We start from the raw sequence: 57,671 nt of genomic DNA on the forward strand, positions 1-57,671 counted from the left end.
TCTATGATTCCGAGTGGCATGGGTTGTCCACTGGTCGGTGGCGTGATTTTTCGATGGATCCGGGATATGTCCGGGCGGCCATCTGGATGGCGGCAACCCACGGTATGCGGGCCATGCAGGCGTGGTACTGGCCGAGGGATGATGACGGAAGCCTTAGAAAAGGTGACGCAAATGCCATGCTCGGCAGTATCGTTACGCTGCCGGCGGCTCTGGATGCCTATGGCCGAACCTTCAAGGAACTGAATGCCCATGCTGAGGCGGTGGTATCGCTGATTCCCGAAACACGCAACTACATGATCTATCATTGTGACGAAGCCGCTATTCAGGACGAAGATTATCTGCAGGAACTGGAATATGTTTACGAAGCACTTAAACTGCTCAATGTTCCGGTTGGCTTTGTGACGCCATCCACGTTCAGCAATGTAACTGCATCGACTCATACCATCATTATGCCGCCGGCACAATTTGTGGCGGATGACAGTTTGGCCCACCTGCAGGCTTTTGAAGCGGCTGGCGGCAACATTATTCAGGTCGACGGACCGTCGCCCAGCTTTGCCAAGGATGAGCACGGCAAGGCCCGAGGTTCATCCGGACTTTCACTCTATGCGAACGTGGCCTATTCATCCGATACCTACACCATGGCCGCAGCCCTGGAAGATGCTTTAAGTGACTTGAAACCGGAACTGCCGATCGATATTTCCGTTACTGACAGCGGGGGAGCAACTGCTTACGGGGTTCTGGCCATGCAATCTATGGATCCGGCGACCGGCAACTCAACCGTGACACTGATCAACCTCAGTAAAGAATCGAGAACGGTTACTCTGAGTTCGTTCGACTACATCAACCTGTTAACGGGGCAGTCAACTTCTCACGTGCATGTGCTGGATCCTTACGATGTGCTGTTGCTGAAGACCGATAAATCCGGCTGGCAGCAGTATATTTCCGACTATGAGCTCGAGGGCGATCCGGACGCAAACGCAGATCAGGATGCTTTGAGTGATTTCGGTGAGTATGTTTTCAACGGCAATCCGACCAACCGCGATGATATGGGGATCCGTCCTGTCTTTGATGCCTCTGCGGGGGGGCTTGTTTATACGCTCGTCGGGGACGATACGCTGACGGCCTACGTGCTCACCAACGGTAATCTGATCAGTGGAAGCTGGGGAACCAATACAATCGTTCCGGTGGATTCGAGCAGTAAAATTTACACAAACCCGGTTGAGACCGCAGCCAGCAATCTGTTTATCAAGCTGGAGGTAGTAGACTGATGGCGTTCGGGTCTGTTGTTGAGCGCTTCGGAGAAAACGGGATTTCTTTCGGCCGTCTCCATCCGATTAATGATCTCCGTCGGGTTCGAGGTTCTGCCGAAGAACATTCAAACCCCGGCCGATGCGTTTAGAAAGTGAATGCACACGAAGGAAATACATGATGAAAAAAACGCTGCACCTTTTTGGTCTGCTGGTCTTCGCCGGAAGCGCGATGGCCGTGCAGCAACCTAATGTACTGTTTATTGCGGTGGACGATCTTCGTCCGGAACTGGGATGCTACGGCTCCGACATTGCGATTTCACCAAATCTCGATGAACTGGCGGATGACGGCATGCTCTTTACACACGCTTACTGCCAACAGGCAATCTGCGGGCCTTCCCGCGCCAGTCTGATGACCGGCGCACGTCCGGATACGATTGGCGTTGTTGAGAACTATGCACATTACCGGGATAAAATTCCGGACATTATCACGCTGCCGCAGCAGTTTCTTCTGAACGGCTATGAAACTGCCTATTGCGGAAAGATTTTCCATGGTAAAGATACGGACGATGCCCATTCCTGGAGCCGCAAACCGGCAACGAAAAAAGTGAAGGTCAAAAAGCTGAAGGGCGGTTTTGCCTTGCAGAAAAATAAAGACCGCGCGACTGAAAACCGGGAGACGATGATTGCCCGATACGGCGAGGATGCGCGTAAAAACGGGCTCGGCCGCGGCCCGGCTTATGAATGTGCCGATGTGCCGGATTATGCCTATGAGGATGGTTGGAATACACTGGCGGCCATCGAAACCATGAAAGAAATGGTGCAAGGGGATAAACCGTTTTTTCTCGGTCTCGGTTTCAAACGGCCGCACCTCGACTGGGTCGCGCCCAAACGTTACTGGGATATGTATGACCGTGCGACTATTCCGCTGTCGTCCCAGCTGACGGCTCCTGAAAAAGGTGCGGCTATGGGGTTGCACGCCTCCTTTGAACTGCGGGTTCGTGACGGTATTCCAAAAGATGGAAAACCGTTTGATGAAGATCTGGAGCGCACCCTGAAACACGCCTATCTTGCTTGCGTCAGTTACGTTGATGCACAGATCGGGAAAATGCTCGCCGCGCTGGATGAGGCCGGTGTTCGTGACAATACCATCATCATAGTCTGGGGCGACCATGGGTGGCACCTTGGCGATATGGGGGTTTGGGGAAAAGCAACGAACTATGAAGTTGGAACCCGGGTTCCGCTGCTGATCTGGACGCCCGACATGCCGAAAGGCAGCCGCGGCAAAAAGTGCGATGGACTGGTTGAGCTGGTTGATATGTATCCGACGCTCTGCGATCTGGCGAATGTGCCGCTTCCGGCTCATTTGGAAGGCACCAGTTTCAAGCCGTTGCTCAGCAATCCTGAACGGTCATGGAAAACGGCCGCGTTCAGTCAGTTTCCAACTCCGGCGTTGCGCGAGTGGGCCGCAAATCCGCTCTCTCAAGGTCTGCGCGAAACGTTTTTCGGTCCGTTGATCAGCGAAGTTGAAGGACGTATCAAGGCCCAGCAGAAAGGCGAGTGGAACCGTGAATTGTTTGAAAAGCATTTGATGGGTTACGCGATGCGTACGGACCGGTATCGCCTGGTTCTTTGGAAGGATTACCGTCATCCGGAAAAAGATCCGATTTTTGTGGAGCTTTATGATCACGTTGCCGATCCGTTGGAAACCCGGAATATTGCTGACCGTTGCCCGGAAAAAGTGGCCGTGCTGATTGAACAGTTCAACAAAGGCTGGAACGGGAACCGTCCGGTGGTCAAGTAAATGCGGGAAGGATCGAGGAACGATGTATTGCTTACCCGGTTTGCATCCAGCCCGGCGCTGCAATTGAGTGAAAATGTCCGCAAAGGAATCCCGCTTTTCACCATGCGCTATCCGGGTGTCGGATTTGATCAGCAATACTGAGGTCATTGAACCGTCGCCGAAAAGTGAAAAGGAGTACCATTATGCTGAAGAATAGAATTAGCCGCTTTATACTGAGTATGTTCACGGTCTGTACCGCAATGGCGGGTGCGGCCGAAAAACCGAATATTCTGATTATTCTGGGGGACGATCTGGGGTATGCGGATGTCGGTTTCAACGGATCGGTTGACATTCCTACACCGAATCTGGATGCGCTGGCAAAAGAGGGACTGATCTGCACTTCAGCTTATTCGGCGCATCCGGTGTGCGGACCAAGCCGTGCGGCACTGCTGACCGGACGTTCGCCCTATACACTGGGTGGTCAGTTCAATATCCCATATTTCAACCATCAGTGGGGCGTTTCCACGAATGAAGTTTTTCTCTCCGATATTTTGCAGGACGCCGGCTATTTTACCGGGATTTTCGGAAAATGGCATCTGGGAGAAGGGCACGAATTTCAGCCGAATCAACGTGGGTTTGATGAGTTTTACGGGCATCTCGGAGGTGGACATAAATATTTCCCCGAAAAATACTGGAAGGAGTATGAACGTCGGTTGAAAGCGGGCGATACCAAAATTCCGCCGAATACCACTCCGCAGCTGCGCAATGGGAAGCCGGCCCATGAAACTGAATATCTGACCGATGCGTTTTCGCGGGAAGCGGTTGATTTTATTCACAAAGCCAAAGAGCGGGAACAGCCGTTTTTTCTGTATCTGGCCTATAATGCTCCCCATTCGCCACTGGAGGCCAAAGCGGAAGACCTCGAAAAAATGGCGCATATTCCTCAGAAACGCCGACGGATTTATGCCGCGATGGTTCATTGCCTGGACTACAACGTCAAACGGGTGATTACCGCACTGAAGGAAACCGGAGCCTACGACAATACGCTGATTATTTTTCTGAGCGATAATGGCGGTCTGACCGGTCACGCAAGCAATGCGCCGCTCAAGGGAGAAAAGCGTGATGTGAATGAGGGGGGATACCGTGTTCCGATGTTCTGGCACTGGCCCGGTGTTGTGCCGGCCGGCCGTACGTTTGAATATCCGGTGTTAACAATGGATTTCTATCCCACATTGGCTCGACTGGCGGGCGCGTCAATTCCTGCAGGAAAGACGCTGGACGGGAAAGATATCTGGAACGATCTGCTGAATGATCATAACCCGCATTCCGATGAGCTAATCGCGGTGATATCTCATCGTCCGGATTACACGGATATCGCAGGCCGGCGGAACGAATGGAAAGCGGTTCGTTCGGGGGAATCGTGGGCGCTCTACAATCTGGAACAGGATATCGGGGAGCAGCACGATTTGAGCAAGCAGTATCCGGAGCGCCTCAAGGATATGGTGAAATCGCTGAACCAATGGGCGGCTACGCATCAGATGCCGAAATGGATCTATTCCGATGAGGAACGCGAGCGCTGGAAAGAAAATACAACCCCATGGTTTGATGGCACATTCGACCTTTAATAAAGGTCTGAAACAGGAGCGTATACAGAATGGTTAAAGCAAAATTTATTATCACGGCAACAGTCTGCACCATGTTGTCGCCAGCAATGGCCCAATCGGTTGCCGATTTTTACACGGAGACCTGGGAAAACGGTGTGACCCGAAATGTGGTCGAAGATTATAACGCCGACGGGACTGATGCGCTCGATGACAGCGCTGCATTTCAGCGCGCCATTGATGAGCTGACTCAAAAGAAAAACGGTGGAAAACTGATGGTTCCGACGGGTACCTATTATCTGTATAAAGTCGCGCTGAAATCCAATGTTCACCTCGCCTTTGAGAAAGATGTGGTCTTGCGCCCGCTTCCGCGTGGAGGATTTCTGTTCACCGCAGGTATGGGAAATGACACCGTTGAAAATGTAAGTTTTCGGGGCATCGATGGGAAAGTAACCGCAGATTTCAGAGAGATGTCTCCCGATACGAAAGTTACGGTCATCAATCTGCAAAACGTCGATAACTTTCTGATCCGGAATATGCGCACGCTGGATAACTTTACCGTTCATTCATCGATTCGAATGAATGTGGCCGACACAGACCAGGGGGCGCGCTTTGCGCGTAACGGGTTTGTGTCGGATATTGATAATACCAACGCACACGTCGGTTATGGCACCATTCAAGTCAACGCCGGTAAAAATATCCTGTTCCAGAACATCAGCGGCAGTGGCGGTGTTCAGCTGCGGCTGGAATCCGGCGCAAACTTTAAGGGGGAAATTGAAGGATCCATCTTTGATATTGTCGGCCGTAATATCAGCGGTTCCAATGGAAATGCTGTGGTCATGATTTCGCCCCATTGCCGAAAAAATGGATTGGTTGATATTGATGGGGTCACTTCACACAGCAGTGTACACGCGGTGCGCGTGGATATCGGTGACACAAAAAACGGTCCGACGCCCGGCTATTTCGACAGCAACTCCCGTGTCAGTAATGTGAAAGCATTTTACGGCACCACCGCTCAGCTCAAACACGGCCACTTCCGCTGGATTCCACCAGAGCTGAAATCGCAGATTTCCCGCCAGAAAAATCCAGACGGTAGCAGCTATTCCGGGCCAGCTGCGGCGGCGATTAAATATACGTGCGGTGGCACCGGTCCCGGCACCTTCAAGGTGAAACTCGAAAACATTGAGCAGATCGGTTTCGAATATCAGCCCAAAAAGATTTTAACGCCGGCCGATGAATTCAGGAAAGGGCGTTGAGGGAAAAATGACAGTCCTGTTTGTTGTTTTGTCCCGGGAGCGATCACAAGACGCAGTGAGAATAGTGGAGGATTTATGATCAGGCAATGGATGATGTTGATGTGGTGTAGTGCATGTATACATGCACTCGGTGCGGATAAGCACAATGCAAACGTTTTTAGAGCCGACGAGCGGCCGAATATTCTGTTCTTTTTTACGGATGATCAGGCGTTTAATACGTTGGGGATCTACGGGAACGAACAGGTTAAAACGCCGAACCTGGATCGGCTCGGTGAACGCGGGGTGGTGTTCGACCGGCATTACAATACGACAGCGATCTGTATGGCGAGCCGTGCGTGCGTGATGAGCGGATTATATGAGTATAAAACAGGTTGTAATTTTACACATGGTCCAATGGGGCTGGAGCAGTGGGCCACCGCGTATCCCGTGTTGCTCAAGCAGGCCGGGTATAAGACGGGTTTTGCCGGTAAAATCGGATTTTCGGTTTCGGAACTCAAGAACGTTGACCTTCGCGGTGAAGACGGAGAAATCATCTGCGACAGTTTTGATTTCTATAAAGGGGGGAAAGTTCAAACCAGCTACTTTACTGCCCGGAATGCGCGGATGGTGGAGTATGCTGAAGCGTATCCGCACAGTTCCCGTTCCTATGGTGCGGCAACGATTGATTTCATGCGCGAATCGGTAAAGAGCGGGCAGCCGTTTTGTATGACGGTATTTTTCAAGGCTCCGCATATGCCGTTTATACCCGATCCTTTTTTTGATGATGTGTATAAAGATACCGTCTGGAAACGACCGGATAATTTCGGTCCTGAATATGGGGAACATCTTCCGGAACAGGCGCGTTCCGGTCGACAGGCGCGGTACTATGAAGGGTATTATAAAACCGATTCGATCTATCAGGATACCCAGCGTAAGTATCATCAGCTTATTCATGGCGTGGACTATTCTATCGGTATGATTTTACAGGAATTGGAAAAGCTGGGCATTGCGGACAATACGCTGATTATTTTCACGTCCGACAATGGGTACAGTCAGGGAGCCCGGGGATTTGGCGGAAAGGTGTTGCCGTATGAGGAGCCGTCGCGTGCACCGTTGATCATTTATGACCCGCGACTTCCAGGGACCGGAACTCCGCGCCGGACCGATGCTGTTACCGGCGGGATTGATGTCACGGCCACGATTCTTGATGCCGCCAGAGTTGAGATTCCCGCGGTCTATGACGGGAAAAGTCTGCTTCCTGTGGTACGCGATCAAACGGTTGAGGTTCGTGAATCACTGCCTTTGTTTCAGGTATGGGGAGCGGAATCCACACGGTGTCTTTCGGTGGTCACCAAGGAGTATAAATATATTCATTGGTATTATGCTGACAAGGGGATGACGCCGGGCGATGAGCTTTATCATATTGCAGGAGATCCAATGGAAATGACCAATCTTGCCGGAAATCCGGAATACGCTCCGGTACTGAAAAAAATGCAGAAGCTCTACGAAGAACAGGTTGAGCATTGGAAGGCCGAAAGTGTTGATTACAACGGCTATGGCGAATACGGCATCCTCTTCGATCAAAACATTCCATGGAAAACCAAAGCTGAACTGATCAAAGAAAAAGAAGCTAACGCCCCGATTAGAACCAATGTCGGTAAGAAGAAAAAGTCCTGAAACCGGGCACCGCGTTCTGGTGGAATAAAATCTTATAAATCAGAGTATATATTATGGTTAAAAATAGAACAGCAGCTGTCGCCTTAAGCTGCACCGTCCTCGCCTTTCTATTCAGCGGCCAGGCCTTTTCGGGTTCCCGGCCGAACGTGCTATTCATTGCGATTGACGATCTCAATGCCTGTCCGGACCGGATGGGCGGAGAAACGGTGGTGCAGACGCCGAATATCAATCGTCTGGCGGATCGGGGGGTCTTTTTTATGAATGCCCACTGCGCGGCTCCCTCCTGCGGGCCGTCGCGGGCTGCTGTGCTTTCGGGCATGGCTCCGGCCGCTACGGGGGTGTACAGCAATAATCAGGACTGGCGGAAAAATTCCGTGCTGAAAGACCGCCCGACGATTCCTCAGTACTTTAAGGACCAGGGCTATGAGGTGGTCGGCGGCGGAAAAATCTACCATGCTTCATCGTTCAGTGAGATCCAGCGGGCGGGGCTGTTTGATCCGAAACCGTGGGACGACTATTTTCCGTCCAGAAAGCAGCAGCTGCTGGAAGATGTTATTGAGGGGCACAGCGGCCGGTTCGACTGGGCGGCTACGGAGATGTCGCCTGAGGAAACAGGGGATGGAAAGGTGGTGGCCTGGGCATCGGAAATGCTCGCCCGGGAGTATGACCGTCCGCTCTTTCTGGCGGTCGGGATTTATCATCCGCACTATCCCTGGTATACGCCCCGAAAATATTATGATCGGCATCCGATGGATCAGCTCTCTCTTCCGGAGATTCCAGCGGATGATATGGATGATCTTCCGCCCGCCGGACAGAAAATGGGGAATGACCACTATCATAAAAAAATGGTGGAGGACGGGGAATGGGAGGAATACGTTCGCGGTTACAACGCTGCGGTAAGTTTTGCCGATGATATGGTTGGACGTTTGTTGACCGCGCTTGAAAAAAGTCCGCATGCAGAAAATACGGTGGTCGTTCTCTGGTCGGACCACGGGTACCATAACGGGCAGAAGCAGCGGTGGGAAAAATATGCACTTTGGGAGCAGACGACCCGGGTGCCGCTCATTTTTTCCGCTCCTGGATTTAAGGGCGGGCTGGAATGTGCTGAACCGGTCAGTCTGCTGGATATTTTTCCAACCCTGAACGATATCTGTGGTTTTCCGGCTGTGGAGCGGCTGGATGGAGAGAGTCTGGTTCCGCTGATGCAGAATCCCGGAAAGAAGACCGGGCGTGCGGTGGTCATCACCACCAAGTATAAGACGCATGCGGTTCGCACTGACCGGTGGCGCTATATTCGCTATGCGAACGGAGACGAGGAACTTTACGACCAGAAGAAAGATCCGAAGAATTTTACGAACCTGGCCGAAAACCCGGAATATGCCGGGGTTAAGGCCGAGTTAAGCCGGCTTCTTCCGGCGTATAACGCCCCAATCAATCCTACGGGCAACTGGAAGAAAAAAAGCCCGGAACTCCAAGCTGATCATAAATGAAGCAGGTCCGGCCCGCTCCGCCGTTTGGTGGGTGGACGGCAAGGGAAGTTGATCAATAAATAAAAGGGAAAAATAATGAAAAGAAAGTGGATTATTCTCGGTGCAGCAGGTGTCTTGTTTGCGGCGGCAACAGCAACCGCCGGGACGGCAAAACATGCTGCACGAGTCATGGTTAAAGGGGAGCTGGAGAAGGAACGTGAATCATCCAAGGATGAACGGGAGAACAGCAGCACCCGGATTAAGTCGGAAAGTCAGCATTATGAACTGCAGGTGACGGTTTCAAATGTCATCAAAAAGGACGGTACATTTGATTTGGAGTGGTATTTCTTTAAGCGGAATCTGGATTCAGAAGGCGAAAAGAGTGAGCCGGTTTTGTGTGAAAAAGACAAGGTGACACTCTCTATTGCCGGAATGAAGCGGGTTCAGCATTCCGTACATTCCGCTGAACTGATCTGGAAAGAAACAAAAACAAGTAAATCGAGCAGCAATAATAACAGCTCGGGTTCTTCCGGCGGCAAAACCTTCAGCGGATCCATGTATGACGGTTATGTGATTCTGGTCAGAAATGAAGGGCAGATTGTTGCGAAATATTCAGATGAACGAAAGTATCTGACTCCAACCTGGATGGGTCGTTTGGATATGCCGGTTGAAGCGGGAAGTGCACGGTCTTCTGCTCCGAAAAAGAAGAAAAAGAAGAAATAGAACGCCGGTTCCGGCATCGGGTTTTCTACGATGCTGTATACAAAGGACCATGTTTGTTTCATGATATTCAGGGATCATACGTCGGGGAACGTATTTTCCCTGAAAATCTGAGGCGGAAAAACGAATAGAAAATATGGGCACTCCGTCGATTCAGCCATAAAACGTCTTTACCTGACGATGCCGAACAAAGAGATGAACGATATCGCCAGAGCTTTTAATGTTGAACAGGAATAAATGATGAAAATAAACCGACCAATCTTTTCCTTATCGCGCAGCATCTTGCTGGGCTGCTTGATAAGTTCCACCGCCTGGACGGAAAAAATAAATTTTAATGCCGACTGGCGGTTTCTCCGACAGGACGTTTCCGGAGCGGATTCCGTGGAATTCGATGATCGCGGATGGACGCAGGTTTCGGCTCCGCATACGTATAATGACACCGATACGTTCGATGATTTTTCTCCGTCCGGACACCGCGGTGAAATGAATCAGTGGGGTGGAAAAACCTGGTACAGGAAAACGTTCACGGTTCCCGCAGACTGGAACCGAAAAACGGTGATTATCGAATTTGAAGCGGTTCGGCAACTGGCGGATATTTATTGCAATGGTGTGAAAGTCGGACATTGTGAAAACGGATTCGTTCCGTTTGGGGCAGACCTCAGTGCTCATCTGAAGCCGGGGCAGGAAAACGTCATTGCTGTGGCCTGTGACAACAGTTTTGTGAAAGACACCGATTTCGGTGGGGACCGAAAACAGGTTTGGCATCATTTTGCAGGCGGTGCAAAGCTGCCCTGGAATAATCCGCATTGGCACCCGGCGCACGGCGGAATTTATCGCAATGTATTTCTGCATGTCAGTGAACCGCTTCACCTGACCCAGCCGCTTTACAACAACATGGAAACGGTCGGTACGTATGTATATGCACTCAATCCGTCGCGGGAATCCGCGGAAATCGGTGTTGAGGCGGAAGTTAAAAATGATACCGGTTCGCGGCAGAACTTTACGGTTCGTAGCCGCGTGGTCGATCGTGATGGCCAGACCGTACTGACAATGGAGTCCGAAACCGCTCTTCCGGCCGGCGATAAGACGGTGGTGAAAAACCGCGGTGTGTTGAGGAACCCCGAACTTTGGGAACCGAAATATCCCTATCTGTATACAGTTGAAACGGAAATTGTTCAGCATGGCAGTGTGGTCGATTCCAACTGTGTTCCGTTTGGCGTGCGCTGGATTGAAATGTCCACGGACTGGGGGTTCAGTATTAACGGCCGGCATTTAAAACTGCAGGGGTGGGGAATGAAATCGGTTGATGGCTGGCCGGGGCTCGGTGCGGCTAATCCAGACTGGATGCATTACTATACGTTAGAGAAGATTACAGAAGCCGGGGGCAATTTTCTGCGCTGGGGCCATACCTGCGGCGGGCCGGTTCACCTGAAAGCGGCCGACCGTCTCGGTATTGTTACGATGCAGCCGGGAGTTGACGGAGAAGGGGATTGCGAGGGCCATGCCTGGGACATCCGTCTGAATGCATGGCGCGATGTGGTGATTTATTTCCGCAACCATCCGGCACTGCTTTTCTGGGAAGGCGGAAACCAGAGTACCTCCCGGAAACATGCGGCTGCACTGCGGAAGGTGGTGGATAAATATGATCCGTATGGCGGACGGGCCTATGGACACCGTCGTGCAAATAATGTGGTCATGCCGTTCAGTTCGATGTCGATCAGTACCGAAGGTTCCGGCTACATCAAATCGCTTCCGACGGTTGAGGGGGAATATAATCGCGAAGAATCTCCGCGCCGGGTCTGGGATCGTAAAACGCCGCCATATGAAAACTGGCATGCCATTGGCAGCTATGATCTGACGGCCGAACAGTATGCGCTCAATCAGCTTTATCACTATGAGAAAATATCCCGCCTTTCACACGGCGGCGGGGCAAACTGGATCTTTGCCGATTCAACCAGTGGAGGACGTGTTGAGACCGAAGTGACGCGGGCCAGCGGCGAACTCGATGCCATGCGTCTTCCGAAAGAGGCCTATCATGTCTGCCGGGTCATATTTACTGATGAACCCGACCTCCATCTGATCGGCCATTGGAACTATCCGGAAGGAACGGTTAAGGATATCCACGTTGTTGCCGACTGCGATGAGATCAGCCTGCAGTTGAACGGGAAAGAAATCGGTAGAAAACAGGCCGTAACCGCATTCTGGAAACCGAAAAAGACTAAGAAGGCAAAAGGTTCTGCTAATGTTGCACCCACAACATGGAAGCATCCCATGCTTTTCACTTTTCCGGGCGTGACCTGGGAAGCGGGCCGGCTGATTGCAGTCGGTTTCAAAGACGGTCAGGAAATCGGGCGTCATGTGCTGACGACGGCCGGTCCTGCGGTTGCATTACGCCTTACCCCGCTCACCGGCCCGGCCGGTCTGCTGGCTGATGGCAGTGATGTGGCGGTGTTCGATGTGGAAGCGGTAGATCAAAACGGGAACCGTTGTCCGACCTTTATCGGTCGCTGCGATTTTAAGATGACGGGGCCCGGCATCTGGCGCGGTGGGTATAACAGTGGAAAAGAAAAATCGACCAATCATACCTTCCTCGATCTGGAAGCAGGGATTAACCGCGTGATCATTCGGTCCACCCGTGAGCCGGGGACGATAAAGCTTACGGCAGCGTCTGAGGGGCTGCAGTCTGCAACTGCGACCGTGGAAGCCCGGTTTTTCGACGGCACAGGAGGGATGAGTCAGGTCATGCCGCCGATTCCAGAGCAGGGGATGCTGACGTCGCTTCCATTACCGGGTCCGCTTCCGAAAGCCGTAAAGCCGGCGGCTGAAAATGCGAAGAAAAAATACCGTTCCGTGTTGATTGATGATCTTTCTTATTCCGGACCATCCGGTGATGCGCGGATTGTAAAAGCTGAACCGAACGGGGCGATGTTTACGGACCAGAGTATGAGGTTCGGTACACTGCCCGCCGGTCTTGCCAAAGGGGAACAGATCCGTTTCCCGAATGCAGACTGGAATTATTCTGCCGTCGATCTGCTTCAATTTAATGTTAAACAGGATGCGGATGTTTATGTGGCGCACGATGTGCGCCTGACCGAAAAAATGGAGTGGCTGAAAGAATACACCGATACGGGTATAATGCTGACCATCGGCAGGCATCAGTGGCAGCTGTTCAGGAAAACGGTGAAGGCGGGCGATTCGGTGCTGATGGGCAGCAATACAGAGAGCCATGGACCGGAATGCCGGATGATGACTGTGTTTGTTGTGCCTTCCGATCAGTTTGATATTACGGCAATTGAAACGCCGCGTATTTTGGAAAAGGCGGCAAAATATCTGAAAGAGGCTCCACGGACGGTAACCGCCGACCGTTGCGAACGCAGTGCCGGCGGGCTGCACGATTTTTATTCGGAGGGTGATTATTGGTGGCCCAATGCGAAAAATCCGGACGGCCCTTATATTCGACGTGATGGCGAAAGTAATCCGGCCAACTTTATTGCCCACCGCCAGTCGATGATTCGGCTCAGTGATATCATGGGTACCTTGACATCTGCCTATCTGATTACCGGGGAGGAAAAATATGCTGCTCAGGCGGTTGCTCACCTGAAGGCCTGGTTTGTTGATGAGGGGACACGAATGAACCCGAATCTTCTCTATGGTCAGGCGATTTCCGGCCGTTATACCGGCCGCAGTATCGGCATCATCGACACGATCCACCTTGTGGAAGTGGCGCTCAGTGCCAAAAAGCTGGAAAGATCCAGATCTTTTGCAGAAGCGGATCAGCAAGGGGTCAGGCACTGGTTTCGCGACTATCTTCGTTGGATCAATACGCATGAATACGGGATAAAAGAGCGCAAAGCCAATAATAACCACAGTGTTTGCTGGTGTATGCAGGCCGCAGCTTTTGCTCATTTGGTGGGCGATGAAGAACTGCTTGCCGCTATTCGTGAACAGTTTAAAACCCGTTACATCCCGAAAATGATGGATGAGAAAGGCGGCTTCCCGCATGAGCTGGGGCGAACCAAACCTTATGGCTATTCGCTGTTTATGATCGATGCTATGGCGGGAGTTGCGCAGCTGGCCTCTATTGAAACGGATGATCTCTGGAATTTTGAGATGGCGGACGGGCGGGGCATGAGGCTCGGTATGGAGTTTATTATACCCTACATTCAGGATAAGAGCCGCTGGCCTTTGAAACCGGATATTATGTATTGGGAGGAGTGGCCGGTACGGCAGCCGTCCCTGCTGATGGCCGGCTTGCACTTCGGCCGTTCGGATTACCTGGAGATATGGAAAGGGCTTGATGCGGATCCGACAAATTATGAAGTGCTGCGGAATCTGCCGCTGCGTCATCCACTGCTGTGGATTTCAAACTGAAGGGATGATTATGAATAATTTAAAAATGCTGTTTTTGCTGCCGGTTTTTATCGGCATTCAACTCTCACATGCCGCTGATTTTAAACTCTGGTATGACCGGCCGGCAAAGGAGTGGATGGCCGGTTTGCCGCTGGGGAACGGCCGGTTGATGGCTGTGGTGCAGGGTGGAATTGAAAAAGAAACCATTCAGCTGAATGACGATACCATGTGGACGGGTCAGCCGGTTCAGCGCGATAAACCCGGGGCATATAAATATCTGGATGAAGCACGCCGTTTGATGTTTGAAGGGCGTTATTTTGAAGGGGAGCGGGTGGTCCAGAATCATATGCAGGGCCTTGTGCTTGCAATGGGCATGAGCACCTATCAAACCTCCGGCGATTTAAAACTGAATTTCCGCCATGGCGGTAAAGCAACGGATTACCGTCGGGAGCTGGATCTCAGTACAGGAATTGCCAGTGTTCGTTATACCATTGACGATGCAACCTATACTCGCGAAGTATTTGTCAGTCCGGTCGATCAGGCGCTGGTCGTCCATTTGACGTGTGACAAACCCGGGAAGCTTTCGGTGGATGTTGAGCTGGATCGTTCGCGCGCCGGCATCGAACGTTTGGCTCCGGATCGTTTGTCGATGACCGGCGTTGCCAAACCTAAAACCAATCCAGGCTGGATTGGTGTATCTTTTGAAACGCAGGTGCAGGTTGAAAATACGGGCGGTACGCTGGGCGAAAGCAAAAATGGAATCCGTGTGGAAGGTGCAGATGAAATTACGCTGCGTCTGGTCACTTCGACCGACTATCGCGGTGAGGATCCAAACACGGTCTGTGAAACGCGCCTGGCGGACGTTGGGCAGAAGCCGTTTTCCAACCTTCGGAAAGATCATGTTGAAGAACATCGCCGGCTGTTCAATCGGGTGGATTTGAATTTGGGCGAAGCACCTGATCTGCCGACCGATAAGCGGCTCGCGGCGTTCCGCAACGGGGCAAAGGATCCGTCGCTGGTGGCTCTTTATTTTCAATTTGGTCGTTATCTTTTGATCAGCAGTTCCCGTCCGGGTTCGATGTGTGTCAACCTGTGGGGTAAATGGGTGAACAGTCTGGAGCCGGCCTACGATGCGGACTATCACATCAATATCAATATTCAGATGAACTACTGGCTCGCGGAAATATGCAACCTGTCCGAGTGCCATGAGCCGTTTTTCGATCTGCTCGATAATCTGCGTCCCCGAGGCCGCATTACGGCCCGAGAAACATACGGGGCCCGTGGTTTTACTGCGGGCTATGCAACCGATGCCTGGTATTTTACCAGTCAGATCGGGAATGCTCCATATGGGGTGTGGCCGATGGCGCCGGCGTGGATGTGCAACCATCTCTGGCAGCATTATCTCTATGGGGGGGATTTACAGTATTTGGAAAATCGCAGTTATCCGATCATGAAAGAAGCCTGCCAGTTCTTCCTCGATTATCTGGTGGAAGATCCAACGACGGGATATATGGTTTCGGGGCCGTCCACTTCGCCGGAAAACCGGTTCAAAGATCCGTCTACGGGCAAATCGGTTTCGCTTTCCATGGCACCTTCCATGGATACGCAACTGATTACCGATCTTTTCAGCAATACGATTGAAGCCGGCAGGGTATTGAAAAAAGACCGAAAGTTCCGTCGCAAGCTTGAAAAAATGAAGGCGCGTTTAATGCCGATGCAGATTGGAGAAGACGGTCGGCTGCTCGAATGGGCCAAGCCCTTTAAGGAGCAGAACAAAGGTCATCGGCATATTTCCCATTTGTGGGGACTTTGTCCGGGCAATCTGATTACAGAAAATACACCGGAGTTTTTTGATGCGGCGCGCAGATCATTGGATGTCCGGGTGGAAAATGGCGCAGCGGATTCACCGGAATATCAGGGTATCGCTGCCTGGGTTCTGTGTGCCTATACCCGTCTGCATGATGGTGAAAAAGCGTATGGATTGTTGAATCATATTTTGACAAAAAGTTCCTGGAATAATCTGTTTGCTGTCGGTGAGCGGGGCCGTACCCGTGAGATGTTTGAAACCGATGTGAACTTCGGGGCCACCTCGGCCATTGCCGAAATGCTGGTGCAAAGTCATGATGGATTCATTCAGCTGCTTCCGGCTCTTCCTGCAGCATTATCGGACGGCACGGTGAAAGGGTTGTGCGCACAGGGAGGATTTGAAGTTTCCATGGATTGGAATAACGGCGTGCTGAATGAAGTTTCCGTGAAGTCTCTGAACGGTAATATCTGTGCATTGAAATATGGTGAAAAATTGATCGAATTCGAAACCGTGGAGGGGAAGAGTTATCGGTTTGATTCTAGACTGGAGAACATCAAATGAAGAAAAAATGGGTACTGTGGGCCATTCTTATCGCGGCGGGTCTGGCATCGGCCGTAACCAAACCGAATGTAATTCTCATTATGGCCGATGATCTTGGATCGGGTATGTTGAGTTGCTATGGCCAGAAAATTGTAAAAACGCCGAATATTGATCGCTTGGCGGCGGAGGGTATGCGGTTTAATAACTATTATGGATCGACCTATTGTGCGCCGTCGCGCTGGACGTTGTCGACCGGCATGCATGATGGTCGCATCGGCGGATGGGGGTCCAATAAAGCCGGGCTTCCGATTCTGCGCGATTCGGGAAAAATTACCGAAGAAGAATATCAGAAACGCTTTGCCCAGATGAAAAAGGATGCATTTCCCATTGCTGAAAATGAGGTTTTCCTTGGTCAAATCGGGCAGAAGGCCGGGTATAAAACCGCCCAGTTTGGTAAACTTGATAATGGATTCCTGACCTGGCATGAGCGGGTGAAACGTTATGGCTGGGATGATTATGACGGGTTTTACGATCACCAGCGCTGTCACGGATATTACCCGCCATACCTCTGGCACAATGGCGAGCGCTATGAACTGCCGGGCAACACCGATCCTGCATGCGGGAAATATTTGGAGGTGGATGATCTTCCCGCGGGGAGCGGTGGCGAAACCCATTCGCAGATTCTGATGATCGGAAAGGTGCTGGAATATATCCGTGAACATAAAGATACTCCTTTCTTCCTCTACCATCCCACGCAACTTCCGCACGGCGAAATCGGCATTCCCGAAGTTCATCCCGATTTCGTGAATGACAAGCGTCTGACCTATGAAGAAAAAAAATATGCTTCAATGGTCAAAATGCTGGATGATCATGTCGGTCTGATCATGACTGAACTTAAAGAGCTGGGAATGGATGAGAATACCATTGTGTTCTTCACCGCCGATAACGGACATTGTGCCTATTACAGCGATGTGTACACAGGGTTCAAAAATCAAAAGCTTGATGATGGAACCACCTTTGATTTAGGCGACAACAAATGGCGCAGCCACGGGGATGTGTTTAACGGCGGTGGCGGTCTTGCCGGCGCAAAACGGAGCGGCTTTCAAGGTGGAATTCTTTGCCCGATGTTTGTGCGGTGGCCCGGAAAAATTAAGCCGGGTACGGAGACGGATTTGCTGAGCACGCACTACGATTTTATGGCTACGCTGGCCGATCTCGGCGGAGTATCGGTTCCAAACGGGAAAGACAGTATTTCCTATCTTCCGACGTTGCTGGGTGAGCCGCAGAAGCAGAAGCATGATTTTATTGTGATTCAGAATAAGCGGTTTTATATGGGCAGCAGTACGGTGATTGATTCCAAGGGCTGGAAACTGATTGAGGTCGGCGGGAAAGCACGGGATCAATATCAGCTCTATAATATTCTGGACGATAAGATGGAGACGAAAGAGCTTTCTTCGGAATATCCTGAAAAGGTGGAGGCGTTGAAAAAGACCTTGTATCGCGAAGTGGGATCTGAGCGTCCGGACCTTTGAAATGACTGAATTTTTCCAGACCTTGGAAATGAGTTTCCAGGGTCTGGAAGCCGGAAACCTGTTCTGCTGCAGAACGGCAGGTGTGATGAACCGTATGTTTACATGACGTACAAGGGGATTGATTGAGCGCGAAACCTGATCCGCGGTGTTCAATATGCTGCAGACGGTGATCTTCCGGATGGCTGATGCGAAAGAGCCGGGGTTGCTTGATGGCAAAGCGAACAGGGAATAAATAGACAAGGGCAGGAAATACAATGAAACGAAATCTTTTATGGGCGACCGTCTGTCTGCTGGCTTGCGGTGCACATGCTGCACAGAACCCGCAGGATAAACCGAATGTGATTGTCATCGTGACGGATGATCAGGGATATGGTGATTTGTCGTGTCACGGGAATCCGTGGTTGAAAACCCCGGAGCTGGATCGGCTGCATGATGACAGTGTAAGGCTGACTGATTTCCATGTTGATCCCACCTGCGCGCCGACGCGGGCGGCTTTGATGACCGGGCGGTATTCCGCCCGAACCGGGGTGTGGCTTACCTATGGAAGCCGTCATCATCTGCGTAAAGATGAAGTCACGATGGCGGATGTCTTTAAAGCCAATGGATACCGAACAGCGATTTTCGGAAAATGGCATCTGGGCGATAACTATCCGTTCCGGCCAACCGATCGCGGCTTTGATGAGGCACTGATTCATGGGGGCGGCGTGGTTGCAGAAACGCCCGATTATTGGGATAATAATTATTATGACGATACGTATTTCAGGAATAATAAACCGGAAAAAGTGAAGGGCTATTGCACGGAAGTCTGGACGGATGAAACGATTCGGTTTGTGACGGAAAATAAGGACCGTCCGTTTTTCTGCTATCTTGCGTATAACGCGCCGCACGGGCCGTTGCATGTGCCTGAAAAATATCGAAAACCATATGAAGCGGAACAGGGGAAAAGGCGCGCGGCTTTTTATGGCATGATTGGGTGTATTGATGAACATATCGGTCGGTTGCGTGAAACGCTGAATGAACTCTCGCTGGAACGGGATACGATTGTGGTCTTTTTGAACGATAATGGAACCAACGGCGGTGCGGGAATTGATGGGGACGGGCGTAACGGCTGGGTTAAGGATGGATTCAATGCGGGGATGCGCGGCCGGAAAACATCGCGCTACGAGGGCGGACACCGAGCGGCCTGCTTTATTCACTGGCCTGCAGGAGGATTGGACGGCGGACGGGATGTGAACGGTGTGACGGCTCAGATTGATCTGCTTCCCACATTTGTGGATCTCTGCGGTCTTCAGTTTAAGGAAAAACTCCCGTTGGACGGGATTTCGCTGGCCGGTTTTCTGAAGTCGGGCAGGGTACCGGTGAACCGGACGGTGGTTGTGCATGATCAGGGCCGATTCGGCCACCCAGTTGAAGACGGTCTGCTGATTAAGTATAAAGACTATTCCGTGATGCAGGGGAACTGGCGTCTGGTTGGTAATGAACTGTATGACATTCATGCCGATCCATCGCAGCGTACAGATATCGCGGCGTTGCATCCTGAAAAGGCGGAGCAGCTGAAAGCTGCTTATGAGTCGTGGTGGAACAGTGTTTCCGTAAAGGGGGATGAATACAACCCGTTCATTATTGATCCTGCAAAACAGCAGACCGTGCTGATCTCCTCGCAGAATCTGCTGGGCGGCAACGTGGCCTATAGTCAGCGTTCCGTTCGTAAAGGAGAGGGCGGGGAATATGGCTGGACATTTATTGATGTGGAGAAGCCCGGAAAATATCAGATTTCGCTGCGCCGCTGGCCGCGCGAATCGGGATTGGCGATTCGGGCCGAGGCTCCGAAGTATCCGATGAACCCTTCCACCCACATGATGTCGAAAACGCCCTGCAAGGTGTTTGAGGTGGAGCGTGCCCGACTGCAGATTGGCGATTTTGACCAGGTTGTGCCGGTGAATGAAATGGACGAGGAAGCGATATTTAATGTGGAACTGTCGAAAGGTGAACAGCGCATTCAGACGTGGTTTCTGATGGCTGACGGTGACTCGCGTGCCGCATATTATACTTATATTGAGCCTGTTTCTTCCGCGTATTGAATCATTCTGCGCCGTTTTTTTAAGGTATTTGAGCCTGGCCTGAATTCGGCGAGGCTTTTCAGTATCCTATTGTTTTTTGTAGTCAACGGGGGGAGAGAACTACAAGTCCTACTTTTTGCCTTTGCGGAATATCCCATGCTTTAATGTGCTGACCGTAGAGAAGGGTTGAACCGGTTATGGTTCCGGATATGACCGTTCCGCGGAATTTCAAAGAGGATAACGATGAATGCACATAAATGGATGGCCAGTTTACTGGTACTCTGGCTTGCGGGAATGAATGCCGAGGCGTTTTACGATCCGTCCTGTGAAACGCATGCCGTGGTAACAAACGTGATGGACTTTGGTGCAGTTGGCGATGGGGTGGTCAATGATTCCGCCGCATTCCAGGCTGCGATTGATTCGGTCACGGCCAACGGAGGCGGGGATGTTGACGTTCCGGAGGGTACATATCTTCTGAAGGGGATTCGGCTTAAATCGAATGTTCATTTACGGGTTGATTCATCTGCGGTACTGAACCTCGATGTTCCAACGGACGGTTCGTCGGGCGGAACCATGATAACGATTGACGGGCATCCAGACTGGCTGGAGAATTCAAGTGTTCAGGGCGTAGGCGGAAAATTCACGGTTAATTTTCCGGAAGGTTCGAAGGGCACCCGGTTTATTCAGGTCAAAAAGGCCCGCAATTTTCTGCTGTCAGATTTTCACGTAAACGGGAATCTCTCTGCTTACAGCTCCGTGGTTTTCGGTCCCAGCGGTTTCGATGAAGCAACGCGCGGAATGCCTACGCAGGGGACCATGCGGAATGTGAGTATTTCGAATTCTGAGTATGGTTATGGTCTGATTCAGTCGCAGGCTTGCGATTCTATACTGTTCACGAACCTGCACGCTAATGGCGGGGTGGCACTCCGTATGGAAACGGGCTGGGATAAGATGGGTAACCTGCAGTACGGGGGAGTGTTTAATGTGGTCGGCCGTAATATTTCCGCCGAAAATGCTAAGGCGGCTGTGATGATGGCCCCGGTGGGGCTGCAACAGGGGCTGGTCGATATTGATGGGGTCTATGCAACAAACTGTGCGTCCGCGGTTCAGATTTCCGCGGGGGGGCTGCGTAATTTGTATAATCCGGATATTTTTCCGGGAACGTATGCCGAGGGCTCGTCCGTTCGCAATGTGACCGCGGTTTTTGGAATGTCGGCTCAGTATAAAAAAATGCCTGATGAGTATCCGTCGGAATTTTCAGGTCTGTTTTCAAACGTTTCCCACAGTGTCTACGGGGCGCCCATCATTGGCCCCTCCTTATCGGCCGTGAATAACAGCAATGAGCGTGTGACGATCGAGAATGTAAAAACATATGGGTTTGATTATGTGCCGCCTATACAAGGAGACGGATACGCGCAGACCGCTGAATCATTCACTGCCACAAACTATACGGCAAACATGGATGGTGATTTTTGGGCTGCAACTGCCAACCTGAATGCGGGCGGTACCAACTGGATCAGTGGGGATGGGGCGGTTGGCCGGATTGATTTGACGACTGCGGAAGCGGAGAATCATGCGCTGAATTATTGGGGATTTGCGCTGGAAGCGGGGGAGGATGCTACGATTGCTTCCGATTTCCGTTATTTTCATCAGTCCGGCGGTGATCTTTCAGGCAATCTGAACGAAGCGGCTTTCGGACTGTTGTTCAGCACGGATCCGGATCCGGCTATCGGAGCCGATGGTTACTGCCTGCTGGGCAACAAGGGCAACGGAATCGGACTGGTTGAAGAGGCTCTGAGCCTGATCGCGCATACCAACCTGAATGTGGATACCGCTTCCGGCGGTTGGAGCGACTGGTTTCGGCTCAAATGGACTATTGAGCGGGGTGATGAAAATTATCGGGGAACTCCTTCGATTTATGACGAAAGCGGAATGCTGATTTACAGTGGCTCTACCATTGATCTCGGCGTGGCAAACGGGACTGAAATCTGGGCCGGTTATACCACCGGCACAAACCGTGTCGGCGGCCGCATTTCCGACTTCAGCGGCCTGGAACAGGTTGAAGCGGATAATTTTGTTTTTGAAGTAAGCTATATCAATGAGGCTCCGATATGGCTCGATACACCAAGCCGGTTCTACGCCACCGTCGATACGGAATATACCACCTCGTTGCGAGGAGCGGTGCTGGAGCCGAACGGGAAACTGGTTAAGTATACCAGGCTGCAGGGGCCGGATTGGTTGACGGTTGAAGCCGATGGCTGGATTACAGGAATGCCGGATATTTTTGACATTGGACCGAATATATTCGAATTGGTGGCCACGGACTATGAGGGGCTTTCTAGTACCAACACCGTGATTGTTACGGTGGCTTCATCGAGTGGTGGAATGTTCAGTGTGCCGCCGGTTGAAGATACCTATGTTCAGGGGCTTAATCCGACCAATAACTATGGATCAAGCCGCACCATGGGGCTGCAGGATCATGCTGTAAAACAACGGATCGCTTATTTGAAATTTGATCTGTCTCAGATTCCCGGGGATCAACTGACGAATGCTTTTCTGCGACTAAAGGTCAGCGATCCTGACCCGGCTATGCATCAAACGGTTTGGTCGGTTGCCGATGACAGCTGGCAGGAAGACACGGTTACCTATTCAAACCGGCCCGCTCTCGTTAGCGGTGTGTCGGGGGCTCCGGTTCCGGTTCCTGATTTTGGTTGGTGGGCCGAATTGAATGTTACCGGAGCTGTTCAGGGAGAATGGGCGGGGGATCAGACGGTTTCTTTGGCGTTGGTTGCCTCGAACGGATTTCAGACTGCATATCATTCTTCGGATGATATGCCCGGTCACCGTCCGGAATTGGTCGTGCAGACGGTTCAGACCAATAATACGGCACCGGTATTTACTGAATCGCCCATGGATGGAGGTACTGCATTGATTCATGCGGACTATACCTTCAGCCTGTCAGATTTTGCTGTCGATGAGGATGGAGATGAGTTGAATTTCCGCATTGTCAGTGGCCCGGAATGGCTTGTTGCCCGTTCTGACGGAGTGCTGACAGGTACGCCGAATGAGAAGGATTCGGGCTGGAACCGCTGGGAGGTGCTGGCCGCTGACGGGATTAATCCGGCGGTTACCGGTGAGTTGAATATTTGGGTGGAAGAAAATGATTCAGAACTTCTTTCAATACTTAATCCGGTGGCCGATACGTACGTTCAAGGGGGAACGCGCAGTAATAATAACTATGGCACTGAAAGTACGGTGAGCTGCAAATACAAGTCCAATAATGAAAACTGGACCTACGAGCCTTATCTCCGTTTTGACCTTTCAGCGGTTTCCGGGGCCTCTATAACCAATGCCACGTTACGTTTGAAAGTGCAGGCCATCGATGATGTCGCCACATCTGTACACACGGCTTATTTCGTGGCCGATGACAGCTGGGGAGAAACTAATCTGACCTGGAATACAAAGCCTTTATGGAGTACTTCGCTTGATGCCGCACCACGCCCTTCTTCCGCGGGATTATGGATTGAGCTGGATGTGACCCAGCAGGTTTCGGCGGAATGGCTGGGTGATGGCTTGTTTTCAGTTGCGCTGATTGCATCGACCAAGGACAAAGTTGACTATTATTCCCGAGAAGCGCTCTCCGTCAGTGATCGTCCTCAGCTGGTTATTCAGGCCATTGGCTCTGAGCATTCAGCATGGAACGCCTTTATTTCGGATTATGGTCTGGGGGGATTAAAAAATAATCATTCGGACAGCGACGGCCTGGACGACTGGGGGGAATATGTGTTCGGAGGAAATCCGACCAATCCGGCGGACACCGGAACGCAACCTGTCTTTGATGCCGCTTCTTCCAATTACATTTTTTCGCTTATCGGGGATGATCATGTGGTTGCTCATGTCCTCACCAATGCCGATCTGGTTGGCGGAAACTGGGGGACAAATGCCACGGTGAACGTGACTGCGACCAACGGAGTTCTCGGCGCTTACACGAACCGTGTGAATATGGAGACCGACGAATTGTTCATTAAACTGCTGGTGGAATAGTCGCTCCATTATTCAATCGATTGTGGCGGTTGCGGCGTTTTGTGCGTTGTTGCCGACTGCATTTGAGCATCGATGGAATAGCCGATTTCATAAAGCCGGAAGAATAAATTCCGGACTCAGATTTGAGATTCGAAAAGGGGGCTACAACATGATGTAGCCGATATGGGGAAATAACTACAAGACCCATATTTTGCAATTCTGCCTGTCCTGGGTTTACATAGTATAGCTAGTAGTCAGAGGTCTGGCTGGGCCCGGTGGCGCAGTGGCAGGCAGGACGAAAAAAAATAAGGAGAAGGGATAATGAGAGGAAAAAGAGCTGTTTTTACCCTGCTGATAAGTATGGGGGTACTATCAACAACATGGTCGGCGCCATATATAAACGCCGATTTTAATACCGGCAGCGGTGATCTCGCAACCGTAGATGCGGACTGGTCCAAAGTGGAAAATACACCGGGAGATGCCTTTACTCTGGGGGGCGGTGTGGCAACAACGACAGGCACTTTTCCGGAAATCACAAACGGCACACGTGCGGTTTATTTTACGGGGGCCTCGGTTGGAAATGACATAGGCCATAAATGGACGGGTTCGGTTGATTTTTCGTTCACCAGAACTGCGGAATATGGTCCTGATACATTCGATAAACAGCTCTTTACATTGGGTGAAGGCAATACGGAAACCAATGAACTGGATATTGGTCAAAGCGATCTGGGGATACAATTGAGACTTAGAAACACTGGTGCTCTCCGGGTTGGCGTCAGGGATGCCGATGCGTGGAATAACCCGTTGCAGGTAAGTGATGCATTTATCGGTGCCACGAATAATACATCCGCCACAACCACCGATGATCTTCGCCTGACATGGATCTATCGAAAAACCGCAGTGTCCAATGTCTACGCGTTTACGGCATCGATCATTAATCTGGATACGATGGAGACCAACAGTATGGAGAAAATCCAATATCTGAACGAATCCATCTTCTGGAATGAGGTGACGAATCCGCGTTTTCTGCTGCAGGCTGAAAATTCAAGTTATACGAATGATAACTATGTGACCACAGCGATTGATAGCTTAACTGTATCGGTGGAAAGCAATGCCCCGGCAGTTTTACAATTTGGTTCGGTTGTTGCTGCGGGGAACGATGCCGCTGTTTTTCTTTCCTGGGATGATGTAGTTGAAGCCACGGCTTACGATGTAAAGCGTTCGGATAGCATTGATGGCACGTACACGACATTGACCGGCGGAGCGGACATTACGACCAATGTTTTCTCGGATACGCAAAGCCTCGTTAACGGAAATACGTATTTCTATAAAATCACCGCAAAAGCAGGTGCGCTTTCTGCGGATTCCGATCCGGTTGAAGCGACTCCCGATCAAATCGTGGAGGTCACCGGTACGTTTATCGATACCACCTTCACGAATAGTGCGATCTATGCGAATGGTGATCTGGCCAATCAAACCGGCTGGCGTGCAAACAGGAATTCGCGCAGTGGTGCTTTCACTGTTGATACTGCAGGAAACGGGTTTGCGACTGCCGTTGCAAGCGCCGCAAGCACAAACGAGGCTTCGGTTTACTGGAAGGACTACAGTACGAATGCGGTTGGCGCAATCTGGAGCGGCGACTTTGATTTCAAGATCACTGCAGATTCCGTCCTTGCAGAGGAAGGCGTTATTCTCAACTTCGGTGTTACGTCGGATGTTGAAGAAAAGGGGATCAGTCATTTAGAAAGTCACAATGCCGTGATTACCACCTGGCTGACACCGGGCGGCAACTTGCGCATTGGATTGAACGCAAGGTTTATTGGTCAGACGGATCTGATTAACGTGGCGGCGGAAGATCTCGGCTGGGATCCGGCATCCACGAATATTCCGGACTTTGAGACGGACCTTATTGAGTATGACTGGAGCATCCGCAAAACCTTGGGCGGTAATTATAACGCAGAGCTCACTGTTACCGTGGAAGGTATTTCAACGAACACGGCGACTCTTCAATATGCCAACAATGAGCCGACCGAAATGTATAATGCCGGTGTAGCCCACTTTGCGATGTCGCACCGGATCCCGGGTATGGAGCTGGTTGATATTGCTGTGGACCGTGTGACGGTGACGCATGCTGACACGAGCCCGGTTCCGGTTACTGAACCGACCATTAGCAGTGTTACCCAGGGGAACCTGGAACTTAACGTGTCCTGGGGATCAAAAGGCGATGAAACCGGAGGATTCAATGTTTACCGTTCATCGACCGGTACAGATCCGGAAGACTTCGTGTTGTACACCAATGTAACGACGGCGGGCTTCGTGGATACGGGATTGGAAAATCTGCGGGTATATGCCTATAAGATTAAAAGTGTGTTCCCGACCGGTGAGAGTGAATTCAGTAACATGGTGGCAAACCGTGCGCTGGTTACAGCTCAGGTAGACGGCATGTTCTGGAGCGCGGCCGGCGGCAATGGCACGCTGAACTATAACAAAACCATCTCGCAGACCTATTCGGGAGTATCTTCGAATGGAATCACCTTGAAAACCGGAAACGGCTTTGAGGGATCCAAGGTGGAAGCGTCCAAAATCGATGATGGATACAATACGAGTGCTTCGCCGCTTATCTATGGATGGCTCCAGGAGGAAACAGAGATACCCGTGGCTACAACTACGTTTTGGAATAAAAACGGAAATGACCGAATCCGCTACAGGAACAATAACGGTGGAATCAATGCGAGCCTGGACTATGTTCAGATCGACACTGCCGTCGATGCCTCTGTCGGAACGTTTATCATGTATGCAGGTACCTGGGGAGGAAACACCCGGGCTGCTATCAGGAACAACGGAACGTGGTATGCCAGTAAAACGACCAGCAACAATGATGAGCAGTCGATTGACATGGCTACAGAGACCTGGGCCGTTTTCTCCACTCCTGAAGCGGGCGATGATTATGTGGATGTGAGTGATGGTTCCTTTGCAACTGTTACGTTTGACCGGGTGGATGCTGTCGGCATCTTGCGCGGGAAAAATACGGACACCGGCAATAAATCCACAGCGTACTTTTCATTGGTTATCCAGGATCGGGCTTCGGATTTCCAGAGCGCCATGTTTGACTATGGTCTCTATAATGAAGATGCCGCAGCCACGAATGACTATGACGGCGACGGAGTAGACAATGTGAGTGAATGGGGATTGGGCGGTGATCCTGCCGATGGATCCAAGAGTGGTCTTCAGGTTCGTCGCACGGAAGTGGATGAAAATGGAAACTTTATCTATATCTATCCCCGACTGCCGGACACAGAGCTTCGGCCGACTTACAGCATTGCCAGCGATAATAATCTGACCATTGCGCCTGGATTCGTTGAGCTGACAGAGGGGGTTGATTATACTGAAGACGGATATGGCCCGAGCTGGTCTACGAACGGAATCGGGGCAAACTTCGATGCTGTCACCAATACCATTCCGACTGCGGGTATTCCGAGGGAGTTCTTCAAACTCATCATCACCGAGTAAGCGGTTCAATTACCGCGCCCTGAATTGAGGGGTGCGGGTTCGAAAACCCCGTCGGTATCCGGCGGGGTTTTCTGTGTAAAAACGACCTTGGTTCATGGGCGGATGAAGAACCGGAATGAAAACTGATCGACGGTGCAGCGTACGGGTTCGGGCGCACTACAAAATCTACTAGCGAATGGAGTATGCAGAACTACAATACTCATATTTTGCCTTATTTAATCCTTCGGTTTTTAATGCTCAATTGGTTTTTCCGGTGATGGGGTGGGCCCGTCAAACCGGTCGTAATGATTTTCTTTCTGGATACCTCTGTGTGTCTGAAGCGGCACGATTGTGCAAGGAGCTGAACTGCAATGTTTAAATCATCAAAAAAAGGTTTCTTTGCGAAACACGCCAAGTCCAGTGCCGCAATGATCAGTCTTGGCATTCATGCGGTTTTAATTGTCGTTGCACTCTCTTTTGTTGCGGTCACGGTGATCCAGAAAGACGAGCAGAAATTCGAGGCGAAGCCCGTTCAACGCCCTAAGATGCCGTTGAAAAAACTGCAGGTTCCGGTGAATATTAAGAAAAAGAAGATCCAAAAGCCGAAGCTGCGCAAACGCATTGTTGTGAAGCCGAAGCTGGCGAGTGTTCCGGAGATCCGGATGCCCGAAATTGCAGGGGTTAAAGGAGGGCTTGGAAATGCGGTCGGCAATGGGCTGGGTGGAACGGGGAGCATCGGTTTTTCCATGCCCGAATTCGAATTATTCGGGGTTAAAGGCCGGGGCGAAAAAGTGTTCATTGTACTGGATGCTTCGGGGCATATGATGACCGATGGGATCGGTGGAATTCCGGCCTATACGATTATCAAGAATGAGCTGGTACGGATTCTTGAGGAATTGAACTCGGCTGTGATTTTCAATATTGCGGTTTATGGCGGTGGGGATTATATGCTGTTTCCGGATATGGTGCCGGCAACGCCGGGCAATGTGGAAAAGGTGAAGGAGTGGCTGGCTCCGCTGAATGCCGTTTCTAAAAATATGGGGGATAGAGATTACGGCCCCAAAACGCTGGCTTCGCGCGAAAATTCGATTCGTATTGATACAAAGGTTGACCCGCTGCAGAGCGGTGTCGGCGAATGGGTGCGCCCGACCATGCAGGGTATGCAGCAACAGGCGGATGTCTTTTTTGTGCTCTCCTGTCGCTGGGGTAAACTGCGCTATAAAACGGCTGATGCCGGAGCGTGGGATGAAAATAAACAGGCCCGGTGGAAAAAGGCCGTAACCAAGGCAAAGGCTTTGCACAAGAAGGAAAACAATGTCCGGCGAAAGAAGGGACAGCCGCCGCGGGTGGTCACCGGCGGAGACCGGGGTTTGGTTAAAGCCTATCTGCCCGGTGAAGATCTGTCTCCGAAAAATACATATCAGGACTATACGCCGCGGGAAATTGTGGAAGCACTTTCCAATGTCTGGAAAGAGCAGCGTTCAAAAAGTCAGTTGCTTACCCGCCGACTTGGAAATATGAAAAAGAGCGATTTTTCGGTGAATGTGATTCATTTTGTAGCTGAAAATTCGGATGATGGAAAAGAAGAACGTTTTGCGAAGGTTGCCAGTCTGACCCGGGGGGATTACCGGGAAATTAAAGGGCTGGCCGCTATTCAAAGCTATGTGAGTACTGAGCCGGAGCTTTAAGCCTGAAGCATAAACTCCAAGTATTCTTTCGTAAACAGACCTTTGAAATGGTTACTTTTCAAGCAGGATGAGAATCTGGAATTTTACGGATCATTTAAAGGCAGGAGGCATCGTTGCGGCGGTGCTGCTGGTCTGTGTATGTCATGCGGTAACGAATGAAGTATCGGAAAAGGTCCTGTTTGATATCGATTTTCAGGATCACCCTCTGAGTCGGTGGGACTCCCGATATGGGGGGGTGCCGATTATCAATTGGGGATTTGCTCATGTGGTCGAAAATCCCGCCGATCCGGGCAATCGATATCTTGAGCATCGCCCGGGGTTTACCGCCCATGGGGGGACTGGGGATGTCAACTGGGTGGGGCAGGGGCTGAACCGTAAGATTCCCCGGCTGGAACCGGGGCAGGAGTTGCGCCTGAATTTTGATTGCCGTCTTTTTTTCAGAAATACCCGGACGGGAATGAATTTGCTCGAATGTCTGGTGACGAAGCCGGAGTCCTCGGCCAGGGATGAATTTCCGGTAAAAATCGGGCATTGGGGGGGCACTTTTTACCGGAATCGGCGTTTGGGTTTTAAATTGATGCAAACTCCGCGGATTGCCGGGCGCGCCAGTCCGGATGGTTATCTGGGTATTGCTCTGAAGCCGGTAAGCTATTGGGCGGCGGATCTGCATATCGATTTGAATGATATTGGCGTTCATCATCTGGGACGGGACGATGCGGACACAGAAAGCGACGCGCTGAATGTCACCTATACCGTGAGCCGGTATGATCGAGCTCCGTTTGTTATAAACTCGGTTATGGTTTCCAATACGGTGACCGCTGCGGTCTGGCAGGGATATTCCACTTCTCGAAAAGCCGAGACCATGCTGGATGACGGATTGTTTATCGGCTTCGGTTCTGATTCTGATCTCTCCGGGGATGAAGGTTTCGAGATGGATAACATCCGCTGTTCGGTCGGGAAAGGGTTCCAAACGCTGGAAAAGTTTAAAGCCCAGAAAAAGAGAGGGGCGGTCGGTCAGGAAGAAAACGTTGTTTATGAAACAGCCATTCAGACGGTTTCATCTGAAGGACCTCTTGAGCAGGAGCCGCCCTTTCTGCTTTCGATTCCCGGAAAGCTGAAAGAGATTGCTGCTCGGAAAGCTGAAATTAAATCGGAAATAAAAACGCTTCCGGTAGTGCAGGAATCGCTGCAGTTGAATGCGTACGGGTATCATGGCGGGTATCTTCCCGCTTTGGATAAACTGCCGGAGGAACCCCGCTGGATGCTCGATATTGAGTTTCAGTCCGGAGCACGTGTGGAAGAGGTGGTGCTGGTACCGGCTATTGATCGCCGTTTTGATGATTCCCGCGGCTATGGATTTCCGAAAAGATTCCGTGTGCTTCAGGTTTTTCACGATGGATCATCGCGGATTGCGCGGGAGTGGATGACGGAAGATTGTCCCGATCCTGGCCGCATGCCGATGGTCATAAAAATGCCGGATCCCCGCAGTAACCGTTTCCGTGTTGAGGTGTTTCGGGGCAGCCGGGAAGGGCAGAAAGAGGTTTTTGCTCTGGATGAATTTATGGGGGTGGTTCGTCAGGAAATCTTCCGCTCAGTCAATGTGGAGGCAAAAACGGTTTATGAAGCGCGGCCCTATTGGGGGAAGGGATATCTCACCGATCATAAAACCAGTCTGGGATTGCCGACGGCCCGCAGAACCAGCGGTATTGCAAGTGGTACCTCCGAAGATTTTTCGGTGGCTTTTGATCGTCCGCCCAAGAAACCTATCGTTCTTGAAATCGATCTCGGACAGAACCGTCGACTGGGGTGGGTGACACTGTTTCCTGCAAAATCGCCTGAGGGAATTCTGATTCCCGGATATGGTTTTCCCGGGAAAATCAATATGGAGATGGTTCCGGAGTTGCAAAACGGGAAACGAGGGAAAACCATTGAACTTGAAACCGCCTGGGAAGGTGGAAATCCGGGAAATAATGTGGTGCGGCTTGAGGGGCGATCTGAAGCGGGGCGCTGGATTCGATTTATTATTGATAAACTGCCCCGGCATTATGGGGCCAATACATTTGCTCTGGGGGAAATCAACGTTTATCGGAGCGGTGAAGTTTTTCCCATTCAGCAGGTCAATTTTGAAGGATTTCCGCCGGGAACTGAAGAGAATGCTGCGTTGCTGTGGGACGGGAAAGCAGGGGGACAGCCCATCATGTTTTTGTTCGACTGGCTTAAACAGTTGGAACAGAAACATAAATTGACCAAAGAGCTGAGCCGACTTTCCATGAATGAAAGGCTGTTTCAGGCGCGCTGGAATGGCTTCCTGCGGTCGGTGTTTATTGTGATTCTGGTGATTGTTGTTTTGGGGGCCGTTCTGGTGGCTTTAGGGGCTATTGTCCTTCGCAGGCGTCACGCAAAGCAGTTACGACAGCAGATTACCGAAGATCTGCATGATGAAATCGGAAGCAAGGTCGGGGCCATTAATCTGTATGCGAGCCTGGTGAGAAAGACCGCATCTGATCCCCGGGCGATTGAAAGCAACCGGAGGATTGAGGTGATTGCCAAGGAAATGCAGCAGTCTTTGCGGGATGTATTATGGTTTACCAATAATAATACCGATACCCTTCGGGATGTGGTTCAGAAACTGGCCGAAATAGCGGAGGCTATGGTGCCGCCTTCGATTTTGAAACTCGATCGTTCTCCATCCTACGAAATTCCGGAGTCGACTATTTCCATTCAGGTGAAACGAAATGTCTTGTTGATTTTCCGGGAGGCCGTGCACAATGCAACACAGCATTCCGGGGCCACAAAAATTGAGGTTCGGATTCGATGGAGTAAACCGGGGCTGGTCGTGACGGTTTGGGATAATGGAGCAGGATTTATTTTTGAGGATCTTTCCCTGAATGGAAAAGATAAGCGCCGACATTTGGGCCTCGAAAGCATGCAGCGCCGGGCGATGCAGATAAAAGGTGAATTGACGATTGAGTCCAGTCCGGGAGAAGGTACTGAACTGAAGTTGAAACTGAAAATCTAGGTTGAGGATTGAACCATGTCTAAAGAGAATAAAGCCGTAAGCATCTGGCTGGTGGAGGATGAAAAGCATTACCGCGAAGCGATGGTGTGCCACCTGGAGCTGGACGATCGCATCACCCGCGTTGAGAGTTTCGGTTCCTATGAAAAAGCATTGGTCAAGTTAAGCCGGACCGACCTGCCGGATCTCATTCTGCTGGATCTCCATCTGCCGGGTATCAACGGAATTGAAGCTGCAACTGCCTTGAAGCATCATTATCCGGAATTGAATGTTCTCGTGCTGACCAGCTCATCTGACCGAAAGTCGGTTTTTGATGCCATTTGTGCCGGTGCCAATGGGTATCTGGTAAAGAGCGACTCGATCGAGGAGATTCTTCAGGGCATTCATCAGGTCTTGGATGGCGGGGTGCCGCTGAGTCGTGAAGTGGCCTCGTATGTCCTTGATACTGTCCGTTCCATGGCACCTAAAAGCTCCAAGGTTGAACTGAGCGAACGCGAAACTGAAATTTTACGTCTGTTGGCTGACGGCGAAAGTCGAAAGAAAGTGGCGCACAAGCTGCATATCGCAGTGGCCACTGTCGATTATCACCTGCGCAGCGTCTACGAAAAGCTTCAGGTGCATTCCACCGCCGGGGCCATCGGGGAAGCTTTCCGTCAGAAACTGATTGATTAACGTGTGCCGTACAGGTGACGGCATCTCGGTGGTATGCTGAGCGTGTCGAAATCAGGCGAGACTGCAGGTGTGCCGCGGTTCGTTTCTTGTTCATATCCCGTATTTAAGGGTCCGTGCCTTTTTTCGAGCGGTCTGTTTGGCCGTTGCTGATGCTGCACAATTCCAATGATTGGAACCGGGACGGAACACGGGCTGCGCTGCTGGTGAGGCGATGTGTTCATTTAGACAGAGGTGCTATAGCATTTTGTAGTGAAGGGGCTTTCACAACTGCAATTTCCATAGTTCGCGTTTCAATCCCTTACATGCTTTCATTTGTACCGTCCAATGTAATCGTTGGATGTCCTGTCGAGTGGTCAACACCGCACGCAGGCGATTGAAAATAAAGATAGGAGAATGAAATATGAACAAATGGATTATAGGTGCAGCCTTATTCGCCATTGGCGTAGGTGCGCAGGCGGCTGTGATCACTTCTTCTGCGGATGGAGTTCTTGATGCCGCTGCTACATGGGATGGCGTGAACAGTCCAACGAACGCAAATTCAGACACATGGAATTCTGCTGGATATGACCATAGCTGGCAGAAAAATAAGACGTATTACGGAACGTATGTTGTTCAATCCGGTACGACGGTCACGGGTTCGGGGAACTTTGACCATGTTCAGTTTGAAAATATGACTCTCGCTGGAGGAACGCTGCAGGGTGCCAGGGGGCAGGAATATACTGTGGACGCAAATCTCGCGGTTATATCGGACTCACTGGTGACGGTTAGACGGTCAGGGATTATTAAAGGCGATGGGACTGCAACACTGACCGGTAACGGGAATTTAACGATTTTACAGGACACGGATGCAAATGATAGCGGGGATGAGTTTGCATTAGGCATGGGGATGGATATGACAGGTTATACCGGTAATATTCTCTTTACAACGGATGGCGGCGGCAGTGGTGCCGACACATTTGACCTACAAATTCTAGGGGATACATCTGCTGCTGGAACATTTGGACTTGCGCTTGAGAATCAAGCTACTGGAGATGTTTCAGTACGGTTGGATCTGGGAACCAGTAATGACTTTACAGTGCAAGCACTTTCTTTCGGGGGCACTACCGTTGCCAACGGAACGTATACGGCTGCTGACCTGACGACCGCAGGATTTGGTGATTGGGTTGCCGGCAGTGGCAGCACGGTTACGGTTATTCCGGAACCGGCCACGCTGGGTATGGTTGTTGCAATGGGGGTGGGAGTGCTCTTTATTCGCCGCCGATTCATGATGTGAGGGCGATAATGGAAGAGCGCTGTCGGATTCCGGCTGCGTTCTGTTGCTCCATTTAATTTTCAATGGAGATTCGGGTGACAGGTTTCCCTCCTCTTATCCTGGAATCCCGAATCTCCATTGTTTTGATAAGCGCAGTGCTTCGGCACTGCGCTTTTTGATTGTCTGTTTCTGCTTTGCGGAGTGGTTTGTCGGTATGGTTGATTGATTCGAGCCCGCCTTCTGTGCGCGCGGTGGCAGACCCCTGCAGGGTCGATGCGATGCGGGCTACAAGATCTTGTAGTTTCGGTGTAATGACAACTGCAACTTCCATAGTTCGCTCATCGCGCTGTGCCTGTGTTTCAATTTTATCATATGTTCCACAGGAATATCTGCAGGAACGGTATTACAAACAGGAAATAAGATATGTCCAAATTAACCGCTTTATGTACGTTGGCGCTGACCGTCTCCGTATCGTCTTTCGGCCATGCAAAGCCGAATATTATATTTGTTTTAGTCGATGATCTGGGGTACGCGGATGTGGGATTCAACGGGTCCACTTATTACGAAACGCCCAATATTGACCGGTTGGCCGGGGAAGGGCTGGTGCTTGAGAATTCCTACATGTATCCAACCTGTTCTCCGTCGCGCACTGCCATTGCGACCGGAAAACAATCGTTTCGCACCGGAGTCTATACGGTGCCGGTTCTGGAGCGGGGGAGTGATCAGGAAAATATTTTTTCCCGCTGGACCGTTGGCGAAGAGCATACCATGTACAGTCAGCCGCTGGCGGATTCGGGCTACAAATCCATTCATCTCGGCAAATGGCATCTTGTCGGACCGTATCCGAAGGAAGAGATGGAAGGAACCTGGCCGCGCAGTGAAAAACTGGATCAGCCGGATCCCTGGGATTATAGCTGGGCGGCCTATCACAAGTCCGAGGCCTGCGCGAAATACTATCCCCGGGGTCGCGGTTATCTGAAAAATATCGGGGGCACATATCGTGGCGATCCGGCATTGGAAATCGACGGCTATAAGGGCGAGACCGGCGGCTATTTTGCTCCGTTTAATAATCCGTTCATGGACCAGAAAAATCCGAAAGATAAGTGGTTGACCGATCATTTGACGACCGAGGCGATTGATTTTATGGATGAGCACAAAGACGAGCCGTTCTTTGTTAATCTGCACTATTATACCGTGCATCGCCCGATTCGCGGCCGCAGCCCGGAGCTGGTTGAAAAGTATGTGAATAAATCCGGTGATCCGGTAACCGGACAGGGCATGCAGGCCAAGCCGAAAGATAAACTCAAGAGTGCTGAATATGCCAGCATGATTGAATCGCTCGACGACAATATCGGACGTATTGCGGATTATCTGGAACGGAATAACCTGCGTGAAAATACATTGATTCTGTTCAGTTCGGACAACGGACAAAATGTCGGAGCCAACAAAACGCTGAGAGGTAAAAAAGGCTGGATATACGAAGGGGGGATTCGTGTGCCTACGTTTATGAACTGGCCCGGGAAAATCAAACCCCGGCGTTCCAAAACCCCGATTAGCGGACTGGATTATTTCCCGACGTTTATGGAGGTTGCCGGAATAAAATACAACGGAGTGCTGGATGGAGATTCCATTGTCGGATTGTTCACCGGTGAACCCCGGAACTTGCAGGAGCGTCCGTTATTCTGGCATTTGGCCAGCCGGTTCCATCATGGAACCTGTTCGGTGATTCGTAAGAATAATTTCAAATTGATTCAGTTCCTCAAGGATGGATCGCTTGAGTTGTATAATTTAGAGAAAGACCCGGCGGAAACCCATAATCTGGCCGCAGAACATCCGGAAGTCGCACAGAAGCTGCTCCGGGAGCTGACCGGCTGGCGTAAACAAAACAGTATTCCGCTGCCTCCGGAATCTCCTTTGGATTACTGAGTGATAAGGAAAATAAGCAATGAGCACATATGCACGAATCAATATTTTAGTCGGCCTGTCTGTCGGGATTGCCGCCGTGACGGCGAACGGCATGGAAAAAAAGAAACACGTTGTTGAGCGGGAACGGCCTGCGGAATGGAAAAACCTTGTTTTCGGCGGGCGGTTTGCGGATCGCTTTCTGCCGATGCCGGATCTGGGAGGAATGACTTCGGATACGTGGGGTGAAACAAACGTGGTTCCGCGCGAAGTACGCAATGGCATCGAAGATCCTGAGTGGTCCTACTGGGGTGGAAATACGATGCTGGAAGAGGATGGAAAGTTTCACCTGATGGTGGCGCGCTGGCCGGAAGACGCACCGAAAGGACACATGTCGTGGTTCGATTCAGAAGTCGCGCATGCGGTGTCCGACTCGCCGTATGGTCCGTTTGAGGTGACGCAGGTGATCGGTCCGGGGCATAACCCAACCTATTACCGCACGCAATCGGGGCAGTACATGCTCTACATTATTGACGGCTGGTACACTGCGGATTCCGTGAACGGTCCGTGGACTGAAGTTGAGGTGGAGTACGACAGTCGTGATCGGAAAAATACAAAACAGAAAAATTATCTTCATAACAATACCTTTATCAAACGGGAGGATGGCTCCTTCTATATGCTGAACCGCCACGGACAGGCTTGGTTCAGCAAAGACGGTATTGATACGTATTATCGGGTTTCGCCGGAAATCGTCTATCCGAAAGTTCCCGGGCGGTTTGAAGATCCGCTGGTCTGGAAGGACCACATTCAATATCACCTGATCGTGAATGACTGGGCGGGCCGGATTGCCTGGCACCAGCGTTCCAGGGATGGGGTCAACTGGGTGGTGGAGCCGGGTGAGGCCTATATGCCGGGGATTGCCGTCAATGAAAATGGAACCAAAGAAGATTGGTTTAAGTTCGAACGAATTCGCGTGGTTCAGGATGAATATGGGCGCCCGTTTGCCGCAAATTTTGCAGTTATTGATGTGTTGAAACACAGCGATCTGCCCAACGATAAGCATAATTCAAAGCTGATTGTGATTCCCATGACGGTTGGTCGTCTGCTTACCGTGATGAATAAAGAACCCATTACCGCCGAGACCAAAACCATACGGGTAAAGGTTCAGGCGGAAGACGACTTTAATCCCCATACCGATCTGGACCTGGACTCGCTGCGTTTCGGAGCCTCATCCGAGGTTAACTTCGGGCGCGGTTGCAGAGTGGTCAAAAGCAGAAAACAAGGGGATGACCTGGTTCTTGTTTTTGATGCAAAAGGAAACGGTTTTTCAGAGGAAAATTTTGCAGGAAAGCTGCTCGGAAAAAATAAAGAAGGAAAAATGCTGTTCGGATGGACGCGTCTTCCGGGCATTGACTATCTTGAGCCGATTCTTTCCGCACGTCTTCCGGTTTTTAAAGGGAAAACCGCAAACGTGGAGGTGCAGAATTTCGGTCAGGTTGCTTCAGAATCGGCTGTTGTTACGGTGATCGTGGATGACCGGGAGGTGGCATCCGGTGCTGTGCCTGCACTGAATCCTTTTGAAAAGATTGATGTGAAATTGAAGACGGGAAAGGTGCAGCTTACGCCGAAATCAAAAATTACCGTTCGCCTTGACTGTAAAGGCAAAACGGTTGAAGAGCTGACCCGATCGATGAAAGAAAGGAAGTAATATGAAAATACATTTGTTTGCAATGGCTGTCAGTGTTCTTGCAGTTGCCATGGGGGCGTTTGCCGATCCCGCAGCGGAGCGTCCGAATATTATCCTGATTTTGGCCGATGATCTCGGCCCCGGAATGCTGAGCTGCAATGGGCAGAAGATCGTTAAAACACCGCATATCGACCGGTTAGCCGATGAGGGCATTTCCTTTGAAAATTATTATGGCGGCGTTTTTTGCGCTCCCGCCCGTTGGATGCTGATGACCGGCATGCATGACGGGCGCATCGGCGGGCTGGAAAATAACCGGGCCGGATTGCTGATTAAACGTGACTCAGGGGAAATTACTGAAGAGGAATTTCAGAAGCAGTTTGCGGAACTGAAAGCAAAGGCGCATCCCATTGCAGACAACGAGGTGTTTCTGGCCGAGGTGGCCCGGCAGGCAGGGTATAAAACCGCCCAGTTTGGCAAGCTTGATCGGGGATTCCTGACTTGGCATGAACGGGTAAAACGGTTCGGCTGGGACCACTATGAGGGACTTTATTCGCATGTCCGTTGTCACGGCTTCTATCCGCCCTATATCTGGCGCGACGGCGAAAAGGTGGAGCTTGAGGGGAATCCGTATCCTAACTGTGGAAAAGCCAGTCAGGACGGTATGGACGAGCCGGTCGGCAAGTTCGGAAAAACGTATTGTCCGGATGTGTTTGTGGAGAGTCTGCTGACTTATATCCGGGAGCATGGCGAAGCCGTTCGAGCGGGAAAGAAGGTGAAACCGTTCTTTATTTATCATCCTTCCCAGTTACCGCATGGACCGTCGGCCGTTCCTTATATTCACGAAGATTATATCAATGATAAACGTCTCGATCTTTCGGAAAAAAAGTATGCCACCATGGTTAAGTTTCTGGATAACCATGTCGGACGGATTATGGACGAGCTGAGAACGCAGGGGCTCGACGAGAATACCATCGTTTTCTTTGCCTCCGATAACGGGCACGAAATGTATTCGGGACCGTTCATGGACTATAAAAAACAGAAAACGCCGGATGGAGAACGGTATGATTTGCTGGATCATAAGTTCCGCACTTCCGAGGTTGACGATGTGTTCAATGGTGCCGGCGGTCGTGCGGGCCTGAAGCGTTCCGGATATCAGGGCGGCATGCAGTGTCCGTTGTTTGCCCGCTGGCCGGGAAAAATTTCAGCAGGACAGAAAACAAAACTGCTGACCGTGCATTATGACTTTCTTGCAACGGTTGCTGATCTTGGCGGCATTGAAGTTCCGCGGGGCAAGGATGGGATTTCTTATCTGCCGACTATGCTGGGTAAGCCGCAGACGAAAAGTCACGACTATGTGGTTGTGCATAACCGCCATAGAATTATGGGCGGCAGTGCTCTGATCATGAAGGACGGTTTTAAACTGATTGAGGACAATAGAACCGGAGAGTATCAGTTGTATAACATTCTGGAGGATAACGAGGAGCGGCATGAACTGTCGGCCGAATATCCGGAAAAAGTCAGGCAGATGGCGAAGATCCTCAAACGCGAGATTGATTCGCCGCGTCCTGATCTGGAAACGAATTAAAAGACTTCGGGGTTGCTGGAGAAATGAATATGAAAATGATGAAACAGCGCCGCTTTATGGTTGCGGCATTAACGCTCTTCTCCGCCCAGGTCTGGGCGGGGGGCAGTTCGCCGAAAGTTGTGAATGTGGCCGACCATGGGATTGTTCCGGGGCGGGATGTCAGCGCCGATGTCAACCGTTTGCTGGAAGCCGTGAAAGGGAAGAAGGGCGTTACGCTCTACTTCCCGAAAGGGGTTTATGAGTTCAAGCCCGAGAACGCGGTCGAAAAATACCGTGCTGTGACCAATCACGACAACAGCTTAAAGCGCCTGGCCTTTCCGCTGTTCGGATTCTCGGATTTTACGCTCGATGGCGGCGGTTCAACGTTTCTGTTTCATGGACGCATCTGCCCGATTACTCTGGACGGTTCATCCGGGGTAACTCTGAAAAATTTCACCATCGACTGGGATACGCCTTTTCATCATGAACTCAAGGTGGTTGAACGCAACGAAGCTGCGAATACCTTTGTTGCTGAAATCAGCCCCATGAAATATGGTTTTGAAGTCAGAGATGGCGAGTTGTGGCTGGGACACCGCAGCTGGCAGGATCAGCTCGGTCAGAATATCCCGTACGATCCGAAAACGGGGGCTCCTTATTGGGATACGCGGCGTTATATGCTGAATCGTAAAAGGGCCCGCGCCAAAAAGGTCGGAGAAAACCGGGTGGAACTGAAGAATGCAACCAGAGAGGCCCCGCCGATCGGAGCCGTATTGTGTACCTATGGCAACGGGCCGACAAACCGCCTGGCCCAGGCGATTCACATTGACCGCTCTAAAGATACCTATATCGAAAACGTTACCGTGCTTGCGGGCGGGGGAATGGCGCTGATTGCCGAGCGTGCTGAAAATGTTCATCTGAACGGATTTGTGGTTACTTCGGCCGATGGCCGCACGCTCGCCACCCGCGCTGATGCGACCCATTTCCTCGGTTGCAAGGGACTTGTGAAACTTGAAAACTGCCGGCTGGAGCACATGGCGGATGATGGAATTAATGTTCACGGGGCCTACATCAAGGTCAATGAATACCAGGGGAATAAAACATTCCTCTGCGAAATCAGCCATCGTCAGCAGAAAGGGTTGGTTTTCTGTGAGCCGGGCGACCGGGTTGCAATCACGTCGCGGGAAACGGTACTTCCGCTATATGAAACGACCGTTGAACAGGTTGAAATTCTTGATGAATCGTACCTCTCAATCACCGTTGCGGATGTTCCGGAGAAAATTCCTTCGGGGCCGCTCTCAATGGAAAACATCACGTGGTATCCGGATGTGATCATGAGAAATAACATTATCCGGGACAACCGCGCACGCAGTGCCTTGATTACAACCAAGGGCCGGGTGCTGATCGAAAATAATTATTTCTCATCTCAGATGCATGGCATTCTGATCGAAGGGGATAACAAGGCCTGGTACGAATCCGGCGGCGTTCGCGATGTTACCATCAACAACAATGTGTTTGAGAATATAGGGTATGGAACAGGGGAGCATTATCCGCTATACGCTGCGCCGCTGTATCTGCCGGAACAACACCACGGTGATGACCAGTATCACTGGAACATTCGGTTTACCAACAATAAAATCAAGAGCTACAACGGGCTGCTGGCCCATGCTTCAACTGTAAAAGGTCTGGTTCTTTCCGGGAACATCATCGAGCTGAGTAAAGACTATCCGAACGGGTGTGAACTGCCCGCCGTTGATTTGGACTACTGCAGAGACGCGGTGATTGAAAATAACACGTTCAAGGGTTTTGAAGATACGATGAAAGTGGAGCAGAAGGGCCGTTGCCGCGGAGTGGTTGTGCAGAAAAACAGCGGACTTTCCGGGTGAGTATGGGGATGATAAAAATGAAAAGATGGATCATAACAGCGGGTTTGTTGTTGAGTTGCTCGTTGCAGTCACACGCCGTTCAATTGTCATTAAATGAAGGGTGGAAATTTATTCAGCAGGATGTTGCCGGAGGCGAATCGCTGTCTTTCAGCGATTCCGCATGGCGTACGCTTGATGTCCCGCATGATTGGAGTATTGAGGGCGAGTATGACGCGTCCAACCCGATGGCCGATGCCTGCGGCTATCTGCCGGCCGGCATTGGGTGGTACCGGAAAACCATCCCGGTAAAGCCCGAGTGGAAGGGCAAATATGTTGAAATCGCATTTGACGGGGTCTGCATGAACAGCACGGTCTGGGCAAACGGCAGGAAACTTGGCGACCGTCCCTACGGCTGGAGCTCCTTCGCTTATGATATCAGTGATTTGGTGGACAGCGCCAACAGTATAACCTTTGCGGTCCGTGTGGATAACGAAAAACAGCCATCCGCCCGCTGGTATACGGGAAGCGGGATTTACGCCAATACCTGGTTGAATATCAAGGACAAGGTGCATGTGGCGCGCGGCGGCATTTTTTTCCGAACGTTGGAAGTCGATGAAGCTAAAGCCACGGTTCAGGTCAGTACCGAGGTGGTCGGTGATCCCCGTGCCGAAGTCTCTCATCAGCTTTTTTCCAAGGATGGGAAAAAGGTTGCGGAAGGTTTCCAGACGCTGGAAATCGAGCAACCGAAACTTTGGAGTGTGGAAAATCCGAATCTTTATACGCTGCGGACTTTGGTGAAGTCCGGAGGACGGGTTGTTGATCAGGTGGATACCCGGGTAGGTATCCGGGTGGTTGAATGGAAGGCGGAGACGGGCTTCTGGCTGAATGGAAAAAATGTGAAACTGCGCGGCGTCTGCAACCATCAGGATGCAGGGCCTTTAGGCGCGGCAGTGCCGGAGAAGATTATTCGCTACCGCTTGGAACAGATGAAGGCCATGGGCTGCAACGCCATCCGTACGGCGCATAATCCGATGACGCCTGAGTTTTATGATATGTGCGATGAACTCGGTTTATTGGTCATGGATGAGATTTTTGACGGCTGGTACCAGAAGGCGGAACATGATTACGGTGCTCATGCTTTTGCTGAGTGGTGGGACCGGGACCTGACCGACTGGATCCTGCGCGACCGCAATCACCCGTCGATTATCATCTGGAGTGTCGGCAACGAAACCAAGGGAGAAGAGATGGGGCGGAAGCTGGTGGAGCGCTGCCATGAGCTGGATCCTACCCGGTTGGTCACCTCCGGGCATTCCGCGCATGAAGTGATGGATGTGTTCGGAGCCAACGGCGGCAGTGAGAAACTGGGCTTTTTTGATACGCTTGAAACCGACCAGCCTTTTGTCGGGACGGAGAATACCCATACTTTTCAGGTGCGCGGTTACTACCGCACAAAAACGTGGTACCGGAACGGCTATCCCAGCACGCGGCACAATCCGCATTATTATCCGGACCTGACGGATGAGGAAGTCTTTACCTACGATTGGATCGATGAAGCAGACCGAGCGCACCCGAAGCACATTTTCTTTTCCAGTTATGACAACGCAACGGTGCGCCTGACTTCGCGCCATAACGTTGAAATGATTCGCGATATTCCACGCTTTGCCGGCTCATTTCGCTGGTGCGGTTACGATTATCTGGGGGAAGCAAAATACCACGGCGGCTGGCCGTTTAAATCTTTCTCCGGCGGCGCGGTTGATTTGGCGAATTTTGAGAAGGATCTGTATTACATGTACCAAAGTCAGTGGACAGAAAAACCGATGGTTCATATTCTGCCGCACTGGACTCATCCGGCAATAAAACCCGGAACCAAGATTCCGGTTCAGGTATATTCCAACTGTGATGAAGTTGAATTGTTTTTGAACGGTAAATCGCTGGGGATACAGAATCCCGGAAAAACGCACGATAAAATGGCGTGTCAGTGGATGGTCGGCTGGGAGCCGGGCGAGCTTAAGGCTGTTGCGCGCAGCAACGGAAATGTCAAAATCGAAAAAACCATGCAGACAGCCGGGGCACCGGCGAAGCTTGCGCTGTCGGTCGACGGGGAGCCGCTTGCGGAAAATGGGAAAGATATTGTTCAGCTGCGTGTGGCGGCGCAGGATGAACAGGGAATCTTTTATCCCTATGGTGAAAACCGTACCTGGTTCCATGTCATCGGTCCCGGCCGAATTCGTGCGCTTGGAAACGGCAGCCCGGTCGATATTGAAAAGCATCAGGGGGTGGATAACCGCCGGGCCTTTTTCGGGTTAACCCGTGCCTTTGTTGAAGCATCTGGTGAAAACGGCGATATTGCCGTGCTGGCAAGCAGTATTCTGGGGGAACGGAAGCTCGTATACTCGAATCGGGTGAGCATCGATTCCAAACTGATTGCCCTGCGTGGAAAATTACCGGCAACCTCCATTGAAATCTTTTATACGACCGATGGTTCAGAACCGACTGAGCAGTCGTCTCCCTATAAAGGGGCCTTTACGGTTCAGCCGGGTACCACCGTCAAAGCACTGGTGGTGCTAAACGGGAAACCGGTACAGGTGCTGGAAGAACGTTTCGCATCCGATGTGGGTATGGTTTGGAAAAGCAGCGTGCAGGGATCATCGGTTCCTGCAGGAGAACAGGCTGAACGGGCGGAATTGAACGGGGCATCCATCGTGTCGAAAGGTCAGTTTCGCGGAGAGGGTTTTATTAAATTCAACGGCACTCCCGGCGCTTTTGTACAATGGTACTATGAGAACGACGGCGATTCAGGCGACGGCAGTCTGGTTATCCGCTATGGGGGAGTTGCAGCGAAAGGGAAAGGCCACCGGATAAAAGTCATGATGAACGGTGAAACGGTGAGCAAAAACCTGCTGCTTCCAAACAGCGATAAAGTGGGTCAGAAGTGGAGTGTTGTGAAGGTTCCAATTCAAGTGGAGCGCGGTGCCAACCGCATTCGTCTGGAACCTCTCACTGAAGCAGGCCTATGCATTGACGAAATATCCATCCGATAACTGCTTTAGGAGTGTGTTGCGATAGCTTGAAAAAACGTTCGGATCCATCCCGCTTGGGAAAAGCGCAAGTTTTCCGGCTTGAATGACAAGGCGCGGCTGTATACGAAAAATCTGAAAATTAACGGACACTGAAATAGACATTAAAATCGGGGTGCTTCACGTATTTCTTTTTTTTCAATATTCCCTTGGCTGAAATGTAGGCTGTTTTAAATCATCAGAATACATAGGATGAACGTCGTTCATTCGGTGGTTTTTTTGCGAAGACGAATTTGATCTTTTGCAAGATCAGGGTACATATAGGCTAACTCAAGCGGGAATCGTTATGGAAAAAATACGTTGGGGCATCATCGGATGCGGTGGGATTGCGAACAAGTTTGCCGACGGATTGTCCGTACTTCCGGCCGGCCGGCTCTATGCCGGGGCCTCGCGTACACCGGGCAACGCGGAAGTGTTTATTCAAAAACACGGCGGCGAGGCGGCTTATACAGATTATGCAACCCTGGCGGCCGATCCTAAAGTGGATGCCGTTTATGTGGCGACTACGCATAATTTCCATTTTGAGAATGTGAAGCTTTGCCTAGAATACGGAAAACATGTGCTCTGCGAAAAACCGATGACGCTCAATGCACGGCAGGCCGCTGAACTGACTCAGCTGGCTGCCGCGAAGGAGCTTTTTCTGATGGAGGCGATGTGGACGCGGTTTATTCCGGGAATTTGCGAACTGGAGCGTCTGCTGAAGGAAGGGGTGATCGGGGCCGTCCGTTCTGTCCGGGCGGACTTTCATATCGGCGGCCGGGAGTTTCCGAAAGACGGGCGTCTGTGGAGCCGCGATCTGGCTGGCGGATCACTGCTTGATCTGGGGATTTATCCCATTACTTTTGCCGATATTGTTATGGGGGGTGACCGGCCGGAAACCGTCAAAAGCGATGCCTGTATGGGCACAACGGGTGTAGATAACCGGTCGTTTTATCAGCTGACGTATCCCGGCGGACGTTTTGCGCAACTGAGTTCTTCGTTTACATCCAGTGCACCGGTTGAGGCGGTGATTGCCGGGGAATCGGGGTTTATTCGTGTGCCGAACTTTTTTCATCCGGTTGAATTTGAAATCTGCCGTTTCGGCGAAGATTCGGAAACGTTGAGGTTTCCATTCCCCGACGAAGAGGGTTTTAAATTTGAAATTGAGGAAGCCATGAACTGTATAGCCGCTGGAAAAACGGAAAGTACGGTTCATCCGCTTTCAAAAACGCGACAGATTCTAGAGCTTATGGATACACTTCGTGCGCAATGGAATTTTGTGTATTCCGGAGAATAATCCCGAATAGTAAAGGCAGAGGTGAATATGAATTATTATCCCTTGAAGTTTAAGCCGGTATACAAAGATTACCCGTGGGGCAACCGTCGGCTTCCGGCTTTGTTTGATCGTGACGAACCCGACGGGATTTATGCCGAATCGTGGGAGATTTCGACGCATCGCGACGGAGAGAGTGTCGTGGTGAACGGGGAGCTGGCGGGAAAGACGCTGTCCGAGGTGCTTGCCGTTTCCGGAAAAGATATTCTGGGGGACGGGGTCGAGGGCGACGATTTCCCCCTGCTGATCAAACTGATCGATGCGGCCAAACCGTTGAGCGTGCAGGTGCATCCCAACAACGGAAATGCCGAAGCGGTGCAGGGCGAACCCAAAACTGAAATGTGGTATTTCCTGAATGAGAAACCGTCGCAGATCTTCTGCGGACTGAAGCCGGGGACCACACGTGAAGATTTTGTCCAGGCCATTGAAAAGGAATCGTTCGATGAAATTCTTCGGGTGGTGCCGGCGGAAAAAGGCGGTGCGGCATTTGTTCCGGGCGGGCGTGTGCATGCGATTGATGCCGGATGTCTGATTCTCGAAATTCAGCAGAATTCAAATACAACCTATCGCGTGTATGACTGGGGGCGGGTTGGAAACGATGGGAACCCGCGCGAGCTGCATATTGAAAAAGCGCTGCAGGTTATTGATTTTGACGATGCCGCAAGTCCCGTGTGCGAGCCGAAGGTGACTGCTGCCGGAGTTCGGAAAATCTGTGCATCCGATTTTTTTCAGTTGGATGAACTTTCAGTTGCGGAGGAAATGGAACAGATCGCTGATGGATTAAGTTTCCATGCGCTGTTCTCGGCCGATGGCGGGTTTGATATTCACTATGGAGACGGGCAGGTTGAACCCGTTTCCAAGGGCGAATCTGTATTGGTTCCCGCCGCCATGGGGCCCTATATCCTGAAGGCTCGGGAAAAAATCGTGGTGCTTAAAACCACGGTCCCGGCATAATCGGGGTTATTGCACACGGAGAGTGAACGACCAGGTATAGCGGCCTGCCGGAATTTGATAATGCGGTAACGGCTCGGCATTAGACGACCAGGAATCGGTGCCGCCGACTCCCATCTGTTTGTGATCGATGTTCAGGGTGTAAAAACCCTGCTCAACCAGATCGTAGGTGTGGCGGGCCTGATCGAGGTTCTCAATGGACCATGGCCAGATCGAAAAGCCCATAAGATTTATGTCGCTCTCAATGCGCAGCGAGGAGTCTTTCCCGGAGAGTTCAATCCAGCGCGTATCTGTGCGGTTGCCGTTTTCCTGCGGCATGGCATATTCAAAAAACATATCCGCTGTTGGTTTGCTGTAGCGTCCGACTTCCGCTCCGGTATTGCGGTCGCAATAGTTTTCCCAGGGTCCGCGGCCAAACCATTCGGTGTTGGTAAACCGTCCGGAGATGCCCATGGTGAAGCCAATGCGAGGAATGGAGGGCAATGCCGGATCAGACTTCAGGTCCATGGCCACGTTGATTTCGCCGTTTCCATTAAATGTGTATGTGATGGTCAGGTCGGTTTGATCCGCCTTTTTACTGACGGTGATCGCAGCTGAATATTTATTCAGTTTCTGGAAATCAACAGATCGGGTTTCCAGTTTGGCAGCCAGTTCTTTCCAGTATTTTTTCTTTTCGTGGGTTCTGCCGCCGCGGAGATCGTTATCGGTTTGCGGCCGCCAGAAGGAGGGCCGCAACGGGCTCTGGATCCATTCGTTGTCGTCGACGGTGAGCTGGACCAGTTCGCCGGTATTCCGGTCTATCCGGGCCGTGTACTCTTTGCCCCTGATCTCGTAGACGTTGTCGGTTTTTTCGGTTCTCAGTTTTTTGTGGTTCGCGTCCATTTTTTCCAGATTCTGGAAGGGCAAACGGAACTGGCCTTTTGCGACCTCGAATCCGCTTTGGCACCAGTTGCGGTCGCGTCCTTCGTGGAGGCTGATGCGCAACCAGTATTCTTTGCCGGGTTTCGGAGTTGGCGGGGTGAAGGGAATCCTTAGTTCTGCACTTTCTCCGGCGGGAATATCGACGGCGGTGAGAGCCCCTTTTTCGAGGATCACGCCGTCCTCAGACACATTCCATTGGATCGAATAATGTTTTGTACTTGTAAAGTTAAAGCGACTGTTCAGCTTGATTGTCCCGTTTTCAAGGTCTACGGCTTCGAAGGTGACGGGCTGAAAAACGGTTTTACACTCCCAGGTTTTCGGATTGGGGGTGCGATCGGAGTCAATAATCCCGTTTAGGCAGAAGTTTCCGCTGTTGGGCTGGTCGCCAAAGTCACCGCCATAGGCATAATAGGCTGTGCCGTTTTCGTTGGTGGTGAGCAGACCCTGATCAATCCAGTCCCAGATATAGCCGCCCATCAGGTTGGGGCGGGAGCGGATGAGATCCCAGTAATCGGTCATGTTGCCGAGGGAGTTGCCCATGGCGTGCGCATATTCGCATTCTACAATAGGCCGGTTGAGGCGCTTCGCATCGGCCAGCCCTTTCAGCTGATCCACGGAGGCATACATGCGGCTGATACAGTCGACATAGTCCGGATCATCAGGATTGGCCATATAGCCCCATTTTTGCATCTGGTCCGCGCCTTTGGGGCGCCAGCCGGGTTGTTGCGGCTGGCCCTGTGCACCTTCATAATGGATGAAACGGGTGGGGTCATAATCGCGGATCCATCCCGCCATGCCGGCATGAATGGGGCCGGTTCCGGATTCATTTCCGAGCGACCAGCTGATGATGGAGGGGTGGTTTTTATCGCGCTCGACCATGCGGATGGCCCGGTCGGTAAAGGCGTGTTGCCATGATGCAATATTAGTCAGTTTTCCGCGTTCATCGTGTGTTTCAATATTGGCTTCATCCATCACATAAATGCCGTAGCGGTCGCAGAGATCATAAAAATACGGGTCGTTCGGGTAGTGTGAGGTGCGGACGGCATTGATGTTGAACTGCTTCATCAGCCGGACGTCGGTTTCCAGATCTTCGCGGGTTAGTGCTTTGCCCTCAATATGGTCGTGGTCGTGGCGGTTGACGCCCTTCATCTTAACGGCGGCACCGTTCACGAGCAGTACACCGTTATCGGTAATTTCGACCGTGCGGAATCCCACCTTGGTACTGCGTGCTTCGACCAGTTTTCCCTCGCTGTCTTTCAGGGCAAATACAAGGGTGTAGAGATAGGGGGTTTCTGCGGACCATTTCCGGGGATTGGAAACGGTGGTTTCCAGCAGACCGAAGGCCACCGTATCACGCTGTGGATACCATTCGTTGACGATTTTATCGACACCGATCGAGAGCGGTTCGGCAAGAACCGCTTTGTCATACGCGGTGTACAACTGTGCGGTGAGGGTCCAGTTTTTGACATTTTTATTGTCGGTCAGAATCCGCGGACGGATGCGCAGACGGCCGTTAGCATCGGCGCGGACGGCGAAATCGTTCAGTGCGGTGCGGGGCTGGGCGAGGAGCATGACTTCGCGGTGGATGCCGGAGAGCCGCCACATATCCTGGTCTTCGAGATAGGAGCCGTCGGACCATCGGAAGACCTGAACGGCAAGCCGGTTGGCCCCTTTTTTTACGAGGTCGGTTATGTCGAATTCCGCAGGAAGCCGGCTGCCCTGACTGTAGCCGGCCAGTTTGCCGTTGACCCAGACATAAAATGCGGAGGAAACGCCGCCGAAATGAAGAATGATCCGCTCATTTTTCCAATCTTCGGAAAGGTCAAAATCGCGAATATAAGAGCCGACCGGGTTGGTGCGGTCGATGAACGGTTCATTGGCGGTGAAAGGATATTTTGAATTGGTGTAGATCGGCTGGCCATAGCCTTTGACTTCCCAGCTCGATGGAACGTGCAGGATATCCCAGCCGGAGGCATCGAAGTCTTTCTTGAAGAAGTCGTCCGGGCGGTTTTTCGAATCCGGGGAGAAGTGGAACTTCCAGTCGCCGTTGAGCAGCAGCATGCGTGAGGCAGAGCGGTTCCCGTGGAGAGCATCTTCAAGGGTTCGGAATGAGTAGGAGGTGGTTCGCGGGCGCATCTTACCTTTTTCAATGACACGCTCGTTTTCCCAGTCGTTTTGAAAATGAGCAGCCGAGGCGGCGGTGCACAGCGCAAATAAGGTATATAAGAGTTTACTCATCACAATCTCCTGAATTGAAACGCACTGGTATATCGGATCGGAGAAATGAAGACAACCGATGGATGAAGAATATGTGGGTATTTTGAACCAAGTCCGCCGCCCTTTCCTGTTGATTCAAGGGTATGCGGTACGTATGGTTCGTATTCTTTTTTGCGGTAGAATGTATGGAAAATTTTCTGAAAGTTATATTGCTGGCGGTGATTCAAGGCGTTACGGAGTTTCTGCCGGTCAGCAGTTCGGGGCATCTGGTGCTGTCGAAATATTTCCTGGGGCTGGACGCGTCGGGCGGGGCTTCGCTGGAAATTGTTCTGCATGCGGGCACGCTGATTTCAATTCTTGCTTTTTACCGGAAGCATCTGGCTGAGGTAATTACGGGTGTATTAAAAGGACGGCGGGAGTCGATTCGTTTTGTATTGCTGATTCTGTTGGGCTGTATTCCGGCCATTATCGTCGGGTTTTCGCTGAAAGATCAGCTGGAAGCCGCGTTTGCGCATCCGGTTTACGTGTCCTGTGCACTGATCGCCACCGGTCTTTTTCTGATTGCCTCGCATTTTCCAAAGGCTGGAAATAAAAAGGTGGGCTGGATTTCCGGGTTGATCATCGGCATTGCTCAAGCCTGCGCCATGATGCCGGGAATCAGTCGTTCGGGTTCAACCATCGGGATGTCACGTTTTCTGGGTATTGAACCGAAAGAGGCTGCGGAATATTCATTTCTCATGTCGGCTCCGCTGCTCGCAGGGGTGAGCCTGCTTTACCTGCTTGACTGCTGTAAAGAGGGGAATTCTTCCGGAAGCAGCGTGGTTGAGCTGGTAGTCGGTTTTGCGGTTTCCGCTGTCGTTGGTTATTTCTCGCTTAAATGGCTGGTTTCACTGCTGCAGCGCGGCCGATTCTGGCGTTTCGGGATCTATTGCCTCAGCGTAGGTCTCATTACACTGGTGCTTTTTCTGGTCTGATAAATTCCAGATTAGGGATGTATCTTTACACTTGCGCATTCGATAGGTTCGCATCTATAGTGCTCCGATCTTCAGGGCAGGGTGAAATTCCCGACCGGCGGTGACAGTCCGCGAGTTTTCCAGAGTTTGGAAGACAGGAGGCAGTGAAATTCTGCCACCGACAGTATAGTCTGGATGAGAGAAGATGCATGCGTAGCTGTGTCTATGCAAAATCCCCTGAAGGTATATGGTCTTTAAGGGTTTTTGACAACAGGAGCAGTTATGAATGAGAAAATATTCGATCCGATTGAGGATGTGATCGAAGCCTTCCAAAACGGTGAAATCATTGTGATGACCGATGACGAGGATCGCGAAAATGAGGGCGATCTGATCTGCGCCGCTGAAAAAGTCACACCGGAAATCATCAATTTCATGGTAACCCACGCCCGCGGTCTGGTCTGTATTCCGATGGAGGAACAACAGCTTCGCAAATTGGGCCTTTCGCGTATGACGCCTGCCCATTCGTCCGATAAATATTATACGGCATTTATGGATTCGGTTGATGTGCGCAACGGAACGACCACCGGCATCAGTGCTGCGGATCGGGCCCGTACGGTTCAGGCCCTTATCTCCGAAGACAGTCAGGCGCAGGATTTCATTAAACCGGGCCACCTGTTTCCGCTCAAAGCCGTTAAGGGCGGCGTGCTCGAACGGGCCGGCCATACGGAAGGTACGGTTGATCTTGCCCGGATTTCAGGAATGAAACCGGCCGGTGTCATCTGCGAAATTCTTCGGGAAGACGGCGATATGATGCGCCTGCAGGAACTTCGTAAATTTGCAGATCAGCATGGGTTGAAAATGACGTCTGTCGCCGAGGTGACTAAATACCGCTATGTGCACGAAAAGTTGGTCAACATGGAGCGGGAGATCAATATGCCGACCGATGCCGGACCGTTTCGCATGCGGCTCTACAGTTCGTACGTTGATCATAAGGATCATCTTGCATTGGTCTGCGGCGATGCTTCATCCGGAAAAGTTCCGCTCGTGCGTGTGCACAGCGAATGCCTGACCGGGGATGTGTTTCATTCCCAGCGGTGCGACTGTGGGCAGCAGCTGCATGCTGCCATGCATGCTGTTCAGGAGCATGGCTACGGAGCGATTGTTTACATGCGGCAGGAAGGGCGCGGCATTGGACTGGCTAAAAAGCTGCATGCGTATGAGCTGCAGGAACAGGGCATGGATACCGTTGAAGCCAACGAACATCTCGGTTTTGATGCTGATCTGCGCGATTACGGAATCGGTGCGCAGATTCTGAATGATATGGGGATGAGCAGGATTAATCTGCTGACGAATAATCCGGCTAAGATCATCGGTCTGGATAAATACGGCATAAAAGTGCAGGAGCGGGTTCCGCTGGTTCTGAAGCCGGGCAAGTTCAACGATTTCTACCTCGCGACTAAACGCGATAAAATGGGCCATCTGATTTAAGGAAAGATTATGGGAAAAGGTATTTCAAAAACAATTGAACCGATTGGCGGAATAGGTGCAAATCAGATTCTCGGCCATCTTGATGCTGCCGGACTGCGCTTCGGTATTGTGGTGGCTCGCTTCAATGATGAACTGACCGATGAGCTGGCCCGTTCGGCGTATCAGTGTCTGGTGCAGAACGGGGCAAAGCCGGAGACCATTGATGTGGTTCGGGTTCCGGGTGCGTATGAAGTTCCGGTGATTGCGGAAAAGATGGCGGCGTCGAAACATTATGATGCGCTGATTGTACTCGGTGTTGTGGTTGAAGGTGAAACGCAGCATGCGCAGATGATTATTGATACGACCGGTCAGACGGTGCTCGATATTTCCTGTCGTTATCAGCTTCCGGTAATCAATGAAATTGTCGGTGTCCGGAACTGGGCACAGGCGGAGGCCCGCTGTCTCGGCGGCGAAAACACCCGCGGCTGGTATGCCGCCGAAGCGGCCGTTGAAACGGCGCGTGTAAACAGAAAGCTCGGATAGCCGCCATGCAGAAGAAAAAAGTAAACGGACGTCGGGAAACGCGCGAGTGGATTGTGCAGTTCCTTTTTCAGCTCGATTTTAATCCGGAACCCATCGATATCGCGTTGAAAGATTTCTGGGAAGAAAAAGATCCCGTTCCGCGTGAGAAAAACTATGCCGAAGAAATCATCAAAGGCGTGGTGCAGCACAAAGAAGAGCTGGATGAAAAACTGTCGCAGTATGCCAAACGCTGGAACTCCGACCGCATGGGGGCTGTCGATCGGACGGTTATGCGCGTTGCTCTTTTTGAGATGCTTTACCGTGATGACGTTCCTCCGGTGGTTTCAATTAATGAAGCCGTGCATTTTGCCAAGGACTTCAGCAGTTTTCAGTCGGGCCGTTTCGTCAACGGGGTGCTTGACCGGATTCGGCAGGAAATCGACCGGCCGGCGCGCACAACCTATAAACCGCGGGGTGATAAATAATGGCAGGGTGGTTGCGTGCACTGAGAAAAACGCGCTCAATTATCGGCCGGGTATTCTCCTCGAAAACCAATCTCGAAGAGATGGCGGTTGAGGAAATTGAAGAAATTCTGCTGCGTTCCGATGTGCCGGCCCGCCTGACGATGAAGATCGTCGATGAACTGGAATTTCCGACCCGCAAGGCCTCACGTCGCGAACGGCTGACGGATATGTTGATTAAAGAGCTCGGCGAAACGCCGGACTTTCATTGGCCGTCCGATAAAAAACCGTACGTGCTGATGCTGCTAGGAATCAATGGTTCGGGAAAAACCACGACGGCAGCAAAACTGGCAAAAAAGGCAATGAACGAAGGTCGCAAGCCCATGCTTTGCGGATCGGATACCTTTCGCGCGGCGGGATCGTCCCAGCTCAAACTGTGGAGCGAGAAAGTCGGGTGCGATTTTGTCGGCGGTGAAATGGGGCACGATGCGGCGGGCGTAGCGTTTAATGCCGTTGAAGCCGCCATCGAGAAAAACTGTGATGTCGTTATGGTGGATACCGCCGGTCGGATGCATACCAAAACCCCGCTGATGGATGAGCTGCCGAAAATGTGCCGCGCAATGAACAAGCGCCGCGCGGGCGCTCCGGATGAGGTCTGGATGGTGCTCGATGCCTCATTGGGCCAGAATGCGGTTATTCAGGCCAAACAGTTTAATGAGGTGGTTCCGCTGACCGGAATTGTTGTTACAAAACTGGATGGCTCCTCTAAAGCCGGATTTCTCTTTTCCGTGAAAAACGAACTTCATGTGCCGATCTTGTTTGCCGGTCTCGGCGAAGGCGAAGACGACCTCGTGCCTTTCGATCCACAGGCCTTTGTTGATGCGCTCTTCGATGATGAAGGATCCACAGAGTCCCCGGATTAGTAGGGTTATTTATGAGTGATGATCAGACTCAGGCCATTATTGGCGCGGCGATGAAAGTTCATCGTGAACTTGGGTGTGGATTTCTTGAAAATGTATATCAGCACGCTCTGGCGGTTGAGTTGAGCAAACAGGGAATTTCCTTTGAGAAGGAAGTTGAGCTTCCTGTTTACTATTCGGGAGTAAAACTCGGTTGATTAACTTTGGCACCAAGAGCCTCCAATTTAAGCGATTTGTGAATTAATCCCTATAATCAGAGAAATCAGTGGATAAAGACCAAACATATATGATGCGGGCGATTGAGCTGGCGAAGCAGGGTGAAGGGTTGACCCGCCCGAATCCGCCGGTGGGTGCTGTGCTGGTACTGGACGATCAGATTATTGCCGAGGGCTGGCATAAGAAAGCGGGATCGGATCATGCGGAGCGCGCCTGTCTGAAAAAACTGCCGCCGATGCCGGTAAATCTTAAGGATGCAACGCTCTATGTGACACTGGAGCCCTGTTCGACCCATGGGAAAACGCCGCCCTGCACAGATATTATTCTGGAAAAAGGGGTCGGCCGCGTGGTGGTTTCGGTGGTGGATCTGAATCCGGCGCATGCGGGCCGCGGCCTGACCATCCTTGAAGACGCAGGTGTTGAAGTGCGTTCGGGGGTCTGCGAAGAGGCCGGGCGCGAGCTGATTGCTCCGTTTGAAAAAAGGATTACCACCGGGCTGCCCTTTGTGACCCTTAAGCTGGCGTCGACCCTCGATGGAAAAATCGCGGATTGCAACGGCGATTCAAAATGGATCACCGGTCCCGAAGCGCGCGAGCGGGTGCAGGACATGCGCCGGCGTGCGGATGCGATTATGGTCGGTGCGGCCACGGTCCGTGCGGATGATCCGTCACTCCTGCCAAGGCCTTCCGGGGGGCGGAAACCGTGGCGGGTGATTGTCGGAACCCATATTCCGGAAGGTTCCAGGGTCCGGACCGATGAATTTGCGAATCAGACGCTGGTGCGCAGTGGTGATTTAAGAATAATTTTAAAGGAACTCGCAGAAAAGCAAGGTGTGATGCATGTCTTCTGTGAAGGGGGCGGTAAACTGGCGGCGGGACTGATTGGAGCAGGGCTTGTGGATGAATTGGCCTTGTTTATGGCTCCGAAACTGCTGGGTTCTGACGGGCTTCCAAACTTTGGAAAAAACGGTGCCCTGATGGCGGAGATGACGAATTTGAGGTTCCAGTCTTTGGAACGAGTGGGGAAAGACATACTGATTAAAGCGATACCGGAGGATTGATTATGTTTACAGGAATTGTACAGCGGCTTGGAAATATCGTGGATATTCAAATGGAGGGCACGGCGGGACGGATCACGATGGTGCCGAACCGTCCGTTTGATAAAGCGGTGAATCTGGGCGACAGCATTGCGGTGAACGGTACCTGCCTGACTGTGGCCGACATGGATGGCGATAAGCTGATGTTTGATGTACTGGGGGAAACGTTTGATAAAACCAATCTGGGTGAAAAAACGCCGGGCGATGTGGTGAATCTGGAGCAGGCGCTGGCGCTGGGCGATACATTGGGCGGTCACATTGTTACAGGACATGTGGACAACACCGGCACGGTGGCGAAGGTGGAGGAAGTGGGCCGCGACAAAAAGTTCACGATCGAATGCTCCAGAGACATGCTGATGCTGATGGTTTACAAAGGTTCGATCGCTATTGACGGTATTTCGCTTACGGTGGCGGAGTTGACCGACAGTGGATTTGTTGTTCATATTATTCCGCACACGCTGCAGGAAACGGATATGTCGGCGTTCAGCGTCGGTACCAAGGTAAATTTGGAAGCGGATATTCTGGGCAAGCACGTGCAGCGTATTCTGGAATTCGGCGGCGGACAGGATTACCGCCTTAACCTTAACGGTGAATAATGCATTTCTTTAAAGTCAGTCTGATTGTTCTGTTTCTGCTCGGCGGGTTTGCGGTGCAGGCCCAAAAGATTTTTCTGGTGATTGATGATGCCGGATTGGCGCTGCATGAGACGCAGCAGTTTCTGGATATTCCGGTTTCGATGACCATCGCGGTGCTGCCGCACCAGAAGCAGACGAAGCAGGTCTGTATTGCAATCGGCCGGGACCGGAATAAAGAGATTATTCTGCATCAGCCGATGGAGGCCTATAACGATAAAAAAAATCCGGGAGTCGGTGCGATTATGAACACCACGCCGCCATCCGAAGTTCGGAAAATTCTGGATCAGAATTTCCGTTCCGTACGCGGAGCGGTCGGTATGAACAATCATATGGGTTCCCGGGTGACGGAAAATCCGGAGCTGATTCGTGAAATGCTGCGTTTCTGCAAAGCACACGACATGTTTTTTCTCGACAGTAAAACCGCCTATAATTCGCAGGTACCGCGCATTGCGAAAGAAAACGGTATGCACGTGGAAGAGCGACATGTTTTTCTGGATATTAATCATGACCGGGCCTACATCCGGCGCATGTGGGGCAGTGCGGTTAATAAAGCCAAAGAAAATGGTTACGTCATTGTAATTGCCCACGTGTGGAGTAAAGAGAGCGCGGCGGCAATCCGCGACAGTTATGAGGGGCTGCTGAACCAGGGCTATACTTTTCATAAGCTTTCGGAGCTTTACAAATGAGCGTTCCAACTGTTGGAAACCGGTCTGTGCTGGTTACCGGCTGTTCTTCGGGGATCGGTTTGGCGACGGCGGAGATGTTGCGTTCCAGAGGCTGGAAAGTTTTTTCGACAGCACGGAAAGCGGACGATATCGACGCCCTTAAACTGGCGGGCTTTGAAGCGGTTAAACTGGACCTTTCATCCAGTGAATCTATTCAGACTGCGGTAGAGTGGGTGCAGGTGAAAAACGGGGGGGAGCTTGGCGCGCTGGTGAACAACGCCGGTTTCGGTATGCCCGGTGCCATTCAGGATCTTTCTCGTGAGGCCATGCGCCGTCAGTTTGAAGTGAATGTTTTCGGTCTGCAGGAACTGACCAACAGTTGGATTCCGGTTTTTCGAAAACAGAGATTCGGCCGGATTGTGAATGTGAGTTCGGTGGTGGGGCGTCTTGCGCTTCCGTTTATGGGTATTTATTCGGCCTCAAAATTTGCGCTTGAGGCGATCAGCGATGCTCAGCGTGTGGAGCTTTCGCCTGAATCGATTTCGGTTTCACTGATTGAACCAGGGCCGATCCGCACGCGTTTTTCGACTAACTGTGCCGGTGAGGGTGAGGATAAGCTGGATGTGGAATCCTCAAAATTCGGGGCGGCTTACAGGCAGTATTTTGATAAACGCCGGAACGGAGGAATGGCGGAGGACCGGTTCCGTCTTCCGCCGGAAGCTGTGGCCCGGAAAATCCTTCATGCGCTGGAATCTCCGAAACCTAAAATCCGCTACAAGGTTACGATTCCTGCTTATGCCGGTGATTTTGCGGCGCGCTTTGTGCCGGCGCGGCTGATTGACCGGTTGATGACCGGTCATGTGAAGAAGCGTTTCGGCTGATTTTCCGGCTTGGCGGAGTTGGGATTTGTGCAGGACAGCGGTTGGTATTGGGGGAACGGTTGGTCGGGAGGCAGTTCCGGAGTTTCCGGCTTATACCTGTTTGATTCCTTCTCGGTATAAGCCTCGTCGTCCAGAATTTCCGAAGTTTCACCAGAGGAAGCCGGAGGAAGGATTCTGTATTTTCCGAGTCCTCCAGCGAGC

36 protein-coding genes and 1 riboswitch (1 of these 37 cut by a window edge) are annotated in these 57,671 nt (G+C 51.5%); of the genes, 34 read left to right on the forward strand and 2 right to left on the reverse strand.

Annotated elements, in window-relative coordinates; genetic code table 11:
• The 17 genes from P9H32_RS00375 to P9H32_RS00455 all read left to right on the forward strand — a co-directional run.
• Window positions 1-1,268 carry the 3' portion of an alpha-amylase family protein gene (locus tag P9H32_RS00375; protein WP_322606872.1) on the forward strand. Its footprint begins 1,423 nt before the window's first position, so 1,268 of the gene's 2,691 nt are visible here — the last part of the coding sequence; its start codon lies beyond the left edge, outside the window; it ends in the stop codon at window positions 1,266-1,268.
• A 160-nt stretch (window positions 1,269-1,428) separates the two neighbouring features.
• Window positions 1,429-3,051: a sulfatase gene (locus P9H32_RS00380; RefSeq protein WP_431311688.1), complete on the forward strand. Its 1,623-nt coding sequence runs from the start codon at window positions 1,429-1,431 to the stop codon at window positions 3,049-3,051.
• Between the two features lie 182 nt (window positions 3,052-3,233).
• The gene (locus P9H32_RS00385) at window positions 3,234-4,655 is read left to right on the forward strand and encodes a sulfatase-like hydrolase/transferase (protein WP_322606874.1); all 1,422 of its coding nucleotides are present in this window, start codon (window positions 3,234-3,236) and stop codon (window positions 4,653-4,655) included.
• Window positions 4,656-4,684: 29 nt separating this feature from the next.
• The gene (locus P9H32_RS00390; protein ID WP_322606875.1) at window positions 4,685-5,887 is read left to right on the forward strand and encodes a glycoside hydrolase family protein; all 1,203 of its coding nucleotides are present in this window, start codon (window positions 4,685-4,687) and stop codon (window positions 5,885-5,887) included.
• A 99-nt stretch (window positions 5,888-5,986) separates the two neighbouring features.
• Entirely contained in the window at window positions 5,987-7,543 is a 1,557-nt protein-coding gene (locus P9H32_RS00395) for a sulfatase family protein (protein ID WP_322606876.1), read from the forward strand.
• A 53-nt stretch (window positions 7,544-7,596) separates the two neighbouring features.
• The gene (locus P9H32_RS00400) at window positions 7,597-9,033 is read left to right on the forward strand and encodes a sulfatase (RefSeq protein WP_322606877.1); all 1,437 of its coding nucleotides are present in this window, start codon (window positions 7,597-7,599) and stop codon (window positions 9,031-9,033) included.
• A gap of 75 nt (window positions 9,034-9,108) precedes the next feature.
• Complete coding sequence (locus P9H32_RS00405) at window positions 9,109-9,735, forward strand: hypothetical protein (protein WP_322606878.1); 627 nt, start codon at window positions 9,109-9,111, stop codon at window positions 9,733-9,735.
• Window positions 9,736-10,113: 378 nt separating this feature from the next.
• Window positions 10,114-14,103, forward strand: a complete 3,990-nt coding sequence (locus tag P9H32_RS00410; protein ID WP_488803469.1) for an alginate lyase family protein — start codon at window positions 10,114-10,116, stop codon at window positions 14,101-14,103.
• Window positions 14,104-14,113: 10 nt separating this feature from the next.
• Window positions 14,114-16,450 (forward strand): glycoside hydrolase family 95 protein, encoded by a 2,337-nt coding sequence (locus P9H32_RS00415; RefSeq protein ID WP_322606879.1) that lies wholly within the window; start codon window positions 14,114-14,116, stop codon window positions 16,448-16,450.
• Window positions 16,447-17,961, forward strand: a complete 1,515-nt coding sequence (locus P9H32_RS00420) for an arylsulfatase (RefSeq protein ID WP_322606880.1) — start codon at window positions 16,447-16,449, stop codon at window positions 17,959-17,961. The genes P9H32_RS00415 and P9H32_RS00420 overlap by 4 nt, the downstream gene beginning before the upstream one ends.
• 254 nt (window positions 17,962-18,215) lie before the next feature.
• Window positions 18,216-20,042 carry an arylsulfatase gene (locus P9H32_RS00425; RefSeq protein WP_322606881.1) on the forward strand — a complete coding sequence of 609 codons (1,827 nt, stop codon included), beginning with the start codon at window positions 18,216-18,218 and terminating at the stop codon, window positions 20,040-20,042.
• A gap of 222 nt (window positions 20,043-20,264) precedes the next feature.
• A complete protein-coding gene (locus P9H32_RS00430; protein ID WP_322606882.1) occupies window positions 20,265-24,065 on the forward strand; it encodes a CBM96 family carbohydrate-binding protein in 3,801 nt (1,266 codons plus the stop codon).
• Between the two features lie 300 nt (window positions 24,066-24,365).
• Window positions 24,366-27,554, forward strand: coding sequence for a fibronectin type III domain-containing protein (locus P9H32_RS00435; protein WP_322606883.1), 3,189 nt, complete (start codon window positions 24,366-24,368; stop codon window positions 27,552-27,554).
• A gap of 350 nt (window positions 27,555-27,904) precedes the next feature.
• The gene (locus tag P9H32_RS00440; RefSeq protein WP_322606884.1) at window positions 27,905-29,221 is read left to right on the forward strand and encodes a vWA domain-containing protein; all 1,317 of its coding nucleotides are present in this window, start codon (window positions 27,905-27,907) and stop codon (window positions 29,219-29,221) included.
• Between the two features lie 67 nt (window positions 29,222-29,288).
• On the forward strand, window positions 29,289-32,240 hold the full coding sequence (locus P9H32_RS00445; protein WP_322606885.1) for a sensor histidine kinase: 2,952 nt from the start codon (window positions 29,289-29,291) through the stop codon (window positions 32,238-32,240).
• A 15-nt stretch (window positions 32,241-32,255) separates the two neighbouring features.
• Window positions 32,256-32,909, forward strand: coding sequence for a response regulator transcription factor (locus P9H32_RS00450; RefSeq protein WP_322606886.1), 654 nt, complete (start codon window positions 32,256-32,258; stop codon window positions 32,907-32,909).
• 400 nt (window positions 32,910-33,309) lie between these two features.
• Entirely contained in the window at window positions 33,310-34,182 is an 873-nt protein-coding gene (locus P9H32_RS00455) for a PEP-CTERM sorting domain-containing protein (protein WP_322606887.1), read from the forward strand.
• A 52-nt stretch (window positions 34,183-34,234) separates the two neighbouring features.
• Here the strand turns inward: P9H32_RS00455 and P9H32_RS00460 are convergent, their stop codons facing one another.
• Window positions 34,235-34,492: a hypothetical protein gene (locus P9H32_RS00460; protein WP_322606888.1), complete on the reverse strand. Its 258-nt coding sequence runs from the start codon at window positions 34,490-34,492 to the stop codon at window positions 34,235-34,237.
• A 92-nt stretch (window positions 34,493-34,584) separates the two neighbouring features.
• Here P9H32_RS00460 and P9H32_RS00465 point away from each other — a divergent pair, with 92 nt between their 5' ends.
• The 7 genes from P9H32_RS00465 (at window position 34,585) to P9H32_RS00495 (ending at window position 46,519) form a co-directional block, all read left to right on the forward strand.
• A complete protein-coding gene (locus P9H32_RS00465) occupies window positions 34,585-36,087 on the forward strand; it encodes a sulfatase (RefSeq protein WP_322606889.1) in 1,503 nt (500 codons plus the stop codon).
• Window positions 36,088-36,106: 19 nt separating this feature from the next.
• On the forward strand, window positions 36,107-37,771 hold the full coding sequence (locus tag P9H32_RS00470; protein ID WP_322606890.1) for a glycoside hydrolase family protein: 1,665 nt from the start codon (window positions 36,107-36,109) through the stop codon (window positions 37,769-37,771).
• Between the two features lies 1 nt (window position 37,772).
• Entirely contained in the window at window positions 37,773-39,335 is a 1,563-nt protein-coding gene (locus P9H32_RS00475; RefSeq protein ID WP_322606891.1) for an arylsulfatase, read from the forward strand.
• A gap of 29 nt (window positions 39,336-39,364) precedes the next feature.
• A complete protein-coding gene (locus tag P9H32_RS00480) occupies window positions 39,365-41,197 on the forward strand; it encodes an alpha-1,3-galactosidase-related protein (protein ID WP_322606892.1) in 1,833 nt (610 codons plus the stop codon).
• Between the two features lie 17 nt (window positions 41,198-41,214).
• On the forward strand, window positions 41,215-44,217 hold the full coding sequence (locus P9H32_RS00485) for a glycoside hydrolase family 2 TIM barrel-domain containing protein (protein ID WP_322606893.1): 3,003 nt from the start codon (window positions 41,215-41,217) through the stop codon (window positions 44,215-44,217).
• A gap of 322 nt (window positions 44,218-44,539) precedes the next feature.
• A complete protein-coding gene (locus P9H32_RS00490; RefSeq protein WP_322606894.1) occupies window positions 44,540-45,529 on the forward strand; it encodes a Gfo/Idh/MocA family protein in 990 nt (329 codons plus the stop codon).
• Between the two features lie 27 nt (window positions 45,530-45,556).
• Entirely contained in the window at window positions 45,557-46,519 is a 963-nt protein-coding gene (locus P9H32_RS00495; RefSeq protein WP_322606895.1) for a type I phosphomannose isomerase catalytic subunit, read from the forward strand.
• A gap of 6 nt (window positions 46,520-46,525) precedes the next feature.
• Here the strand turns inward: P9H32_RS00495 and lacZ are convergent, their stop codons facing one another.
• Window positions 46,526-49,675: a beta-galactosidase, LacZ type gene (gene lacZ / locus P9H32_RS00500; protein ID WP_322606896.1), complete on the reverse strand. Its 3,150-nt coding sequence runs from the start codon at window positions 49,673-49,675 to the stop codon at window positions 46,526-46,528.
• 164 nt (window positions 49,676-49,839) lie between these two features.
• On the opposite strand from lacZ, the gene P9H32_RS00505 reads away from it, so the two are divergent.
• From P9H32_RS00505 to P9H32_RS00550, 10 genes are all read left to right on the forward strand, one after another.
• Window positions 49,840-50,628 (forward strand): undecaprenyl-diphosphate phosphatase, encoded by a 789-nt coding sequence (locus P9H32_RS00505; RefSeq protein ID WP_322606897.1) that lies wholly within the window; start codon window positions 49,840-49,842, stop codon window positions 50,626-50,628.
• Window positions 50,629-50,691: 63 nt separating this feature from the next.
• A riboswitch (FMN riboswitch) is annotated at window positions 50,692-50,818 on the forward strand.
• An 83-nt stretch (window positions 50,819-50,901) separates the two neighbouring features.
• The gene (locus tag P9H32_RS00510; RefSeq protein ID WP_348534451.1) at window positions 50,902-52,095 is read left to right on the forward strand and encodes a bifunctional 3,4-dihydroxy-2-butanone-4-phosphate synthase/GTP cyclohydrolase II; all 1,194 of its coding nucleotides are present in this window, start codon (window positions 50,902-50,904) and stop codon (window positions 52,093-52,095) included.
• A 9-nt stretch (window positions 52,096-52,104) separates the two neighbouring features.
• Window positions 52,105-52,617, forward strand: a complete 513-nt coding sequence (ribH, locus tag P9H32_RS00515) for a 6,7-dimethyl-8-ribityllumazine synthase (protein ID WP_322606899.1) — start codon at window positions 52,105-52,107, stop codon at window positions 52,615-52,617.
• A gap of 5 nt (window positions 52,618-52,622) precedes the next feature.
• Window positions 52,623-53,081, forward strand: coding sequence for a transcription antitermination factor NusB (nusB, locus tag P9H32_RS00520; RefSeq protein ID WP_322606900.1), 459 nt, complete (start codon window positions 52,623-52,625; stop codon window positions 53,079-53,081).
• Complete coding sequence (gene ftsY, locus P9H32_RS00525) at window positions 53,081-53,980, forward strand: signal recognition particle-docking protein FtsY (protein WP_322606901.1); 900 nt, start codon at window positions 53,081-53,083, stop codon at window positions 53,978-53,980. Before nusB ends, ftsY begins: the two co-directional genes overlap by 1 nt.
• Before the next feature lie 11 nt (window positions 53,981-53,991).
• Window positions 53,992-54,174 carry a GxxExxY protein gene (locus tag P9H32_RS00530; protein ID WP_322606902.1) on the forward strand — a complete coding sequence of 61 codons (183 nt, stop codon included), beginning with the start codon at window positions 53,992-53,994 and terminating at the stop codon, window positions 54,172-54,174.
• Between the two features lie 68 nt (window positions 54,175-54,242).
• Window positions 54,243-55,253 carry a bifunctional diaminohydroxyphosphoribosylaminopyrimidine deaminase/5-amino-6-(5-phosphoribosylamino)uracil reductase RibD gene (gene ribD / locus P9H32_RS00535; protein ID WP_322606903.1) on the forward strand — a complete coding sequence of 337 codons (1,011 nt, stop codon included), beginning with the start codon at window positions 54,243-54,245 and terminating at the stop codon, window positions 55,251-55,253.
• A gap of 2 nt (window positions 55,254-55,255) precedes the next feature.
• Window positions 55,256-55,885, forward strand: coding sequence for a riboflavin synthase (locus P9H32_RS00540; protein WP_322606904.1), 630 nt, complete (start codon window positions 55,256-55,258; stop codon window positions 55,883-55,885).
• On the forward strand, window positions 55,885-56,610 hold the full coding sequence (locus P9H32_RS00545) for a divergent polysaccharide deacetylase family protein (protein WP_322606905.1): 726 nt from the start codon (window positions 55,885-55,887) through the stop codon (window positions 56,608-56,610). The genes P9H32_RS00540 and P9H32_RS00545 overlap by 1 nt, the downstream gene beginning before the upstream one ends.
• A complete protein-coding gene (locus P9H32_RS00550) occupies window positions 56,607-57,470 on the forward strand; it encodes an SDR family NAD(P)-dependent oxidoreductase (RefSeq protein ID WP_322606906.1) in 864 nt (287 codons plus the stop codon). The genes P9H32_RS00545 and P9H32_RS00550 overlap by 4 nt, the downstream gene beginning before the upstream one ends.
• The last annotated feature ends 201 nt before the right edge of the window (window positions 57,471-57,671 follow it).

The sequence above is a fragment of the Pontiella agarivorans genome (assembly GCF_034531395.1).
GTDB lineage: Bacteria > Verrucomicrobiota > Kiritimatiellia > Kiritimatiellales > Pontiellaceae > Pontiella > Pontiella agarivorans.

What these genes read in the sequence shown, in the direction of transcription:
- P9H32_RS00380 (WP_431311688.1), top strand. Translation starts at nt 1,429, where the DNA reads ATGAAAAAAACGCTGCACCTTTTTGGTCTGCTGGTCTTCGCCGGAAGC.
- P9H32_RS00385 (WP_322606874.1), top strand. Translation starts at nt 3,234, where the DNA reads ATGCTGAAGAATAGAATTAGCCGCTTTATACTGAGTATGTTCACGGTC.
- P9H32_RS00390 (WP_322606875.1), top strand. Translation starts at nt 4,685, where the DNA reads ATGGTTAAAGCAAAATTTATTATCACGGCAACAGTCTGCACCATGTTG.
- P9H32_RS00395 (WP_322606876.1), top strand. Translation starts at nt 5,987, where the DNA reads ATGTGGTGTAGTGCATGTATACATGCACTCGGTGCGGATAAGCACAAT.
- P9H32_RS00400 (WP_322606877.1), top strand. Translation starts at nt 7,597, where the DNA reads ATGGTTAAAAATAGAACAGCAGCTGTCGCCTTAAGCTGCACCGTCCTC.
- P9H32_RS00405 (WP_322606878.1), top strand. Translation starts at nt 9,109, where the DNA reads ATGAAAAGAAAGTGGATTATTCTCGGTGCAGCAGGTGTCTTGTTTGCG.
- P9H32_RS00415 (WP_322606879.1), top strand. Translation starts at nt 14,114, where the DNA reads ATGAATAATTTAAAAATGCTGTTTTTGCTGCCGGTTTTTATCGGCATT.
- P9H32_RS00420 (WP_322606880.1), top strand. Translation starts at nt 16,447, where the DNA reads ATGAAGAAAAAATGGGTACTGTGGGCCATTCTTATCGCGGCGGGTCTG.
- P9H32_RS00425 (WP_322606881.1), top strand. Translation starts at nt 18,216, where the DNA reads ATGAAACGAAATCTTTTATGGGCGACCGTCTGTCTGCTGGCTTGCGGT.
- P9H32_RS00430 (WP_322606882.1), top strand. Translation starts at nt 20,265, where the DNA reads ATGAATGCACATAAATGGATGGCCAGTTTACTGGTACTCTGGCTTGCG.
- P9H32_RS00435 (WP_322606883.1), top strand. Translation starts at nt 24,366, where the DNA reads ATGAGAGGAAAAAGAGCTGTTTTTACCCTGCTGATAAGTATGGGGGTA.
- P9H32_RS00440 (WP_322606884.1), top strand. Translation starts at nt 27,905, where the DNA reads ATGTTTAAATCATCAAAAAAAGGTTTCTTTGCGAAACACGCCAAGTCC.
- P9H32_RS00445 (WP_322606885.1), top strand. Translation starts at nt 29,289, where the DNA reads ATGAGAATCTGGAATTTTACGGATCATTTAAAGGCAGGAGGCATCGTT.
- P9H32_RS00450 (WP_322606886.1), top strand. Translation starts at nt 32,256, where the DNA reads ATGTCTAAAGAGAATAAAGCCGTAAGCATCTGGCTGGTGGAGGATGAA.
- P9H32_RS00455 (WP_322606887.1), top strand. Translation starts at nt 33,310, where the DNA reads ATGAACAAATGGATTATAGGTGCAGCCTTATTCGCCATTGGCGTAGGT.
- P9H32_RS00460 (WP_322606888.1), bottom strand. Translation starts at nt 34,492, where the DNA reads ATGGAAGTTGCAGTTGTCATTACACCGAAACTACAAGATCTTGTAGCC.
- P9H32_RS00465 (WP_322606889.1), top strand. Translation starts at nt 34,585, where the DNA reads ATGTCCAAATTAACCGCTTTATGTACGTTGGCGCTGACCGTCTCCGTA.
- P9H32_RS00470 (WP_322606890.1), top strand. Translation starts at nt 36,107, where the DNA reads ATGAGCACATATGCACGAATCAATATTTTAGTCGGCCTGTCTGTCGGG.
- P9H32_RS00475 (WP_322606891.1), top strand. Translation starts at nt 37,773, where the DNA reads ATGAAAATACATTTGTTTGCAATGGCTGTCAGTGTTCTTGCAGTTGCC.
- P9H32_RS00480 (WP_322606892.1), top strand. Translation starts at nt 39,365, where the DNA reads ATGAAAATGATGAAACAGCGCCGCTTTATGGTTGCGGCATTAACGCTC.
- P9H32_RS00485 (WP_322606893.1), top strand. Translation starts at nt 41,215, where the DNA reads ATGAAAAGATGGATCATAACAGCGGGTTTGTTGTTGAGTTGCTCGTTG.
- P9H32_RS00490 (WP_322606894.1), top strand. Translation starts at nt 44,540, where the DNA reads ATGGAAAAAATACGTTGGGGCATCATCGGATGCGGTGGGATTGCGAAC.
- P9H32_RS00495 (WP_322606895.1), top strand. Translation starts at nt 45,557, where the DNA reads ATGAATTATTATCCCTTGAAGTTTAAGCCGGTATACAAAGATTACCCG.
- lacZ (WP_322606896.1), bottom strand. Translation starts at nt 49,675, where the DNA reads ATGAGTAAACTCTTATATACCTTATTTGCGCTGTGCACCGCCGCCTCG.
- P9H32_RS00505 (WP_322606897.1), top strand. Translation starts at nt 49,840, where the DNA reads ATGGAAAATTTTCTGAAAGTTATATTGCTGGCGGTGATTCAAGGCGTT.
- ribH (WP_322606899.1), top strand. Translation starts at nt 52,105, where the DNA reads ATGGGAAAAGGTATTTCAAAAACAATTGAACCGATTGGCGGAATAGGT.
- nusB (WP_322606900.1), top strand. Translation starts at nt 52,623, where the DNA reads ATGCAGAAGAAAAAAGTAAACGGACGTCGGGAAACGCGCGAGTGGATT.
- ftsY (WP_322606901.1), top strand. Translation starts at nt 53,081, where the DNA reads ATGGCAGGGTGGTTGCGTGCACTGAGAAAAACGCGCTCAATTATCGGC.
- P9H32_RS00530 (WP_322606902.1), top strand. Translation starts at nt 53,992, where the DNA reads ATGAGTGATGATCAGACTCAGGCCATTATTGGCGCGGCGATGAAAGTT.
- P9H32_RS00540 (WP_322606904.1), top strand. Translation starts at nt 55,256, where the DNA reads ATGTTTACAGGAATTGTACAGCGGCTTGGAAATATCGTGGATATTCAA.
- P9H32_RS00545 (WP_322606905.1), top strand. Translation starts at nt 55,885, where the DNA reads ATGCATTTCTTTAAAGTCAGTCTGATTGTTCTGTTTCTGCTCGGCGGG.
- P9H32_RS00550 (WP_322606906.1), top strand. Translation starts at nt 56,607, where the DNA reads ATGAGCGTTCCAACTGTTGGAAACCGGTCTGTGCTGGTTACCGGCTGT.